Source organism: Pseudoalteromonas sp. DY56-GL22, from assembly GCF_041414715.1.
GTDB lineage: Bacteria > Pseudomonadota > Gammaproteobacteria > Enterobacterales > Alteromonadaceae > Pseudoalteromonas > Pseudoalteromonas simplex.
Map to the genome: position 1 here is coordinate 35,846 of NZ_JANHZR010000004.1, position 57,671 is coordinate 93,516.

Consider the following 57,671-nt stretch of genomic DNA (forward strand, 5'->3'; position numbering starts at 1 on the left):
GACCAAAAGAGTATTTTGTTTTTTCCTCTAAAGCGCAGCGTCTCTTATCCTCTTTGTGAATATTATTTTTAAATGCTGTTTTTCTCTGTGTAGCGTGAAGTGCCTCGGTGCTCTCTGTGGTTCATATACTTTGAAAATAAAAATATGCTCAATGGGAATTTAAACTCAAACAAATATCTGTTTAATAGGTTGTTTTTGTGTTTATCATAGAAATTAAACAATAATAAAGTTTGAGCTTTATGCTCACCAAGGACGGTTATGCCAGATATGTATTTTGGAATACTCGCCAATTTAGGCGTGGTTCTATTACTCGTTTTAATTTTAAAAGCATTCAGTAAAGTAACTATAAACTTAACTTGGCTGCTTGCTACTCTGTTAATTCTATTTTGTTATTTCTTAGCTTTATTCAAAGGTAAAGAGTTCATTTCCTTAGATTTACTCTTTACAGATCTCAAATGGAATTGGTCAGGTAAAATTGTCGCTATTACTCTTTGGGCTTTGGTATTGGCTTTATTAGCAGCTTTTAAAAGTGACTTTAAAATCAAGGACGCTGGTTTTACTCTCAGACAAAATGAAGGCTCTATTAAGCCTGCACTCGTTGTTTTAACCCTGTTTGTTGCGTTGCAGATTATTGTAACGCTTAGCCTTGGTAACGGACCAAATTTCGATTTTGAAACGCTACTCTATCAAGCTCTTATTCCTGGGTTAGATGAAGAACCAATGTTTAGAGGAGTTTTATTATTTTGTTTTTCGTTGGCTGTTGTTTCATCGCGCATTAACTTTTTTGGCTCGCCAATAAACATTGCAGGGTTACTTTTGGTTTTATTATTTGGTCTAGTTCATGGGGTTATGCATATAGATGGTGAGTGGCATTTGTCTGCATTCAGAATCGTACTAACTGGGAGTTATGGATTTATTTTGCTGTGGTTAAGAGAGCGTACTGGTAGCCTTGTTTTTCCAATTGTAGCGCACAATATGGTTAACTTTGTTGGGCAGTTAGTTTAGTACATGAAGGTAAAGTAAATATACTATCAAGTACATAGGTTGGCTTAATAGGAAAGTAATGGCAAAATTGTGTTTTAAAAATGGAAACTTAAATAATGGATTATAATCAGCCACTTTCGAAGCACTCCCTAGATTTAAACCTGAACGACCGAGTTTGGTTTAGATATTCAACTTTCTATGAAAAGACAGTTTTACAAGCAGACTCTAATACAAAACTAAAGTCGCTACCGGGCCTAGCTGTGCTGTCGGGCGGAGCTGAATTTTTATTTTTCTTTATGACTATCGCTATTGCTGTAATGAGCCTAGTGCTTCAAGAAACGATGCAGCCGATACCTGCTTTTTTAACTTGTGTGAGTTGTTATCTCTGTGTATTTGTTATCAAGCGAATTGTGATTTATAACAAATTTGGATTTGGTCGTAAGTGGATTATGAGTATATCTAAAGACTCACTCGAAATAGATAGGCGAGCAATAGAGGGCAAAGCTTCAAAAGTTTTGCAAATCGCTAAGGGCGATATCCAAGAAATCATTTTTAATTATACTTTTCACGGTAGAAGTGGTCATATTGTGAACGAAAAAACGGCCAATTTACACGCTTGTGAAATTCATCAAAAAAGTGGCGATGTTGTTACGCTAGACAGTATGCGAGTAGGTCTTTTTGATGTGCTGTACCTTTTAAAATTCCACGAATACCCGCTACTATTCAGAAGTACAACTTCAAGCGGTGCAGGTAATATAGTTATTTTGATTATGCGGTTAATTTCTCTTTCTGCGATCATATCGGCTCTTGTCATGTTGGCATTTAATTTAAAGTCATAAAGGTGAGTTATTTGTATGGCTATTAGCTGGTAGGTTGGTTAGAGCGGGGTGAAACTCAACGTTTGGAGCCATCAGCTTTCAGCCGTCAGCTATCAGATTGAAAAGTTAGCGAGATGCGAGGTGTAGGAGGCGTTAGAAGATATTAGATATCAGTCGTTAGAAGTCAGATTAAAACAAAAGAGCTTTAAGCTATAAGTCAGATCAGCCTGCACGCAGTTTCAGTGAAATGCATACCCGTAGGCGTGAAATTTATTTCGCGCGATGCTTATCTAAACCACAGAAGCAAGATGTAGGTCGGGCTTTAGCCCGTCAATGTTAGCGATTATGTGTCGCCATAAATGACGACCTACAGTGCTTGATTCATTAGCTCGTAGGTTGGTTAGAGCGGAGCGAAACCCAACTTTGGAGCCATCAGCTATCAGATTGAAAAGTTAGCGAGATGCGAGGTGCAGGAGGCGTTTTAACACTGAACAGGTAGCAGCGGGTTTACCCCGCGTAATTTACAGTTTTATCTGTGTAGCGCGAAGCGCCTCGGTTTACTCTGTGGTTCAATATTTTTTGCACAAAGAGAAGACAATGAGAAGTGAATGAGTAACCCAACAAAACCATCAATTTTTTAATAATTCCTCTTAAGCGCAGCGTCTCTTTTCCTCTTTGTGAGTATTCAGTGGATTACGCGATATAAAATCGCCGCTACACTCTTGCTAATCCGCAACTCGTGCCCCTAGACCCTTTCACCTGTATTCTTTTACAATGCATAAAATGACTTTTTTTAGAGAATGCGTTGAACTACTTGGCTCACCTTTATTTAGCACAACCGACGGCTGATTCACATTTTGGTAATTTGCTGGGGGACTTTGGTGGGCGTCGGTATTCTGCGCAGTTACCCAATACGGTTAAAAATGGCCTTGAGAATCATTATTTGGTTGATAGGTTTACTGACTCACATCCCCTTGTAAAAGAGGCTAAGCAGTACTTTTCGCCAGCACGTAAACGCTTTGCAAGTGTCGCGATTGATGTAGCGTTCGATCACTTTCTTATTCAGCATTGGCAGCGGTTTAATGACCAACCATTAGCTGAATTCAAACAGCACAGTTATGGGCTTTTAAATGCTAGGCAAGCCATGATGCCTTCGCGTATGCAGCAAGTTGTGACTAGTATGACCAACAATGATTGGTTTAAAGAGTATGAAACACTCGATGGGATCGGCCTTGCCCTTGATAACATCGCCAAGCGTATTCGCTTTGCTAATAACTTTGCAGGAGCCGCTGACGATATAGCTCGCCACTACCAACAATTAGACGCGGTGTTTTTAACGTTTTTCCCTGAGCTGGTTGAGCATGTGAAGCAAATGGGTGTGGAAAAGCAAAAGCTTTCAGACATCAGCCGGTAGGTTGGGTAGAACGGAGTGAAACCCAACAAGTTATCGAGTTAAAGGGAAAGATACGAGTTTCGAGGAACGAGATGCGAGTTATAGGAGGCGTTTTAACGCCGAACAAAAAAGTCGATTGGGCATGGAACCCCCTTACGAATCCAAAACCAACACTATGCTGCTAGCACCTAGCACCTAGCACCTGTGATCATTCCTACGCGATATAAAATCGCTGCTACAATTTTGCTAACTTGCTAACCCGCAACTCATCCCATTTAATCGTCTGGGCCTTTTAGGGTAAACACTAAATGCCTGCGCATGTCTTTTAAAATCACGCCTTTTTTCAGCATTGCGCCACTTAGGCGTTTTTGCCATTTTAATAGCTCTGGGGTCGCTGCATCGAGTGTTTGCTGGTTTTCAAATTGAAAACATAATAGCAATGAGCCTGGGAATAAGTGGTATTCCACATCAAACCAGCATTGCAACATGCCTTCAAGTTCTGCGCGACCTTGCTCTTCAAGGGCGTCGGCAACATTTAATACAAGGGCTTGCTGTTTTAATTGTACTTTAGAAAGCTTTTTCATTTAAAAACCAAAATCGAGTCGAAAAACTAATTATACCTAAGCTTCATGCTTGGCGGAATGCATTACGCCAGTCTCGCGGTGATAAACCAAACTGAGAACGAAAATGATGGCGTAAAGTAACAGATGAGCCAAAGCCGCATTGCTCGGCTAAATGTTCTAGTGGTAAATCAGTTGACTCAAGAAGTCGCTGCGCGTGGTTTAAACGTTGATTTAACAGCCACTGCCCAACGCTCTGTCCAGTAAGCGATTGAAAGTGGCGGGTAAAGGTGCGTCGGCTCATGTGCATTTGCTCTGCGAGTGTATCAATCGTATGGTTGCTAGCTAAGTTTTTTTGCATCAGTTCAAGCAAGCTTGCTAAACGCTCATCAGCAACATTTTGCGGGACGGGTAGGGCAATAAATTGTGTTTGCCCCCCAGTGCGATACGGCGCCGTTACCATCATTCTGGCAATAGCATTAGTTTGCTCGCTTCCTAAAAATTTGCGAACTAAATATAAGCAGCAATCAATAGCTGCCGCTGTTCCTGCCGATGTATATAGCCGATTATGTTCAAGGTAAAGCACTTGATTGTTAAGCTTCACTTTTGCAAAGCGCGCTTTGAAGTCATCGCTGTATGCCCAGTGGGTGGTTGCTTCAATATTATCTAAAAGCCCAATGTGCGCTAACGCATAAGCGCCTAAGCAGAGCCCTACAATTATAGCGCCACGGCTATGCGCGTTTAGCAAACTGGTTGCTAATTCTTTAGAGGGGGCTGTTTCAGGTGATGGCCAAGACGGAATAATTATAATATCTGCCTGATCAAACTTTGTTATTGAGTGATGCGCTTGAATATCAAACCCCGCGCTTGAGGGCATTACAGCTTTACTTTCGCTGCACACCGCTAAGTTAAATTCTTTGATACCAGCTGAGCGAGCGCCTTCACCAAACACCATACATGGTACTGCAAGATGAAATGGACTGATATTTGGAAATGCGAATACTGCAACATTCATGGTAAAGCCTTATCAAACACTTTGGCCCAATATTATCGATAAATGGTGTTTGGGTCACTGTTTGATACGTTAAAAATTCAGCAAACTATGCGTCAATACAATGAAAAAGGGTTTATACAATGACAAACACAGCATTACTAATTATCGACTTACAGAGTGATTACTTTGAGGATGGCGCGTTTCCTTTATGGCAGGCTAAACAAGTAAAAGATCAGCTCGTCGATGTGATAAAACAAGCCACAGAGCGCGGGGTTTTACCTATTCATATTCAGCATGTTGCTGATCCTTCTCAGGGTTTAGCGCCATTTTTTAATGAAGGTACAGAAGGTGTTGATATTCATCCTGATATTTTAAATGCAGCACCAGAAGCCCCTGTGGTTGTAAAACACTATGCAGACAGCTTTCATCAAACTAATTTAGAAGATGTTTTAAAGCAGCATGGTATTAAAAAACTTTTGATCGCAGGTATGATGACGCAAAACTGTGTAACTCATACAGCTATCTCAGAGCAAGCTAAAGAGTACGATGTGGCAGTTTTAACAGATGTGTGTACCACAGTATCTGAAATGCTACATTTAATCGCACTAAATGCGCTTGCCCCACGAGTAAAACTGCTAGACGCAAAGCAAGCCTTGCTTAGTTTGCAAAGTAATTAATATTTGCAAAGGCCGAAATAACATCTTTGGCAAATGCAATACGGGGGTGTTTTAATGCCCCTTTGTTCCAAACTAAGTAAATTATGTTTTCTGGGCCTTCGGGCCCTAGTTGCACAAGCTCCCCGGCTTTTATCTGATCGCGACAAAGGTAATCGGGTAATACAGAATAACCAATACCTGAACGAATAATATTGCTAATAGCACGTATATCTGGGCAAATAGCAATGACGTTTGAGTGGCATTTTGCGTTGAATACAGCTTCAAAGTATTGTCTTATCAAAGGCAGTTCTTCATCATAAGCAACGACATTGTAGCTTGAGAGTAAATCTGCGGTAATGGCGCTGTCTTTGATTTCTCGGCCATGTAAACGGTTCATCACCAAAATGAGCTTTTCTTTGTCGAGCACAAGGCTATCAAATAGTGCTGGATCAGGCGCTGATGCGGCAATAGCAATATCTGCAGTACCTGATTGCAAGGCATCAAAAATTCTCACTTTATTACCAATATGCAGAACAAGATTTACATTGCCAGATTGCAGTAAGTTGGCAATTTGTGGCCCCGATACACTACTAATATATTCGGCAGGTCCTGCAATATTAACAGTGCCATGTGCGGCATCAGAACGTGCCCGTATCGACATGATTTTTTGCTCTAATATATCGATATGACCAGAAACCTGCAGCGCTAAATCATGTGCTGCTGCAGTGGGGGTAACACCGCGGGCTTTGCGCTCAAATAAAGATTTACCAACTACAGTTTCCATTGCTTGAATATGAGAAGTCACTGAAGGCTGAGATAAGCCTAAATTAGCCGCAGCCTTCGTAATATTTTTACAACGATAAACTTCAACAAAGGTTTTTAATTGCGTGAGATAAGACATGTAACTGTACGAGCCATAAATATTCTGATTGCTCCTCTTAATTTATCCGAATTCTACTCGCCCCGCAAACCAACTATGATAGCTTCACTTTCTAAGAGGACGAATTATGAAAAAGATATTACAGCGACTAACGCTTGTTGCTGCATCAACTATGTCGATGTTTGCAGTGGCGGGTGAAGGCGAAGTGTTGGTTATTTTATCAAGTGAAACAACTATGGATTTAGCTGACGGCCAGAGCATTGAAACAGGCTACTACCTAAATGAGTTTGGTGTGCCTGCAAAAGCATTAGTTGATGCGGGTTATGAGCTTGTACTTGCAACACCTAAAGGTAATGCGCCTCAAGTAGATAAAAAATCAGTGAGCACCGATTACTTTGATGGTGATGAAGCTAAAATGCAGAGCATTCAGCGTTTTGTAGCATCACTTCCTGATATCAATGATACCGCGAGTTTGAGCGAAATTTTAGCGGGTGACTTAAGCCAATATGAGGCTGTGTTTATCCCTGGAGGCCATGCACCTTTAATTGATTTAGCAAACAACCCAGAAGTGGGTGAAATTTTGCGTCACTTTAATAAGCAAGGTAAACCAACAGCGGCAATTTGCCATGGCCCAATTACCTTGTTGTCGGCTCAAGTTCAGCCAAATTCTTATTATCAAGCGATAAAAGATGGCGAAAAGGCAGTGGCCAACAACTGGATTTATGACGGCTATAAAATGACTATTTTTTCAGACCCTGAAGAGCGTGTTTTTGAAAGCAGTTTAGAAGGTAAAAAGCTTAAGTTCTATCCTGCTATGGCAATGGAAAAAGCCGGTGGAAATATGGCATTCGCTAGTGAGTGGCAGCCAAACGTGGTTGTTGACCGCGAACTCATTACGGGGCAAAACCCGTTTTCAGATAAATTATTAGCAGAAAAGCTTTTAGAAATGTTAGCTAAGTAAATTAGCTAATTAGCTAATTAGCAATTTAAACCTAATTTAAGGGGCATTTAAATGTTGAACTTTATTTATAAAAATCAAACCGAAATTTTGTTTGGTAAAGGTCAAATGAGTGAGATCACGTCACGTTTACCAGAAAACGCTAAAGTACTATTACTTTTTGGTGGTGGCTCAATAAAGAAAAACGGCGTTTACGACCAAGCAATGAGTGCGTTAGCCGATGTTGATGTTATAGAGTTTGGTGGTGTTGAACCTAACCCAACATACGAAACACTGATGCAAGCTGTGGCAAGTGCTAAAGAGCATAATGTTAACTTTATTTTAGCTGTTGGTGGTGGCAGTGTTATTGATGGCGCTAAGTTTGTTGCAGCAGCTTATAACTTTGCAGGTGAGCCGTGGGATATCCTTGTTAAAGGTGCTGAGTTTAGTAACCCGCTTCCTATTGGTGCAGTATTAACTTTACCTGCAACTGGCTCTGAGAGTAACGGCAACTCAGTGGTTACTAAAAAAGAGACGTCGCAGAAACGTGCTTTTTCATCACCGAGTGTGCAACCAGTTTTTGCAGTACTTGATCCTGAATATACTTTTTCGTTACCAGAGCGCCAAGTAAGTAATGGTGTTGTAGATGCATTTGTACACGTTATTGAGCAGTACTTAACTTACCCAGTAAATGCGCCATTACAAGACCGCTTTGCAGAAGGTATTTTACAAACTTTGATCAGCGAAGGACCTAAAGCGCTGAGCGAACCGCAAAACTATGATGTAAGAGCCAATGTTATGTGGTCGGCTACAATGGCACTGAATGGTTTGATTGGTCAGGGTGTACCGCAAGATTGGTCTACACATATGATTGGTCATGAATTAACAGCACTTTATAATCTTGATCACGCACAAACACTAGCGATTGTTTTACCTGCACTAATGCATGTTCAAAAAGAGCAGAAGTCTATTAAAATACAGCAACTTGGTGAGCGAGTGTTTGGTTTTAATTATAGCGATGAAGCTGAACAAATCGATAAAACGATTAAAGCAGTGCAAGACTTCTTCGAAGCAATGGCTGTGAAAACACGCCTTGCTGATTATGACCTTGATGAACAAGCAATCGACGCGGTTGTTAATAACTTAGAAAAGAATGAGTTAACTACGCTAGGTGAACACGGTGATATTGATTTAGCGAAAGTTAAGCAAATATTAGCGCTGGCACTTTAGGGGTTAAATTTAAAGGCGTAACATAAGCTGTTACGCCTTTTTAAAAAATTGAAGACGTTTAATTCTATTGCATAAGCTAGTAAAATCTAGGCAATAAATTATCGATAAAAATCACACCATGAAACTTACCCATTTATTTTCAAGCGCTTGTTTAGCTTTATCTTGCTTTGTCTATGCAGAACCTGCAAAGTTTTATGCTAATGAAGCATTGCAAAAACAAACGCCAACAGCATACGCGCTCAGTGAATCTAATATTCCTTGGTTAGAGCAAGCACATAAGCAAAGACAACTTGATGCAGAAAAACTGGTCAACGCCTTAAAGCAAAATAAAGCGCTTTATAAAAAGTTAATGAACTGGGAAGCGCTATCGTTTGAGCAGCGAATGGCTTTACTACCAGAGGTGTTTGCAATTGAAATTAAAAGCTTTGCTATTACAGCACCAACCTTGGTGATAAATAACACCTTGTATCCGCAAAGAGCAGTTAATTTTGTGTTTGATGTACGTTACCCAGGTGCAGGATTAGTTTATTTAAACCCAGATAAGCTCAAAGAGATGGAAGTTTATGCGCCATTAGCGTTTTTATTACACGAAACCCGCCATGCATACCAATTTCAGCTAGCCTTTAAAGAGCAAAACTTATTAGCAAAAGGTTACTTAAGCGCATTTAAAACGCAGAGTAACTTATCGGGCGCATCATTTAGTGATTTTTTAACACTACTTAATGAGTACGAGGCGTTTCAATTTGGTAATCAGGTACTTGAACTGCTCACTGATGGTAAGTTTGAATCAGCAATGATGGGCACGTTTGCTAGCCAATTTAATGAACATAACCACTTAAAAATTGATTTGCTCGAACTGGCTAAAGAACCCCAAAAGGGCAGTTTACTTGAGCGGTTTAATGCCGCGATGAAAGAGCAATATCAGCTACGTTACCCTGAAAAATAAACTAACGTAGTGAGTATTCACTATTTCATTGAGCGCCATGCAAAGGTCGAGGCGGCAACCACAATCGCAATAGAAATACCAAGGTAGAGGGTTTCTATTGTGCCGCCAAACTCAACGGCGTGTTCTAAAAACAGAATCACCAAAATCACAGATGTTACCTGCACTAAAGTAATTTTTAAGTCATGAAAATCTTCGATATGAAAGGCGGCCAAAAACTGGCTGCTTTTTGTTGTTGAGGGCGATATAAATAGCCGGTACAGACTGATGGTAATGACTTGAAGAGTAATGCCGATGAGTAATAGGTCGAGAATTTTTAAAAGCTCGACAATTAACTCTTTCCCTCCTTTTGCTGAGTCAGGTAGTGCGGTGATGGTGACTTTCACAACATTGAAAACGATATTTACACAGGCAATGTAAACGAGTAACGATGAAATTGCTGTAGTGATAATCGCGATGATGACTAAAAACCGGCTATTTTGAAAAAGGCGCTCCATATCAACTCACACAAATTAATTTCTTTAATATACGTAGTTTAGCTCGTTTTTGATTAATTACTGAACTTATTATATGCCAAGTTAAACCTAACTTATTAGTTCTTTGAGTATTTACTCGTAAGGTCGGGTTGTGTATAAGTTTAAGGAACAACGAAGGTTGTTCTTATTTAGCTTTATTTTAAAAGGGATGTTTATGGGTTCTGTGGCTAAGCACTCACTGGAACTGGATTTAAATGATAAAAAATGGTTTCGATATGCAGCCTTTAAAGGAAAATCGTCACTAACTGAAGATTCATTAACAGAACTAGAATCTCTCCCAGGTTTAGCGACGTTATCTGGGTGGGCCGAAGTGTTTTTTGCGCTTATGGTATGCGCAATTTCACTATCTAGTTTTTATTTAGTAGATGTTGTTAAAGCATGGTTGGCTTTTTTAATTTGCCTTATAAGCTTTTTATTGGTGTTTATTACCAAACGCATCATGACTTACAAGAAGTATGGCTTTGGTTCTAAATGGGCAATGAGCATAAGCAAGGATGAGCTCAAAATTGATAAGTTGACGTTTAAAAAGCACCAAAATCACACTCTCACCATTGCTAAAAACCAAATCGCAGAGGTGTTATTTCACTATACGATGGATCTAAAACGCAAACGAAAGTTTGGCGAACCCCGAGTTAGATTACCCACCTTGCATGTGTGTGAAATTCACTTAAAAAATGGTGATACCCATGAAATTGACGGGATGCGGGTAGGGCTTTTTAACGTATTATATTTAATGGTTTTTCATGGCTACCCATTAAGCTTTAAAGGCACTTTTGCTGGTGGTGCAGGGAATGTCTTAATTTTGTTACTAAGGATGTTTGCTCTATCAGCGATTGCAAGTGCGCTTAGTATGCTTTTCGTTAATTTAAAGCCATGAGCAGTTGTTGTGTATTCTTGAATGAAATAGCGCCTATTAAAATCAATAGACGCAACAGGTACGCTCGAATTAAGCAATAAAGTCAAGGGTTACAAGTAGTCGTTTTTCGCCAGCAGCGAGTGCTGGTGAGCGGTGTACAAGGCCTTTGCCTTCGTTATCTTGCCAAGTTTCGCCTTTTAATAAGGCTACATCACCCACATTTAGAGAGTGAATTTTAGCATTTGCTGTCATTAATCCTGATTCTTCATCGCTTAATCCTTGATGACCAGCGCCAAGTTTGGTGCGATCAAGTCCTGCATTTTGCAACCACTGCGAACCACTACCATAATATGTGCTGACTAACCGGCAAGGGACTTTATCAACATGAAAACGTGGGCACATGGCACATTCAAGAACTCTTAGGCGTAATCCGGTTCGCTTTAACTCAAGTAAATAACAAAACATATCAACAAGCTGAGCGAGGTCGGCTTTAAGCTCTTTTGCTTGAGGTAGTTTTTCAAGGGCTTTATCAATGTCAGCCACAATGCTGTTTTGATTGATCACAGCGTTAATGCTGAGTTCTGGGTTGGCTGTAATACTCTCAGCTACTTCTGATTGCAGCTGTTCAGCTAAGTTACGCTGCCAAATTGCAATGTTATGCTCAGGTTTATAAATTTGTGAAAACACCACAGGGCTTAACGCTGTTGCGGCCGCTGTTGGTAGGTTATCAGTGTCATGTTCTAATGCGTAGGCTGTCATTATGCTTCCTCCCAAACAGGAAATGGATCGGGCAGGGTTTGCCAAAGCGCTTTGCCTGCTAATAGTTCATCGTCGCTAAGTAAGCAGTTATCGAGAGCTTGAATGATCGCTGCTTGATTGAGGTTTTGACCAATAAAAACCAGCTCTTGGCGCATATCACCAAAGGGCTCTTGCCATACTTGGTTAATTGAATCTAAGTAGTCGCTATCTGTTGGCCACTGATCTTTCGGTAAGGCTTTCCAAAATACCCCGCCAAAACCATAGCGGGCTATGCCGCCAGCTTGATTCCATTGGCAAGCAAATTGTGGTCGAGAGGCTAACCAAAAGTAGCCTTTGGAACGAAGTAATTTGCCTTCGCGCTGATTGTTATGAATAAAGTTATAAAATTTTTCAGGGTGAAAAGGGCGGCGGGCCCCGTAAGTAAAGCTGCTAATACCGTATTCTTCGGTTTCTGGGGTATGTTCGCCGCGCAGTTCTTTTAGCCAGCCAGGTGCTTGCTGAGCTTTTTCAAAGTCAAACAGACCCGTGCCGAGAATTGTATTGATATCAACTTGGCCATTTTCAATGGCAATCAGTTCTGCTGAGGTATTTAATGAGCTTAAAATGGCTTTTAAGCTCTTGAGTTCATCGGCACTAATTAGGTCTGTTTTACTAATTAAAATGACATCAGCAAACTCAACTTGATCAATAAGTAAGTCGGCTACGCTTCGCTCATCTTCATCACCTAAGTGTTCGTTGGTTTCTTGTAAGAATTTGGCTTCGTTAAAGTCGTTTAAAAAATTAACGGCATCAACGACCGTGACCATGGTATCAAGCCTTGCAACATCAGACAGTGACACGCCATCTTCATCGGCAAAGGTAAATGTTTCGGCAACAGGAAGGGGCTCTGAAATACCGGTTGACTCAATAACCAAATAATCAAATTGGCCTGTTTGCGCTAAAGCGCGTACTTCAATGAGTAAGTCTTCACGCAATGTACAGCAGATACAGCCATTGCTCATTTCTACTAGTTTTTCTTCGCCGCGGCTAAGCGAAACATCGTTTTTAACTGTTGCTGCATCGATGTTTATTTCGCTCATATCATTGACGATTACAGCCACTTTTTTGTCTTCACGGTTATTTAAAATATGGCTGAGCACAGTGGTTTTACCTGCACCTAAAAAGCCAGAGAGCACGGTGACGGGGAGTTTGCTCATGGTAGTGACCCTTAATAAGATTAAACAAAATACGCTAAACGTTTTGTTATAATATATCAATTTAATGTCATTTAGGAATAGTAATCGTTGTTCGAGTAAGACTATTTGGCAGTGTACGAATAGGTACAGCTGGCTTAGTCTTTAGCTAATCAACTGCTTATTAAGGATTTATATGCGCTTAGCCAAACTGTTGTTAGCATTTTCTATTACTTGTTTACCTTATACGTTATCGGCAAATGAGTCGTTAGCACCAAAGCTCCCTGAGGCTATTCAAGAAATTTACCCAACGGTCATGAATCAACAGATTTGGGTTGCAGGGGGTATCTCTAACGAGCTGCCAGGATCTGCGGGTAAGATGACCGCAAAAGTTCATTTTTGGTCGCCTGAGTATGCAAGTTGGCAATCGGCCCCGAGTTTGCCTGAAGGGCGTCATCACACGTATTTAATCGCAGTAGAAAACAGACTATTTGCTTTTGGAGGTTTTGTTAATAGCCAAGGCCAATGGACCAATAGCCGTGATGTGCTAATGCTAGATAAAGGTGCTAAAGCATGGCAAAAGGTGGCGAGTTTGCCTTTTGCATTAAGCGAAACGGTGGGCGCCGTGCTTAATGGTAAAGTGCATTTAGCTGGCGGTCGCAGCCCAAGCAGTGAGAAAAATGGACAATGGCAACATAGTTTAGATGTGAGTGCGCATTTAGTCTTTGATCCTAATAGCTTCACATTTACAGAAGCGGCTCCTCTACCTTCGGCTAGAAACAGTGCGGCGAGTGCTCAAGTAAACGGTCGTTGGTTTGTGCTAGGTGGCAGAACCGTTGGCGGTGAGCCTATCACTGACATGCTCGAATACTTACCCAATACAAACAGCTGGCAAGCACACGCAGCACTCCCTAAAGCACGAGCAGGGCATGCGGCAGCGGTTATTGATAATGCTATCACTGTGTTTGGCGGTGAACATAGCAAAGGAGTTGATCGTGAGGTTTTTAGCTATGATTTGTCTAAGCAGCAATGGCGCAAATCTTTCGAGTGGCAAACGCCACGCCACGGTTTAGGGGCTGTTACGTTAAACGGCCAAATTTGGCTAGTGGGTGGCGCCACAAAGGTAGGACTTTCTGAAACGAGCCGTGAAGTGAATAATGCAAATGTGCTGCTTGAAGGTATGAAAGGTTTATGATTACTGTCTGTTAAAAATAATGTTATATTTGTATTCTTACCAAAAAGTAATAAAATAATACAAATTAAAATTTAACGATCAGGTTTCAAGATGACATTACAAACAAATAGTCCGTTAGTAGAGCAGCGTGCCGATCCATTTGTGCATAAGCACAGCGATGGTTTTTATTATTTTACCGGTTCTGTACCAACTTATGATCGCATTGAACTTCGTAGGGCTGCTACATTAGAGGGCCTAAAAGACGCTGAAACCTTTGATATTTGGTTCAAACATGACAGCGGCCCGATGAGTCGTCATATCTGGGCACCTGAAATTCATTACCTCGATGGCAAATGGTACATCTACTTTGCAGCCAGTGAAGAAGATGATATCTGGGCATTACGCCCGTATGTGCTTGAGTGTAAAGGTCAAGATCCGTTAAATGATGAATGGGTTGAGCTTGGCATGATGCAAGCGGCTGAGGGCGATGAAAAGTCATTCACTGATTTTTCTCTAGATGCCACTATTTTTGAAAATAACGGTAAGCGTTACTTCTGCTGGGCAGAGAAAACGGGTGGTCAATTTGCGGCATCCAACCTGTATTTAGCTGAGATGGAATCTCCAATTAAGCTAAAAACAGCACAGTTTATGCTGACGACACCTGATTACGATTGGGAGCGTGTCGACTTTTGGGTAAACGAAGGCCCTGCAGTACTTAAAAATAACGGTAAAATCTTCATTGCTTTCTCTGCAAGCGCAACAGGTGCATGTTACTGTATGGGCTATATGGAAGCGGATGAAAACAGCGATTTACTTGATCGTAATTCGTGGACCAAAACACGTATGCCAGTACTTGAAACAAGTGTTGATAAGAAAATTTTTGGTCCAGGTCATAACTGTTTTACAGTAGCTGAAGATGGTGAAACACCACTGTGTATTTACCATGCCCGAGACTATGAGCACGCAGTTGGTGAACCAAGTGTGGTGCCAAAAACAGACACTCGTCCACTTGAGGAAATAGTAAAAGATCCACTTTACGATCCAAACCGCCACGCTCGTGTGATGGAAGTAAAATACGACGAAAATGGTCGTCCGCTATTTAAATTGTATTAATTTACAGTGATTCAAAATTCGCTTACAAAGCCACCTACTCAGGTGGCTTTATTGTATGAGGTTTAGTTAGCTAACAATAGCTGGGTACCAGTTTGCCATAGTCACCCCAAATAAGCCGATTAAGAACACGATTGATATTAGCGTCATCAAACAGGCGGTGCCGATAGTGATAAAGGTAATATTCGTGCGAGCTGCATAGCGGACAAGTTCGGCTATTAAAAGGGGGACTAAGTAAGAGCAAAGGCTAACAGCAAGCACGGCAGGCCCCGTGAATGTGGCGGTATCGACGCCTAAGGTGCCAAATACTAAAAACCATGCAAATATTAATAATCTAAAAAACAACACACCGTTAGCGGCAAGATATAAGCGTATGGCCCATACTTGATGGGCGTTGAAGTTACGAACCCGTGCGGTTTTAACCGCAAATAGACTTGATACGATAACCACTATGCCGCCAAACATTGTCAGCGCATGCATCAAGGTATTACCAACCGTTCCTCTTACTATCATTAAATACATGCCAGCAAATGAAATACAGCAAGCTAAAAAAACAAATACACGGCCATTATAGCGATGAAATGTTCGGTATTTTGTTCTCAGTTTTTCAATCAGCTGTAAGCTTCCGCCAATGATCATCACGACAGCAAATAATACATGCACTGCATACATCAAATTCCCCGTTGCATCATTGGCAACATAAGCGGTGTTATTAAGTCGGTTCCAACCAGAAAGACCTGTAGTTAACCCTGTCACTCCATAACCAAGAATGAGGTAAATCACAAAGCAAGTTTGCGCCATTATCAGGCTACTAAACCAAATCTTTTTACTGTATTCGAGCGCCTTTAAAGGCGTGAGTTTGCTATTTTTGTTAAACATCATCAAATCCATTATGTTTTTCTAATACCGCAAATATAAAGGGCTAGAGAAGAAACTCTTCTCAAATTCGAAATTTGATCAATAAAATATTGTGATTATTTATGAGAACTCACACAGGGTTTGACACATTCACTAACAAACTCTTTTTGCTATGTTGATTTTGAAAAAGTACACTTATCTGATTGGTAAAAAATTCATCAATCACCCAATTTAAGGCATGAAGAGTTATGCAAAATACATCCCCTTATTACTTACTCGTTTTCGTTTGTATGGGGCTCATGCTGCTAAATGGCATGAAAAAAGATAAGCAACTTATTCATTATCTGTTTGCTGTATTTTGTGGCTCGCTTTGCATGGTTGGGGTGCAAAAAATTAGTGCGCCCAGTATTGGTGTTTACAGTTATTTAATTGGCTTATTTACCTGCGCAACTTGTAATATGGCTTGGCTTATCTCACGGACTTTATTTCGAGAGCAAAAGCCTATTACTAAGGTGCATATTGCAGTGGCAACTGCTATTGCGGGGTTAATTATGTTTAACCAGACGTGGCATTATTTGGTGAGTATTGATGTAGAGCTTTTCCCTGATAGCCAATTTATGTGGCGTTTAAAGCAAGGTATGGCCGAAATAACGGTACTGCTCTCTTCAAGTATTCTGGTGTTGTCTTTTTGGGAAGCATTACGGGGTTATAAAGGTAAAACACAAACGCAAAAGTTGCAGGCAAAGATTTTTGCTAGCTGCTACTTCTTAGCTGTATTTAATGCCAGCATTTTGCCTAAATTTTTATTCAGTGAGAGCGAATTTCGACAATTTGAGCCGCTTATAATTACCTCATCTGCATTGTTGATTGTATTTGCCATGCAGCTAGTAATGTTCTTGCAAAAACGTGCCCACAACAGCGTACCTGAAGCTGTTGATAGTGAAGTGCTGAACTCTGAAAAGGTAGTGAAAGCTACCAATCAGGCTGAACAACCTGAAAATAATGAGGTAGAGGCTGAGCTTATTACTGGCATAGAAGCACTCATCAATAAGCAGGTTTATTTGCAAACTAATTTGAAAATTTCTGATTTTGCCCAAGCATTAGCAGTACCTGAGTATAAGATCAGCAGGGCAATTCGTTACCACTTTAAAGCTACAAATTTTAATTTATTTATTAATCAGTACCGAATACAGCATGCGCAAGGGTTGTTACTAAAAGACGAAGCAAGTCATTGGAGTATACTTAGTATTGCAATGGAAAGTGGTTTTTCTTCGCTTGCTACCTTCAACCGTGTTTTTAAAAGCATCGTTGGGGTTAACCCTAACGAGTTTCGTAAGCAGAATAACTCAATAGGTGAACAAAAAATCATAGAGCTTACCGACTAAAAGTTACAGAGGCTTTTGCGTTAAATGCTCAGCAATGACCTCAAACATGGTTTGTACTTCTATTGGCTTGGCGATGTAGCCTTGCATGCCAGATTCTTTTGCTTTAGTTAGGTCGGCTTCCATGGTGTTGGCGGTCATGGCGATGATTGGAATATGCGCAAACTTTGATTGCTGTTTAATTTTATTCGCGGCGGTATAACCATCCATTCTTGGCATTTGACAGTCCATTAAAATGCAATCGAATGTGCCTTTTTCTACTGCTTCAATCGCTGCAACCCCGTCTTCGGCGATATCAACAATAAAGCCATTTGAACGCAATATTTGCGATGCGACTTGTTGGTTTAGCGGGTTGTCTTCAACGAGAAGTATTTTTGAGCCCGCGAGCGTTTTAAAACAGGTGTTATCTACTTTGTTTTCCTTTTTAGTAGCGATCCCCATCACATGCTCAAGGGTTTTTAGTAAGTTTCCTTTTATAATCGGCTTTAAAAGTATTTCTTCAACGGTTTTATCTAGCGTACTTAGCGTGTCTTTAACTTCTTGGTTTTCAAAAGAAGCGAGAATAATGGTTTTTTTAATATCGATAGAAAGCTGCTTTTTGAGGTTTTCTAAAATGTTATTTTGCTCACAGTTTAGTACGTGCCAATCTAAAAAAATAAAGTCGTAACTATGGCTAATATCGACCTCAGAGAGTTTTTCATCCATGCAATCAATAGTTTTTACATTGATGCTTAATGTGTTGAGCATGCTTTGGAGAATAGCTTCAGGTTGGCCGCTTTGCTCAATAATAAGAGCTTGCTTATGTTTGAAAATGTTTGTGTCGTGGCAGCTTTGCATACCCGATAGCGCAAATGACACATCAAAACTAAAGCAACTCCCTTTGTTTAATTGGCTTTTTACCTCAATGTGACCACCCATAAGCTCGATGATCTTTTTACTGATAACAAGACCTAGACCTGTACCGCCAAACTTACGTGTTGTTGAAACATCGGCTTGTGAAAAAGGCTTAAACACACTATTTACTTGCTCTTGAGACATACCAATGCCTTGGTCAATGACCTGAAATTTAATACAAATAGAGGTATCGGTTTGTGACTCTTTTGTCATTTTTAGCGTGACATTTTGCTGGTTTGAAAACTTAATAGCATTGCTCAGTAAATTTAACAAAACTTGATTGAGCCTAAGTTCATCACCGATTAAAAATTCAGGAATATCATCGTCAATTTCAAAAATGACTTCGATGTTATTTTTCTCAATTAAGCTACTGGCTAAATTAGCTAGGTTAGCGAGAAAGTTGTTTAGATTAAAATCACTATTTTCAAGTTCGAGCTTATTGGCTTCTATTTTAGAAAAGTCGAGAATGTCATTGATAATACCAAGCAGTGATTTGGCCGAGAGTTGGATTTTTTCAATGTAATCATATTGTTTGTCGGTTAATTCTGTATCAAGGGCGAGGTGGGCCATGCCTAGAATTGCATTCATTGGCGTGCGGATTTCGTGACTCATATTCGCTAAAAACATCGATTTAGCTTGGTTGGCGGCATCGGCTAACTCTTTGGCTTTATTTAAATCCTGGGTGCGAATGATGACTTCTTGTTCTAGATTTTCGGCGGCATGTTTTAGCGTCATATTGGCTTCATATAACTCTAAGGACTTCTGTTCTAAAAGCGCTTCGGCTTCTTTTCGAGCCTGGCGCTCTCGTTCTATTCTACGTTTGTAGAGTTCTTCATCCACATTAAGCTTCTTTTGTTAGAGTAAAAGTGGCAGATTGATAGTTATCCTCAATCTCGCTTTTAACGGTAATAACTTCATTGAAATGTTCGCATGCGCCCTCAATTAAGCCCTCAGCTAGACATGCAAATGGGTTACCAGAGCGATAAAACATTTGCATTTCGTTCTGGCTAATTCGTTTAGTTTCAAAGCTTGGTAATTCAGCGTCGTTGTAGAGCTTTTTAACTTCAATATGTACGTGTTGGTCAATGGTATCAAGGAATTCAAAAGTACTTTCGACACTATCAAAAAAGTGTGGAAATAAAACAAAAAAACGCTTTAACAAATACTTACCATAAGCATGAACTAGTTCATCAACGGGCTTATTTATGTGATTGCTTAATGAGCTGACCAACATTAACAGCTCTTTATTGTCGTAGTTTCCAACGCTGGTGTAAGCGCCGTTTGAAGTAAGTGAGTTTTCTTCAATGATTTTGTCTGCGACCTCATAAGAAAACTCATTTTCGACCATTTCTAAAAACTCGGTAAAGACGATACCTTTCATATAATTGGCCTAATGATTTTTCATACTTAAAGTTTAGATATAAACAAGAGTTTTACAATTTTTATGTATCAAACTTTAGTATGGCTAGCGATAAAATCAGCTATTAAGTTTTTTGCTTTAAATAACACAGACTTTGTCGGGAGTTGTAGCCATGTAGTTTTCAGATGGCTTACTAGTTTCTTTACAAAAAATAAACATTAATTGTGTTTTTGGGTACATGCAGGTAGTCTATCTTTATAGGTAATTTAATATTATAAATAGTTAGGGAAGATAGTCTTGAAGATTTACAGCTCAACTAAGTTGTTAGTGAAAACATTAATAGTACTTTTGTGCTTTACTCAACATACCTTACAGGCACGAGAATGTAGTGCTATGCCAGAATCTGGCAATGTATACTCTGTAATTAATAGGGGGTCTGGCCTTGCACTTGATGTAAATACCAGTGATTCTAGCTCAGCCCCGAATATTATTAGCTACGAATACTGGGGTGGAAATAACCAAAAGTTTCAGCTTATTCAAGAAGCAGATGGCTATTGGATTATTCGCTCTAAATTTAATAATAAAGTTCTTGATGTGTTGAACTCATCGCAATCAAATGGTGCAAATATAATTGCTTATGATGATTGGCAAGGAGCAAATCAACGTTGGTTGTTAAAAGCATCTTCATCGGGCGGCTTCAATATCGTTAATAAGTTAACCGGTAAATCTTTGACAGTTGCAGGCTCAAATAATACTGCAAATGTTTATCAAAATGATGATGCTGGGATCAGTTCACAAAGATGGTTTATTAATCCAGTAAATGGCGACTGTGGGACTACAGGTACCGTGCCAAGTAATTTAATAGGATTTGCATCTCAAGCAGGCCAAGATGGATTGAGCACAACGACTGGTGGTGGGAATAACACTGCCATCACAGTATATAGCTGTGATGATTTAAGTACGGCGTTGAGTTCTAGTTCTGCTGCGGTTATTCAGGTTCCAGATAACACCGTGATTGATTGTAGAACCGCCAATAGAACGGTGCCAGCTTGCCCACTTGATTGTGGCCAATGGGGTGATTACGGTAAAACTTGGTACAGAATACCTGTTGGTAATCAAAGCTGTAGTGAGTTGGGAAGTAGCTCAAATTCAACCGTGAATGTTACCCGCAATGATAGACGTATCATTGTGCAATCAAATAAAACACTGCAAGGGTTGGGTAAAAATTCGAAAATAATTGGTGCCAGCCTCGTTATTAGCAAGCAGCGAAATATTATTATTAAGAACATTATGCTTGAGGATATTAACCCTGCGCTTGTTGAAGCTGGTGATGCTATTTCAATAGATGATAGTAGTCATGTATGGGTTGATCACATGGCATTTAATAAAATAAGTGATGGATATATTGATGTAGACAATAGTCAAAACGTTACTTTAAGTTGGAATCGTTTTTACGGGCATAACACGCAAGTTTGCGCTAACCAGCATTGGTATACTCATTTATTCAGAAACTCTCAAATAACAGCGCATCACAATTTTTGGGATACAGCAGCAGGGCGAAATCCTAAAGTCGATGGCTATAATTCACGTGTGCATATGTTTAATAATTACTGGAAGAACATTACTTACTTCTCAATTAGTGCAGGTAATGGCGCTGAGGTTTTAGTAGAAAACAATTACTTTGAAAATTCAGCAAAACCGCACTGGAATCAAGGCTCGGGTTATTTTAGTGCCTCAGGAAATGTTTACACTGGAAGTTCTGCAACTGATCAATATCGTGATAGCGGAGCAGCGGTATTTGGTGATGTTCAACTCTATCCATATCGATTAGATGATCCAAATTCTTTGGGCAGTAAAGTGAATGGCGGAACAGGCCCACAATAAATACTTATTGTGAGTTGGAAAAAGCTCAGCTATTACTAAATAGCTGAGCTTAACGTTTTAAATTGCAACTAAGCTTTGCTCCAGCATCGCTTTAATTTGCTTAACAATTTTAGCTTCTGTCTCGGGCTCAAATTGCTGAATACGTGGGGTGTGAATATGCCCTGTAGGGATGTCTGAATTAAGCTCATCACGCAGTCGAATACTACGATACGAAATTTCATTTGATAAGTAGCCGCCACCACCACCTTTGACAGCAATCGCACCTTCTAATTCTTTAAGAGATTGTGGCTCAAATGCTTTTTCAAGCGTAACGACTTTATGATTGTCGTTGATTGGGAATGGCCCTTTGGCTTTTTGCATCTGCTTAACTGGTAAGCTAAAAGTGACAAACTCATTGCCCGGAAGAGGGCGGTCGTTTAGGCTCGAAATTTTCGGTGCAGTGGCTGTGCCGCCATACACAATATTGGCGTTATCGGGTGCCGTTACACTACGGCGTTTACCCGGGAAGCGTTCAAGATCAAAGTCTTTGCTGCCCATACTGATAGTGGCAATCATATCGACATTGTTAAGTGCGTAATAGGGCGCAAGTAATGATTCGATAATACCTTGGTCAAAGTCTTCGTAGCGTACTGGCACCATTACCGTATTGATCTCAGCGCTAATGCCATTGTAATTAATCACTTGGCCATCAAGTAATAATGCCGCAGCACCTGATGGGTTACTTTGATTAATATTTCTATCTAAAAGGAACGGATCAAAACCTGTAATTAAAATGCGTTTATCGGTTTTTTTACTGTAATCAAGGTCGGTTCGGCCTCGGCTGCCATTTTCAAGCATGGTTAATAACGCGGTTTGTTCACTGTCGGTCATTGCAAACTGAGGTTTGCTGGTGCGAATAATCTTGCTTGAAAGTAAACGTGCCCAATACAGCTCTCGGTCGTCGAAGCTGTTGGTTTTAATTATACGCGCTTTGGCATCGCGCCATAATTGTCTGGCGTAATCATCAATAAGGTCACTTGCTTGCTGATAACTGGTGGCAGCTTGCCATTGTTTTTCAAATTGATTTACTTCATCAGAAAAAGCACTCAACACCTTTGGCATGGCTTTGCTGGCTTTTTCAATACGCAGTTCTTCAACGGTTAAATTGGCTGCAAATGCAGTAAATGACGAGGCGATTAAGCTAGTGGCAAGTAAAACTTTTTTCATGATTATCCTATTTAGTTACAGCAGGTTTTGTAGGCTTGAGTTAACTATCCTATGGATAAAAGCTGAGCGCAAATAAAATCGCTCAAAATAGAATTAGAGAAATAATGAATGAACAGAGATAGCGCTTTTGCTCAATACTTTACCTCAAATGAAGGACTTTAAATGTTCGATATGAGTTAATTTATTATCGTTTTTCGGTAATTTTTGTTTGTTTTTTAACTTTTTCAGTGCCATAGTAGTTTTTTTACTAGAAGGATCGAGAAAATGAAATTTGGTTCTATAGCAATCGTTTCGCTGATTGTGTTGTTATTAACTGGTTGTACGACAATTAAAGTTGAGGAGTCTCACTTTTTGTATCCGGATAAAAAAATAACGATGCGGGAAATACAAAATGTTGATGCGACAGCCAAAAAGCAAGAAGTTACTTTATCCACCGATGAAGGCATCACTCTTAAAGGCACCCTAATTAAAGTTGCAGATGCACGCGCAACAGTTATTTACTTTGGTGGCAACCAGTTTCGCGTTAGTGCCGCAGGCGGGGATCCTGCCAAGCTACTTTTACCTTTTCAGGTAAATATTCTAATGATGGACCATCGCGGTTATGGGCTGAGTTCTGGAGTACCCAGTGTGGCTAACCTAAAAGCTGATGCATTACTGGTGTTTGATTATGTGAAAGGCAGAGCCGATCTAAGTACTTTGCCTGTGGTGATCCATGGTCATTCTTTAGGAAGTATGATCGCAGGTTATGTTGCCAGTCAGCGCAACGTCGATGCTCTCGTACTCGAAGGCAGTGTGACAAATGTTGAGCAGATGACAGCAGCACGAATTCCGTGGTTTGCTAAACCGTTTGTTAGTGTTGAATTTAGTGAAGAGATTAATCAAGTTGATAATTTAAAAGTATTACAAGTTTACCAAGCACCGCTATTAATAATCACCGGTGAAAAAGACACACAAACGCCACCTGAGTTAGCGGAAGATTTATTTCAACATGCAAAATCTCAGCAAAAGCAGCTTTACATTGCAAAAGGTAAGCATCATTCAAATGCGTTGACAGGTAAGCAGTTAGCGAATCACTATGAGCAACTTTTAAAACAAATAACACTGAGTAAATCGTCATGAAAAAAATAGTGTGGATGAGTACGCTGATCCTAAGCTTGCTACTTTTTACGCTTATTAGTTTGTTAGTAACAAGCATTATTGTCCTTTTCAGTGACAGTGATGTGTTAAGTTTTACGCAAAGTAACGGTGCGCATATGTGGATTGGCCTTGAAGTCAGTGGATCTTGGCAAGGAATCGCTCAGACATTGGGTGAGCATGGCTTTGATAGTGTTTTATTGCTGGGTCTTGTGCAATTGCTGCCGTTTTTTCTTATCAATATAATTTTGATTCGGTTATTTCTGCTTTACCGATGTGGATCTTTTTTCACTATTGAAAATATCCAATGTTTTAAATGGTTAGGTGGCGTATTATTAGCGCAATTTGCACTAGTTGTATGCTATCCATCACTACTTATAACTCTTCTTAATTTTGCAACAGGAACTGATATGGGAAGAGTCGTGACGATACAAGATACTGATATTATAGGTTTAGTGGTGGGGTTGATTATTTATGTTATTGGTTGGATTATGGGTCAAGCACAGCAACTACAAGAAGAGCAAGAGTTAGTGATTTAATGGCGATTATTATTGATTTAGATGTTGTGTTAGCTAAGCGAAAAATGAAATCTACAGAATTAGCTGAAGCGATAGGTATTACGCCACAAAACTTATCCGTTCTTAGGGCTGGGCGAGCTAAAGCTGTACGCTTTACAACCTTAGATGCAATTTGTAAGCACTTAGGTTGTCAGCCAGGTGATATTCTGCGTTTTGAAGATGACTAACGCAAAATGAGTTTTGTTTGTTTAGTTTGAGCGTCTTTTAATAACTTGCGGTATTTTGCCGGGGTGACGTGCATTATTGCTTTGAACTCTTTGATTAAATGGGGCTGATCGGTAAAGCCACACTCTACAGCAATATCTGCAAAGCTTTGCTCAGGGTTTTCCTTAATTGCTTGTTTAGCCAGTTTTACTCGGTAAATACGTTCAAAATATTTAGGTGTGACACCACATTGCTCCTTAACCTGCCTTTCAAGCTGACGTTGACTCAGTGGGGCACGCTGATAAGCCGTTTCGAGAGGCGTTAACTCAATGAGATTACGGATTAAATGTTTTGAGTGTTTATTATGTTGATTTAATCTGTGCTGGCTAGTGAAATACGATTTGACCAAGGTCACAAACTTTTCGAGGTTGGCACTCTGTTGCAAGGTTTTTGCTATAGCATTTAATGAGCTCTTTGCGACGATAGGGTGTGCAGAGCGTTCAAGTTCAGGTAATACGGTCGGGTTAAAACGAATACCACAGAACACAGCATTTTCTGAAAAAGTAAGTTTAGAAGCATGTGTAGATGTTTGTTGGAATGCATAAGGGGGGAGCAACTGATGGTCATCAAGCAGTAGCTCACCTGCAACAGGAAATATAACACCTGTAGCTCCGTCACAAGCAAGCCATTGCTCCCCTTGAAAATTTGCCTTGGCAAACCAAATAGCTTGAATACTTTGGGCAATATCACCTTTAGGGGTCATCAGTTCTAAGGTAAGGTGGTTACTCATTAAACTCCACTTCAGGTTTAAACATTTTCACAATACGGTTCCAACTATTAATGGCATTAATAGCGATTGTGAGAGCGACTAACCCTTCGTCTGTAAATTCTTTAACTAGCGATTGGTAGAAAGTATCATCAATTGGCTGTGCTTGTGTCAATTTTTCTGACAAAGTTAGCGCAAGTTGTTCTTGGTTAGTGTAAAAGGGCATATCTTTCCAAGCACATAAACCAATAATACGGTTCGTAGTTTCACCATAATCTTTTGCTTGTTGTGTGTGCATCGCAATACAAAAAGCACATTGATTAAGTTGCGACACTCTTAATTTAATAAGCTCCCATGTTTTTAAGCTGAAAGTCGTTTCGGCAGCCTGTTTTATAAGTTGCTCTTGTTCCATTAGGTGCTTTATTAGCAGTGGTTGTAAAGAAAAATAGTTAGCTCGTTTCATAAATGATCCTTAAATAATATTTTCAACGAGCTTAGTGCTTATGCATTGTTTAATATTGCAAAAAAACGACATTTTATAGAGTTTCTTAGACACGCCAATTAGCACCTTATTTTGAATCCTGCTATGCTACGCGCATTTGCAACACTGAGTATTTGAGATGATTAACGATAACGATGTAATTGAAACATTAGATGAGTTAGAAACGTTTTTACGCCTAGTTGAAAATGGCGGTTTAGGGCTTGAGAACGTAGCCGGAGTTGCACTTGCTACAAACAATAGTGATGGTCGCCCATTTGTTGCGGTGCTTGATGATAGTCATAAGCTGCTATTGGGTCGTTACGTAAGTAATGATGTTTATGAAAACGGTAAAGATATGGTGCGTTATGGGACTAAAAAGCCGCATTAATCATTACTGGTTACGAGTAAAAGTGGGGCGAAGACGCCCCATTTTTATTTGTATTCGGCAAGCTCTCTGTGAATGCTCATTACCAGTTCGCTAGGAATGCATAACTGATTGGCCAATGTGTCTAAGTAGTGTTTAGAAACTGTTTGGTTCAAATCAATTGCACTGGCACTGGCTGCATATACTTCAATACCCATTTGTGCGTTTGGCACAGCGGCAACTAACTCTGATAGTTGCATTGGTTTTCTTAGCTCATCAAACAGCATGGCTTTTTCTTGCACTGACAATTGCATTGTTTCTACTTGTGCGAAGATTTTTTGTCTTTCGGTTTCATCAATGTGGCCATCAGCATAGGCAGCTGCAATCATAGCGCGCATGAGTAATAATTGCCCATCACTGTGATTATCGTCGATTGCATCAGTGAATGACTGCTCAGGCAGCGTGGCGGGAGTAAAATCAAAACCACGTGAACTAGTTTGCTGAACTGGGGCTGATTTTTGCTCTGAATATTGTTTATAGGCTTTCCAGGCAAGACCACCTACAGCAGCCAATGCTCCGTATTTAACGGCTTTTTTACTGCTCTTTTTACTTTTTCCGCCCATCAAGCTCGTTAGCCCACCGCCGGCAACACCACCCAAAAAGCCATTCAGCGCGCCTGATTTATTTAAATTACCCACTAATTTTTGTAAGTCTTTCATTGTTCTCTCCTTGCAGATATGTGCCCAGATTAGGTGATTTAAAATCAAAAGGAAACGAGATAAATGTTACAAAACACATCAGTTAACAATTGGTGGTATATTTTTATTGGGTATTCTATCGGCAATATTAAAACCTGCTATTGGGGTGAATAGCGATTAACTTAAGTCAAGAAAGCCAGCAAACTAGCTGGCTATCTATTGGTGAAAATATAAGGTTTAAATTAAGGTAAACGTCCCTTGCATAATTGCGTAGTGACCAGGGTATGAGCAGAAAAATGCATAATTTTCGCCCTCTTTTAAAAGGTTGCTTGCGAAGGTTACGCTGGTTTGTTCGCCACCCCCTATAATTTTAGTTGCAGCAAGTACACGACTATCACCTTCTTTTAGGTAATTTTTGTCAAGCCCTGCGCCCATGCCATCGCTGGCGATATCTGGAATATCTGCTTGTTTAGAAAGCACCCAGTTATGGCCCATGGCATTTTTTGGTAATTTGCCAGTATGTTTTAGTGTTACCGTCACTTCTTTACAGCTTTTTGGGGCTGTTAATGACTTAGTTGAAAACTGCATCATATCGTTTGATTCAATTGTTAGTTCACATTCATTAGCATTTGCTGAAGCTGCAAGAATTAACAAAATAGAGCCTAAAATTTTCTTCATGGTATTCTCCTTAAATGAACATATTTATACAGTGGCACGTGCATCTTTAGTTAGTTGAACAAGTGCTTTTCGTACTGCTTGAGGGTTATCACATACCTCATTAAAAGGGATGTAGTAGTTCTTATTATGGCTTCTGATGTGGCAGCCTTGCGGTAGCAAACCATTCATAACGGGTGCTGTGTCGTCAACGTGGTAGTGATGGTTTAGAATTAAGGACATTGCATCTTTGTGGTCTTCGTTCATATGATTGATCATATGCAGCTCTTGGTTGTCATCCCATGCTTTTTCTGATGTAAGCCATTCATCTTTTTCAATCCAAAAAATCTTGCCAAAGCCGCCTATATAGCGAATGCGAACAGGGTCTAATTGCCATAAGTTAAAGTCATGAGCGCTACGATAAGAGTCAGCTTCTGGGTATAAAGCAATATATTTGTTGAGTAATACTTCAGCATGTTCTGCTGGAACTAATGAGCCATCACCCACGATGGTTACTCGACCATGTTCGTTTTGATCGCCTGTTTGCGCTGCATCAAATATTGTTAGGCTCATGCGCTTGTCGTGAACTAGGTTTTTAGTGTGTTGAGCAATATCGCTGATAAAAAAATACAGTTTTCCGTGCTCATCACACATGTAAGGAGTTACAGAGCCAAATGGATAGCCGCGTAAATTATATGAAAGGGTAGACATTACTCCGCTATTTTTTTTGTATACCAATTGCTTGGCGTCGTTGACGGCTTGTGTTCTCATGAAAACTCCTGACGTTGAGAATAAATCATTGGGGCGTCATGCAGTGGATGTGACTTAACATACAAAGGCATGGCGTAAATGTGTTTTAAATTATGTTCAGTGAGGACATCTGATGTTCTGCCAGACGCCAAAATCTGTTTTTGATGCAACATAATAATGTCGCTGGTATAAAGACTTGCTAAATTTAAGTCGTGGATTGCAATAATGGCGGCATTGCCTTGCTTAACAAACTTGTTAACCCAACCCAATAAAGCATGCTGGTGGCGCATATCGAGCGCTGAAGTTGGCTCATCTAATAACATGAGCTTCGGCTGAGCATCATCACTAAATGCATCAAGTTGCGCTAAACAACGCGCCATACTCACTCGTTGTAACTCGCCGCCTGATAAAGCCGTGGCACGACGATCTCTCAAGTGACCCAGCTCCATAAAATCAATGTATTGAGCTACTTTTTTAGCACAGTGCTGCGTTGTTTCTTTGTAAGGGTAGCGCCCCATTGCGACAAGCTCTTGCACTGTGAATGCAAAACCTAGCTGCTGAGACTGCATAACAACGGCACGTTGATGGGCCAGTTTAGCTTGGCTAAATTTTGCTAAGGTGTGGTTGTGGAGCAGTATTTCACCTTGATAAGGATGACTTCCGGCTAGAGTGTGGAGCAAGGTCGATTTTCCAGCTCCATTTTCACCAATTAAGCCCACACATTGACCTGCTTTAATCTCACCAGTTAAATCTTGCAAGATGGCTTTTTCGCCGTAATTAACACTTAAGTTATTAAAACTAAGCAATTGCGCCTCCTTGCTTACTTTTTAAAATAAGATAGATAAACAAAGGCGCACCAAGTAGGGCGGTGATAATCCCAATAGGAAGTTCTGCTGGCATGACTAATGTGCGTGCGAGCCAATCAGAGAGTAATAAAACGATAATGCCAAGCAACATACACAAAGGCATCATAACCCGTAAATGGGGACCCACCATAAGCCTTGCAATATGCGGAACAACCAAACCAACAAACCCGATTAAGCCTGTCATTGCGACACTTGCTCCCACACCTAATGCAACTAAAATAATGATTTGAAATTTAAGAGTTTGCGTGTTTATTCCTAAATACTGAGCTTGTGATTCACCTAGCAGTAAACAATTCATTGGTTCTTTTAAATACCACAGGCCAATTGCACTGATAAGTAACAGTGGTAATGCTTGATTTAAATTAGCCCACGTAGCACCGCCAAGTGAGCCCATAGTCCAATAGTTTATTAACCTCAGCGCACTGTCATCAGCATAAAAACTTAATAACCCTATTAATGCAAAGGCAAGAGCGTTTACTGCTACACCGACCAAAATCAAGGTCGTCACATTAACTTGACCGGCCTGTTTAGCGATCAGGTAAACAAAAAGCGTGACAGCCAATGCACCTAAAAATGCGGCATAAGGTAAATATTTATCGGCTTGAAAATCAAATTTCGCACCCAGTGCGATAAATGCCACTGCAATAACTGCAGCGCCTGAACTAATACCAATAATAGATGGGTCGGCAAGTGGATTACGGCACAGGGCTTGAGTCGCCGTTCCTGTTTGAGCCAGCACTAAACCAATCATTACAGCTAACATAAAACGTGGTAAACGAATTTGCGTAACAACATTAATTTGTAACGGGTCAAACTGTGTAAAGTGCTCTGGCGCAAGCCAAGCAATAGCTAAACGCCAGTCCCAGCCGGCGGGGCCAAAACCAATACTTAGTAAAGATAAGGCGGCAATACTCAGAACGCAAAGGACTATCCATTTATTAGGAAAAAGCCTTGTTCTTAGCACTATTGGTAAAGTAATTGAACCGTTCATAGCTTATTGCGATATTCACTAACTTGCTCAATGGCAATCGCTATTCTTGGTGTTAACCCCAATGATAATAAACTATCCATAACCAGTAACTTACAGTTTTGTGCTGCTTTTAATAAAGATAAAGTGGGCAGCTTACAAAATGCATCTTTACCACCTAATGAGTAAACGACATGAGCAGGTGCAATAATAAAATCGGGTTGCTCTACGGCAAGGATCTCTCTATTTAATGGTTTAAAGCCTGAGTGAGTCTGCGCTAAGTTTTTAATTCCAGTATATTCAAACAACATTTGCGGCACGGTATCAGTACCGGCAGCAACTAAGCCTCTATCATTGGCCGATAATAGAAAAAGTGCTTTTTTACCAGTAAGCGAAGATTTTTCAGGTAAGCTATTTTGGATTTTTTGATTTAAAGCACGTGCTTGCTCTTGCGCACCTAATTCATTACCTAAATTAGTAATTAAGCTATTTAGCTCACTGATAGAGTCTGGCTTAGGGTAGGTTTTTAACGTTACACCAGTCGAACTGATTTGTTTCAATACTTCAGGTCTGCCTGTTCCTTCAAGTGCAAAAAGTGCCGTTGGGCGTAAAGAAAGTACACCTTCCGCAGCAAGATCGCGGTAATACCCAACCTGAGGTAACTCTGTGGCCGCTTTTGGATACATACTCGATTGATCAACACCTACTAGCTCTTGCTGCTGACCTAACGCGAATATAATTTCTGTTAATGTTCCTCCGGCACTTACTATTCGTTGCTCAGCGAAGACTGAGCTTGAAAGCAGTAATAACATGACGCTTAAGTATTTCATATTTGCACTCACTTGAATGATAGTAGCCCTATTATAATTAATTAAATGCAAATGAAAATAGTTATCACAATCAATATGTGTTTGAGGGTGTAACTTCGTAGTTCAACTCTTTGTGCTAGTCTTGTTGGATGAAATTTAGATTATACTCGATCATCTATCACTTTGAGGGCGGGAGGCTTGCATGAGGCGTTTTTATGAAACAGAACGAACTTTAATGGATTATCGAGAAAGAGAAAAAAGTCGTTGGCTTAGGATGCTTTTTATTACTGTGATTAGTATTGCAATTTCTTTACTGATTACTTTCTTGATTCTTCTTGCTACAGGGACAGAAATGATGCCTATCATTTTTATTATAGCGACAATTGCTCCTGCAGTTACTGCACCAATCGTTTCATGGTCTATTAGTGGTTTGATGATTAAAGTTCAAAAATTAGAGGAAACACATCGAAAACTAGCAATGTATGATCATTTAACAGGATTGCTATCTCGTCGAGAGTTTCTAGCTCAAGGGAATGAACTATTGCAAATGTGTCAAAGTAATAATCAACCAGTTGTATTTGCTTATTTAGACTTAGATCACTTCAAAAAAATTAATGATACATACGGTCATGCTGCTGGAGATGAGGTATTGGTAAGTTTTGCAAACCTAGTCAAGAAAACTTTAAGGCAAGAGGATTTACTAGGTCGTTTAGGGGGCGAAGAGTTTGCTCTAATTTTGGTAAACACGCGAGTGGTAGAGGCAAAACAGAAGCTAGAATTGCTCCGTAAATCTGTCGCAAAGATGACAATTAATTACGCTGAGCAACCGCTAAAGATTACAGTTAGTTTAGGGGTAGCTGATTGGGACCGTCCTCATAAAGAAAACTTAATATCGTTAATGAAAAGAGCTGATAATGCACTGTATAGTGCTAAATCATCTGGGCGAAACCAGCTTGCATTTGCCAAGCTATTTTAATGGCTTGCTCCATAAAAACACTGATATATTGTTTGTCTTTGAAACACCTAAATTCTTTAAATAATTTTATTTTTTAAGTAGGGCGCATGTTACGATTTTTTTCTATAGACCAAGGTGTGATCACAGAAACAGAGCCAGCTGCTGATATGCCTCTTGCAACCGCTATTAAGAATGCCCATTGGATTGATACTATAAATCCGACTGAAGAAGAACGACAAGCGCTGGCAAGCACCCTTAATATCACCTTACCCGGCGCTGATGATGTTGAAGAAATCGAGGCCTCTTCCCGTTGTTTTATCGACCATGAAGGCTTGCATGTGCATGCGCTTTTCATGTCACCAAACGAAGGGCGCTTTAACACGGTAACCGTAGCTTGTTTGTTACAAGACAACTGTTTGCTGACAATCCGCGATGATGAACTAGCCGATTTTCGTCTATTACGACTACGTGCTCGGAAAGGGCAAGTGGCGTGTGATAATCCAAAGCAACTTTTGGTGACTTTATTTGACCAAAAAGTCGAAAACCACGCTGATATGCTTGAAGACATGCATCATCAGTTAGAAAAACTCAGTGCCTATGTACTTGAAGAGGATGACTCTGACTTAGAAGAAGCCGTTAGCCGAATTTCTCGCCTTGAAGATAATAACGGTAAGGTGCGTTTATGTTTGATGGATACGCGCCGGAATATTTCGTTTTTACTGCGCCACCTAGGAGCGCCGACAGAAGACCGCGAATCACTACGTGAAATTGTGCTCGATATTGATACCCTTATGTCTCACTGTACATTTTTGTTTGATAAGGTGAATTTCTTAATGGACTCGACTCAGGGTTTTATTAACATCGAACAAAACCAAATTATCAAAACCTTCTCTATCGCCTCAGTGGTGTTTTTACCTCCAACCGTTGTCGCCAGTATTTATGGGATGAATTTTAACAGTATGCCTGAACTGCAATGGGCATGGGGTTACCCGTTTGCAATTGGCATTATGTTGCTGTCTGGCTTTGCACCTTACTTGTTCTTTAAACATAAAGGTTGGTTGTAACAAAGCATAAAAAAGCCCAGCAAATGCTGGGCAAGGGGTCTTCGGATAGACCTAGGGGGTTTAACCTTTCAATTCGCCGGTAGACGATTCGATATGTGCACGAACAAACCATTGGAATTGTTCTAAATCAGCCAGTTGGCCAGTGATCATATCTTCAGAAACTGGGTCTAGCTCACCAAGCTTATCGATAGCTGCACGGTGGTCTTTATTAACACCGTTATACACTTTATCAAGCGCTGTTAGGTGGTCAGTAACTAAGCCTTTACCAATTGAATAATCTTGCCAAGTACGGCGTTCTACAATTGATTGAGGTGTGCCAACAGGTACGCCGCCCATGGTTGCAATACGCTCTGCAATCGTGTCAGTCATCTCTTGCACTGCGCTTACTTGTGGGTCTAACATTTCGTGTACACCAATAAAATTAGGACCAACAACATTCCAATGAATGTGTTTTAAAGTGAGGTGTAAATCGATTAAAGCGACCATGCGTTGGTCTAGAATAGCAATCGTGTCCGCTGCAGCTTGGTCTTTAACACCCGGTGCTGTAAATTCTGCGATTTTTGATGATGAATTACTCATTACTCCTCCGAGATTATCTGTAAATTTCCTTTCGCTTTTAATCTAAAAAGCATGTGTAATTACACAGAAGCAAGCGTTGTGCCTAATAATTTTTAAATTATAAAGTATTGAATTTAAAAGATTAATTTTATTTAAGTCTTGAGTGAGGGTGGTACTAGCTAAGAAGAAGTATGAAAACTCTGCACACCTTCTGTAAAAAATTCAGTGTGCAGATACAAAGTTACGACTTAAGAAAGTAAAGCCGCCGCTAAACGAACAAAATCAGATGAGGTTAGAATGCCCACTAGGTTGTTATCTTTATCAACCACAGGCATGCAGCCATGACGGTTTTCAACAAAAAACTTAGCAACTTCGTGTAGCGGTTGCTCTGGCGAGATACTGGTAAAATCGGTAGCCATAATATCAACTACTTTAGTTTGCTTTTCCTTGCGTTCGAGGGCGCTGGCACTGTAATTAGCCATGATATTCATTACCTGAGCAATCATGATTTTTTGCGTTAACATGCCAACCAAACCACCATGCTCATTGATCACAGGGATATGACGAACATTTTTCTCTTTCATTAGATTATGAGCATCATGCAGGGTATTTTGCGCGCTAATAGCAAATGGGTCTGGCGTCATTAAATCACTAACTAGGTGTGTCATGGCTACATCCTTACAATTAATCAAGTTGTGGTAAGTTTAGCGCTTATCTAGTTAATTTCACTTAAGTGAGATCAAAGTATTAGTGATTAACGGTGTAATTACTTATGCAGTTCAGCCGTAGGTAAAAAGATGTAATGAGGATAATTTTTACCTTTAAATATTAATTTTATGAATTATTAGCTTGTTCAATTAGCGTATAAGCATCATGCGCTTTTTCACTTGGTTTTATGCCTTTTCCTAAAATGATTGTTAATTGTATGATGATTGTGCGCTCTAATAACGTTGACTCATGCAGTGCTGGCGAAGTTTGACTTGTGCAGGTTAATAAACCGCAGTGTGCTCTTTGCTCAAAACGTGGTTTGTTAGTGGGCTTGGAACGCTCAACATCAACTGCCTGCTCGGCAACGAGAAACCAGTCATAACCGGTGTCTATCGTAATGTTGGCGGCTTGCAGCATACTTTGCTCAAGCGCTGAGCGCTTTGAACCGTGACGAGTCTCGTATCGAAGGATATATTGATTATCCGCAAGCTGCTTAGTTGTTAGGCCAGGAATGTTTTTATCATTCGAATGTTGGCTGCTGGTGCAACCAATTAATACAATGGCAATATAAGCTAATAATACGTGTTTCATGATTGTCTCGCTTATTGCCAATGGTTATTTAGTGCTTGTTGTTCGGCGTTACGATCTAACGGTTGGCCTTGAATGTGCTCGTCGATGTAACTATCAAGCGCAGGTGTTTTATTTGCTAAGCGATAGCTTTGGCTTGACATTGCGCGTTGCTCGCTCGATGCATGAAGCTGCCAAATTCCTTGTTGTTTACAAGCAATATGTGTTTGCTGGGTAGTTTTAGAATACAGCGTGTATTGGCGGCAAAAATCGCCATTAGTATTAACAAAGCTAAGCTGTGCAGTTAGGCTTCTGTTTGTATCTATTACCGTATTGTCGCCACTCAGTTTTTGATCTAATGCGTTGGCAATGGGTTGTTCCAAACCTTGTTGTTGAACAAAGCTAGCAATAGCGACTGTAAAAAGCACTGCAATACTTGCTGCAACGGCCATTTGTTTGCGTCCGGCAAGTTTAATTTGCTGCCATTTGGATAGCGAAACGACATTCTCTTTATTATGTTGCTCGATTGTTTGTGCAAGTTCATCAGACAAGGGCATTGCATCAATCTGTGCTGCGTGTTGTTTAACGAGCATGTCAACTTCAGATAGTTCAGCTAGGCGTAAAGCGAGTTGCTCATCTTCAGCAATTGCATTACGTATTGCGTCCATTTCGTTTGCTGGTAATTCATTGTCTAAAAAAGCACTGAGTGTTTGGTCATCAATCTTCATGCGTTTTCCTTAGTGAAATCAGGCTTAATTAATTGATAAAGTGCGGCTCTGGCTCGTGATAATTTACTCATCACGGTGCCTACTGGTATCTCAAGGGTGTGCGCAACATCTTTGTAAGCCATACCTTGCACTGCTACGAGGGATACAATAGCGCGCTGTTCATCTGGCAAGGTTGTTAAAGCGTTATTTACCCGATGCAAAGTCTCTTGGGTTGCGAAACTCTCTTGTTCATCGTCACAGATGGGTTCTTGAAGTTCTGTATTTTGAACTGCCTTTAAGCGCACTTTTTGCGAGCGGTATTCGTCGATCCAAACATTTCGACAGATCTTGAATGCCCATTTTAGTGGTTCAATATCATCGGGCATGCCTTTTTGTAAAAGTTTCTCGATGGTCATTTGTACAATATCATCGGCATCTGCTTGATTGCCGGTAAGCGAAAATGCAAAACGTCGCAGCGCTGGTAATAAACTGGTTACTGTATTTGTCATAGTTTCCCTTATTGGTTAGGGCAAGGGCCGATTAATGAAACAACTCATCAATGATTCAGCCAACTCACACTACTATAACGGGCAAGAAAAAGTTTTATTCCCAATAAATGCAATTTTTCTTTCACTGAAACGTTATAGTAATACCTAACTAAATGAGAAGTCACTGTAACATGAAATTGAAATCAGTCATTTTAAGTAGTTTGTTGTTTACTTCAAGTACGCTATCAGCAGCGATTATTAAGCCAATAAATGGTGTGATAGAGCAGATAGATCCTGTTGTTAATCAACTTGAACCGCGCATCACTAGCCAAGTAGAAAGCATACGCAAACATGAGTTAATCGACGACGCAACAGCCATTGTGACCTCGCTACCTAAAAGGCTAGAGATACTCAATCAGTTACAGGCTCCTGCATTTGTTGAAGTCGATGTTGAGCATGGTTTTCGTGCAGTTGAAAGGCAATGGATGATGCTCGCGAATGAACAGCATCAGGCAAAACTCTTACAAATTGGCGCACAAATTATCGTCACTAAACAATACACGTCATTGGGTTTGTCATTAGTTCGGTTTGTTGTCCCGACCAATTACGATTCAAAAGCGCATTTGCAACGTTTACTTTCACTCGATGATGCAGCGATATTGGATAGAAATCATATTTATCAAGCGCAAAATGGTTCTCAGCAAGACGCGTCTTCATCAAAGCCTACCGCAATGTGTGACTGGCCTGTAAAAATTGGCATGATTGATAGTGCGATTGATACGACTCATCCGGGATTTAGTAATACACAGATAAAAACGCAGTCATTTCTCACAAATGACTTAGTATCACCCGATTTGCACGGCACTGCGGTTGCTGGCGTTTTGGTAGGTAAGTATGGGCAGCTCATGCCGTTATTAACTGAGGCAACATTATACAGCGCGGCGGTGTTTTATCAGCAGTCTGATTTATCACAAGGGGCGACATTAGCAGCAATAGTTGAAGCACTTAATTGGTTGGTTGCTAACGAGGTGCCTGTTATCAATATGAGTTTTACAGGGCCCGACAACGCTATTTTAGCGGCAGCAATTAATGCCACAGCGGCTAAACAAGTAACTTTAGTGGCGGCTGCAGGCAATGAAGGACCTGCTGCGCTGCCACTTTACCCTGCGGCATACCAACATGTCATTGCTGTCACGGCACTGGATAGCCAAAACCGAATTTATCGCTGGTCAAACAGAGGTGATTATATTGATTTTGCGGCATTAGGCGTCAATGTCATGACGTTAAAAGCTGGAGGGGATCTTGGTCGGGAATCTGGAACCTCTATTGCCGCGCCGCGTATTTCAGCGGCGGCTGCATGCTTATCGGCAAAGCCAAATGCTTCTCCTAAAAACATTTACCAGGCGTTACAGCAACAAGCGAATGATTTAGGTGAAGTAGGCAAAGATGCGGTGTTTGGACATGGCGTAATCGATTAAAAGCTGGCTTTTAATGACAGCGAAGCAATACTTTGGGTATAGGTGTTTGCTGCCAGCTTAGATTGATAATCGCCGTACTCTGCTTCAGTAACAATTTGCAAAGAGTCAAAAACAGAAAGCTGCCAAAATGCGCTGACTACACTGCGACTTTCATCCCGAGATGGCTCGCTTTGTGTAAGTGGTTGGCTGATAACTTCTTGGTAGTTTTTATCTTGATAGCGCCATCTTAATCCTGCTTTATTGCTTATATCAAACGCTTTAAAACGATGAGTGATGCCTGTATTTAAGCCCCAACTTTTAAAGTTAAATTGCTCTGAATCAGCATTTTCTTTATCTAAACTAGCGCCTAAAAGCAGCATCGTTTTACCCTGATTAATAAAGTAATACAGGTTCGAATCAAGCCCTAACCCTTTTGCATCGCGCATTGACTGTGTGGCGAATTGTTTATCTGATGCCCTAATTGCAGTACGCAGATAGGTTGTTGGATTAACGTAATGGCCAACATACAAACTTACCTGATCCAAAGTTAAAAATGTTTCTTTTGCTACTTTTGCTAAAGCACCGTCATAACGAATACCGACATCAGTACCAGAAATGCTATAGCTAGAATCAAGGCTATATTGATGCAATGCCAAGTCATACTGGTCAAGCTGGTGATAATTGGTTTGCTCGTATCGATAACTTGGTGTGAACTTGAGGTTGTCAGTTGCATGTAACTCAGCGCTAACGCCAGCTTTAAGTATTGAACCTGTATCACTTTGTGAAGAAATATCATCTAACTCTTTAATGGCTAAATCAGAGTTAGTTGTTAAGCCAATTTGTGCATCAGCATGAAAAGTCACATCCGTAGCAAACACTTGAATGCTTGTGGTTAACGCACTTAAGGTGATGAGCTTATTAATTGTACGCATAATAATCTCCTAAAGGAGCGCCGGGGGATAACCCGGCACGCTATTGGTTAAAGGCCTAAGTTCAAGCTGTTTTGAATGTTATTAACGACTTCGGTAGTCGTCGCTGCGGATACTTGCTCAGCAACTTGTTGGTTAACGCTGTTGCTAACAGTTGATGAAATGGTTTGCTCAACACTACTTTGTACAGAGCTCATTGCAGCTTGTTGTACATTACTAATCAGTGATGATTGCAGGTCATTAGTGATTTGCGAGGCCTGACTTAGACCAGCAGAGCTTAGCTCACTAGGCTCTAAAGACGCTAATACATCTGTTTGCTGAGTCAATTGATTTTGCATTGCGTTAGTTGTGTTCGAATTTGTGTTCGCGACGGCCACATTACTAACAGCAGTTGTCGCAGTTGACAGCATTGACTCACCTGCTAGCGCTACGGTATTGGCTGCTTGAGAAGCGCTTGATACTGAGTTTGTTAAACCAAGCTTGGGCATAGTTTCCGCAGGCTGCTGCTCATCGTTTGCAAGCGTTGTTTGATTATTTGCTTGTCCGCTATTTGAGCTTTCAGTATTCACACCAGCTGATGAATTTTGTGTTGTTGCCGAGCCCGACACTTGAGTTGATTGTATCAGTGTCGTATTCGACGTTGCTTGGTTTGAATCAGTCGAAACTTGACTATTATTTGCTGTTTGCTGCTCAGATGCTACTGATAGTTGCACGTCAGCTGCTGATGAAGCCGCTGAAAAGCCTGTTGCAGTTACGACACAGATTGCGATAAGTGATTGTTTGAAGTTTGTCATTGTCTCGTCCTCTTTTTTGCGAATTGACATAGAGGTAACGAGTGGGTGAAAGGTTTATTCCAAAAGATTTAAATTTTTAGCTATTTTTTAAAAATATGCCGAGGTGAAGTGCCTCGGCATGAGTATGGCTTAATTACATGGAGTAACTAGTTTCCATGGGTCGCCTAAATCTGGCTGATGGTTTTGAGACCACCATTTGGCCTCATAGGTTTGACCATTGTAGGTAACTTGATCTCCGCCTACATAGATTGCTGTTGAGTCCCAAGCAGTAGGGCAGCTACTTCCTAATTCAAATGTGACCTCAACTGAGTGAGTAGCTGATAAATTACTGAATGTATATGAACTTTGAGGATTCGCGATAAGAGTGCCATCCACTTTTACAGAAGCCACACGATAGCCTGCTTCAGGGATAAAGTTGATAGTGAAATCTTGGTTACCTTGAGCGGCAATTACATTACTAGCATCAGGAGTTGGTGAGATTGCGCCACCACTGCCAATCACTTGAGCAGATATATCAAAGTAAACAGGAATTTCAATTGATGCGTCACTAAAGCTACCAGACACAAACTCGAAGTTAGCAGCTGTTAGGCTCGTAACATCAATGTTTTTCAATATTAAACGTTTTTGATCTCCCTGTGATGAAGATTCATTCAGCGTAATAACAGTGTCATTATTTTCTTGTGCTAGCACCAACATAGAGTAACTGTAGTTAAATAACGGCATACTGATTACTGTTTTATCAATATCAAAATTATTAATTGTTAACTCAACATTCCAACCCCAGTTTTGGTTACTTAATGGGACAATATAACCTAAACGGTCAAAGCCACCCGTCACGTTATCGAACATTTCAGGTGTAAGATCAGACAAAGTTAAGCCTACTAACTCAATCGAACTGTAAATACCTCCGTCTTGTGCTTGAACACCGACAACAAGCGATGTGTCAGTTTCGTAGGCTTTTAAATGTTTGAAGCCAATGCCTGCTGTGCCGCGAACTTTGTCTAGTAGAGGGTTAAAGCCATTTACTGTTTGCGTACCTGACCAAGCTATTTCGTATATTTTGGATTCAGCAATAACATTGGCTGTATTCTGATTTACTTGGCTGGCAGAGGCATTTTTGATTAAGATTGTTTGACCTGAAAATGTTAACTCAACCCCTTGCGCTACATCTGCAACTGTTAAGTTAGCTAACGGGCTCGCAGTTTGCCAATCTCTCAGTACGATTAAATCATCACCAATAGTAAAGTCGTTCAGCGTAGTGATAGATCCTGCCTGTTCATGAAGTTCAATAATGTCGCTTCCGCCGCCTGTGATAACGGCGTCATTGCCCCAGCCTGCCGATAGTCTTTCATCGTACTGTGAACCTTCAATCGTATCATTTTCAGGGGTATCAAAAATTGTATTGTAGCCACCAAATTTATGTACATACTTAGTAATACAAGTGCCTAATTCATCACAAGTGATTTCATCATTGGTAAGTAGCCTAGCTGTTCCCCATGCCCCGCGTAGGTGAGCTGCAGCTAATAATCCAGACATAGTTGCTTGAACTTGAATAGCATTACCATCATCGTCAGTGCCAGGCCAACTTTTAGCTAATGCTTGTGACCATGTCATGTTAGCGTCTTGCAATAACTGTGTCATAACACCATAGTTAAAGCGCATTGCATCGCGCATGACTAATTCTTGATTGTCTGGAATGAGCAGATCTTGAAATGAATTAACACCATTTTTACCTACAAAGTTACCTTCCCACTTGTTTACGTCTGTTGCTAGAATCATGTTACCGCCTGATCCAACAATTTCGACAAGTGCTTCTGTTTCACAGCCAATCCAAGTCGAGTCATCTACAAATACATAGAAACTGTCGTATTCGACACCATCAACTTCAACAACTTTTGGGCTGTAGTATCCCGCGTCAATTAAGACTGCTTCACCTAGTTGATAACCAACAAAACCCCATGCATTCATTGAGTTGTATTGCATGTTTTTGAACATTTGAGGGTCGTTTGGCGTTTGAGGATTGTAAATGTCGTCAATTCCAAGCTTAGTAAAAAATTCACTGATAGTGGTTGGTTCAGGGATCATACTGCCTGTTGCGCAGTCTCTGATCATACGACCAGGTGCCGATACTTTTGCATACGTGTAAACAGGGTTATTTAGATTATCACTGTAAAAGTTTGCAAGGTTTGGGTTAATACCAGATTCGAAGTCCCTTAGACTATCTAAAAAGCTTTGCACACCGGTACCTGCTGATGCGTTACTAGTAAGAAGTAGGCCAACTATTGCCGCTGTTTTTGTAATTTTCATTCGATTATTCCTGTTGATAATGTTGTTACTCATGGCCTTCAACACATACCTAGTCTTTACTGCAGAAGTTAAAAAGTATGATATTAGCTATCCATGAAGTTGGATTTAAGGTGCTTTTTTGTTAACGATTTATTCACCTCAATGTTAAAGGTAGTTGACCTTGATAATAAGTCAAATGTTTTTACTAATGTGGTGGGTTTAGCTTTTGGTTGGAAAGTAAGGCAAGCTGGGCAACTTGCCTTATGGTTGAGCATGGGGCTCTGCGTTAGCTAAAAGACCAGAGGAGGGAAGCTGAAACCTAACTTGGTATAAGCAAATAACTGCATAAATAGGTTTTTAGAATCGTATGCTTGCGCCAACAAAGTAACGGGTACCAAACTCATCTACGCTATGAACAATATTGCCTGCTTTTGGTTGACGTAAGACGAGGGCTTCATTTAATAGGTTTGCTGCTTCAAGGGTGATATCTAGATAATCTGTGGCATGCCAAACAATGGATGCATCTAATTGATCGTATGGGTCGTTCATACTGTCTAGGCTACTACCGTTATATTGTCGAACCCAGTCATCGCGGTAGTTGTAGGCTAGACGCGCACTGAACATATCATTTTCGTAGTAACCAGATAGGTTAAATGAGTTTTGTGAAACTTCCTCAATTGGAACTTCTTCTCCCGCTGAATTTGTACGGCTACTGTCTGTGTAGGTGTAGTTTGCTTGTATACCAAAGCCATTATCAAAGTCTTGCTGATATTGCAGTTCTATGCCTCGAACATCTGCTGTACCGACATTTCTTGAACGCGTTACAAGACATTCAGGGCCACAGCCTGGATAGTTTTCTTTTACTGTGGTTTGCTCAATATAATCACTTATATTCTTGATGAAGAATGTTGCACCGATAATTGAAGAGGGACTGAAATACCACTCAACACCCATGTCATACTGATCTGATTTATAAGGGTCTAGCTCTGGGCTACCTACATTGGCAGTTTGAAAGCTTTGTGAAATGATATCGGCAACTTTCATATCGTCATAATCAGGACGTGATATTGCAGAGCCTGCTGCAAAACGGAAAATCATATCTTCTGATAAATCAACCGCCAAATTTAAACTAGGTAAGTAGTTGCTGTAGTTTTTACTGATTTTGTCAGGCTCGCCATTTATACTGCCGGTTGAGAGGATATCTGTATCGACATAACGTAAGCCGATGTTACCTCTAAAGCCTTCACCAGAAAAATTAGTTTTCACGTAGGCGGCAGTGATGTCTTCTTCAATTGAGAATGCATCTTTTACTGTAATTTCAGAAGGCTTGTTTTTGTGTGCGTAATCCCAGATAGCGGTGCTAGCAACAGGGAATGCTGACAAACTACCTGCTCGACCTTCAGCGCTGTGTAAGCCAGATACAAAACCGCCATTAAAATCAGCTAAAGTTAAGTTGTCAGCTTGTGCCGCTACTACATCTAAATCTTGGAAATCACCTTGCGATGAAAACACCTGCTCTTGGATCTTTATACCTGCTTGAACAGATGTGAATAATCCCGATTCAAGTTGAAAGGTAAAGTCAGCCTGTGCATAGTCAATAGTATTGTCTCGCTTGTAGTTGATGTATGTGAACTCTTGGAATAGTGCAAAATTGTTATGATCTTTCATGTAGTCTGGGTTCGTAGGCACCAACTCTAATGGGCCTGCAACATCAAAGCTGAAACTCGAGTTTGCTGTATCTGTAATATCGCCCCACCAAGTACTTGATTGTAAAGTACGGCCTTTAGCATCAGAACGACCAACTACAAAGTCAGCAGACCAAATGTCCGCATTGTAGTTAAGTGAAAAGTTAAGGGCATCGGTTTGCATTTTCGGAGTTCGTAATACGGTGTTATTAAACAAAGGAGCTGGGCCTGGGCCTGATGCAAGTGACGTTGCTGCAGTGACAATACCTTGGTCATTAACCACAACAGAGTCACCTTGCATTTGACCAAATCCCACAATGGCAAATTGAGCAGAGTTTACATGGCTGTTTTCAAGTTCAAACAAGTTGTAATTTAAATCCATACTCAACGCATCACTAGGAGCATATTGTAGAGTAATTTGTGAGCTGCTACGCTCTCTATCTTCATCAAATAGAATTGATGACATTGCCCCATATGATTGACGTTCGACACCATTTGTATCAACAAATGTGGCATTACCCGCTGGGCCAAAGTTTGATAACGTTTCACGATATACTTTTGACTCTTCGTTTGAGTAAGCGACTAAAATACCGAAGTTTTCGTTGTCATTTTTCCAACTAACAAGACCAGAGTATGCAGGAGACCAAGTTTCAGCGTTGGCGTGATAGCTGTTTTCAACAGAGGCGTATACGGTGCCACTATCTAGGTTAAGCGGTTTTCTTGTTTTTAGGTTAACAGTACCACCCATTGCGCCTTCATTGATGTCAGCTTCTGCTGATTTGTATAAATCCATTCCAGAGATTTGCTCTGCTGCGAGCATCTCAAAGTTGAAGCTACGATTCATACCGCCTAAGTCAAACCAACCAACACTGGCAACATTTTGTCCATTAAGTAACACCATGCTTTGTTCTGGTGCAGTACCACGTACTGTTACGCCCGCAACCTCGCCAAAAGTACGCACTACCGTAACGCCAGGGATGCGCTGCATAGCATCACCAATATTTTTATCTGGAAACTTACCAATGTCTTCTGCTGAAATTGAATCAACAACAGAGTCTGCGAAGCGCTTGGTGTTTAATGCTTCAGTAAGGCTACGACGAATACCACGGACTTCAATGGTTTCCATTTCCTTGTTTTCTTGCGCTTGAGTTTCATTCTGTTGAGCGTAGGTTGATAATGAAGTGCTTGATAGTGCTGTCATAATGCATAGCGTTAAATAATGAGTTTTTAAAGCCGCGGTGGTTTTCATTTGTTTACCCCTTTGTTGTTATCATTATGTTTAATAAAATTGATTTACTAATTATTTATTAAATCATTTTGACTAATTGTCAAGTTTAATTTGGTTGTTTTATGAGCGTGTTAAAGCAGCTTTGCAATTATTTCAGCACTAATAGCTCGGCTAGAGTATGCGCAAATATAGGTTTTTAAACGTGGGTGATTAGCAAGTTCGTAATCAGAGCGCATCCCAATGACTACAAGTTGATCTGGCCACTTTTCAACGGCCATTTTGAGTATGTTTTGTTGGTCTAAAACATCGAATGACTCGCCTGGCAAAGGATAATCTTCGGTTACTAGTACTAATGGTTCTTTAAGCCGAAACTCTTCACTATTAAGCGCAGCCAGTAGTTGTTGATAACTGAGAAGAGTATGTGGTGTATTTCGCTGTTTTAGTGTATTTACTATGACATGTTGAGCAGATAAGGGATCGTTAGGACCAATCCCTCTGTCATTAGTTATTTTATCGTAACCTTGCGGGTTCGCTGCAAAAGCTAAGGTAAATTGGTGTTTGTCGAGTGGCCAAAGTCCATTTTCATTTCTCAGCACTTTTATCGCTTTCTCTGCTGCAAGTTTTGCAATATCTGAGGCTTTATTAACTAGGCTATATGGCGTTCTAATTGCATCTGCAAAGTGCGTATATTTAAACACTAATATGTGTTGAAGCCTGTCATTAATCACGGTTTCACATAACTCGTTATTGTTAACGGCGTCGATAACACCTTGAATCGTGGCAGCTTGAATTTCTTTGTAGGGAGTTGTACTGTTTTCGTAATGTTCTTCACTTAACATGACAATATGAGCCCCTGCCTTAAGTGCCTTTATTGCGGCCTCGCTTGGCTCATAATTACGCCTCATAGACCACATATTCATGCTGTCTGTAATAATAAGCCCTTTAAAGCCTAATTGTTTCTGTAGAATATCCTGCAAAATTATCTTTGATAATGTGGCTGGGTTGTCGGGGTCTATTTGCGGGTAGCAAATATGGCTTGTCATTATAAGCCCAACACCTTGTTCAATAGCGGCTTTAAATGGTACTAGATCTTGCTGCATGAGTGCGGTAAAAGATTTATCCACAGAAGGTAAAGTTTGATGCGAGTCACTGTGTGTATCTCCATGACCTGGAAAATGCTTTGCACAACAGAGATTACCTGACTTATTTGCCCCTTCAACTGCTGCACCGACATGTTGAGCAACCGCCACGGGCTCCTCCCCAAAAGAGCGCAAACCAATAATCGGGTTATTAGGGTTTGCATTAACATCTGCACAAGGCGAGAGTAGAGTGTTGTAGCCAATGTGCTGCATTTGTTCCCCATACACTTGATACATGTCAGCTGTTAATGAGCGGTCATTTACCTGCCCAAGCGCAAGGTTTCCGGGGCCTAAATCTGTATAGTGTGTAAGTATGCCCCAGGCACCTTCTTGATCGACTGCAAGTAACAATGGGACATCACATGCTCTTAAAGCAGCTTCCTGCTGCAACATAGCAGCCATATTGGTTGCTTCTTTTTGATTGGCAGCGTTGTCATCTGTGATATAAAAACCACCAACATGAAACTGTTTGACTAATGTTTTTGCGTAATCGTAGTCTTTTCCTGCAAATGCGAGTAAAAACAGTTGGCCAACTTTTTCGGCTAAGGGAAGTGTGTCGATTAACTGGGCTACTTTTTTTTCTATACTCATTCTCATACTCCTTTATGCCGCTGTTTTAGCGCCTGTGATTAAGCTTACTAAGTCTTCTTTAGTTACCTCTGAAACTGCAACATCGGCGACTGATCGACCTTGGTAAAGTACAACAGCTCTGTCGCATGTTTCGACGACATGCTGCATATTATGACTGATCAGTAATACGGCAACACCTTGCGAACTGATGAGGTTAATAAGCTCGTTGACTTGAGCACTTTGTTCCACACCTAAAGCGGCTGTTGGTTCGTCCATGATAACGATATCAGCTCCCCAGTTTACTGCTCGTGCAATAGCAACTGCTTGACGCTGGCCTCCCGATAAACGGTAAATTTGTTCTTCGAAGCTCGGAATACGGCTATTAAGCCGGTTTAATGCTTTCTTGGTTTTTTTCTCCATCGCTTTTTTATCTAGCCAGCCAAGTTTGCGAAGAATTGGGTTTTTGTGTTTTATTTCACGATTAAGGAATAAGTTTTCCGTAATATTAAACTCAGGCACCATAGCTAAGTCTTGGAAAACAGTTTCGATTCCAACGTTTCGTGCATCAAGAGGGGAGTTAATATTGACCTCATGACCATTGACAATAATCTCTCCTTCGTCAGGGCTATGAATGCCTGAAACGCAGCGAACTAACGTTGATTTACCTGCGCCGTTGTCTCCAAGTAAACCAACAACTTCGCCTTTATTAATGGTAAAATTAACTCCTTGAAGTGCGTGAACACCGCCAAAACTTTTTCTAATGTTTCGAACTTCTAAGGCGACTTGATCGAGTGCTGTTCTAACCATTTTTTAACTCCTTGACGCCAATAGCTACGGCAATAACTAAAATTACACCGCGTGCAATCATTTGTTCATTGGTTGAAAAACCAGAAAGAATAAGTCCATTATTGATCATGCCCATTAACCAAGAGCCTAAAATTGCGCCAATTATGCAAGCGCGCCCACCAAAAAGACTGGTTCCGCCAATAGCTACGGCGGCAATAACCGTTAATAAGTCTGTTTCACCGAGTGTGTAACGTGCGCCATGTAAGCGACCTGCATATAACAGACCTGCAAGGGCAGCGGCTAAAGAAGATATAACCAATGCATAAAGTCGAATTCGGGTTACTTTAATGCCCATAGCAAGTGCTGCTTTTGGACTACCGCCTACAGCAAGCAAGTGGCGACCAAAAGAAAGCTTAGTTAAAACTACATAGGCAATAACTGCGATAACAAGGGTCCAAATAAGCAAAGATGGCACACCAAATAGCTCGCCGGCACCAAAAAAAGCGGTAAAAGTTTGGTCAATAATTGGCACAGACTCTAAATTAGTAATTTGTCTTGCAACGCCAGTGATTACACCCATAGTTCCTAAGGTAATAAGCAAAGACGAGACCTGTAAACGCTCGATTAGTAAGCCGTTAATCAGACCTACAATCAGCCCTACGCTTAAGGCGCCAACTACCGCAAGAGGAATACCAACATGCTGTAGTAAAATTGCACCAACTAAGGCCGACAGTGCGACGACAGCGCCTATTGATAAATCAATGTGTCCAACAGCTAACGCAAATGTTAGTCCAATTGCCATAATAGTGACGGGGGCTGTTTGTCTTACGATATTCATGAAGTTAGTTAGGCTAAAGAAGCCACTGTCATGAAGCGTCACAGTAAATAACAGCATCACGGTTAGAAATATGTAGTAAATAAAGAACTCTCGCTTTAACGCAAGCCCCTTTATTTGATCAAGTGTTAGTTGATTTATGCTCATGTCATTCCTTATTGTTTTAATGCTAAATCAAGTAGTTTAGGCAGCGGTGCTTTGAATGCTTTGTGCCAAATTGAGGCTATATTTTCGTGGGTTACCGAATCGAAAGGGACCAGAGTAAATTCAGGTGCTTGAATACCAATTTCGGCACCTGCAGCAATGCGAGCCATGGTCTTACCAATGTCGTATGGGCGGTCTGAAATCGTGCCGTATAAGTTGCCATTCATGGCCATATCAAGCAGGTTATTTACTCCCAAATCGTGAGTGACTACTTTTATATCTTTACGGCCAATTGAGCGCAGTGTTTCAATTACACCTTCTGCGGCAGTATCCCATGACACATAAATAGTATCTATTTCAGGGTGTTGTAACAGCATTGCTGCGGCAATATTGCTGGTTTCATGTTCCTTTACAAAGCCTTTCTCACTAATCACTTTAATATTGCTGTAACGTGTTAAAGCTTTTCGAAAGGCTTGATCGCGATTGTTGGTTATAAAATAGTTAGCATCATGGAAAATGATCCCTATTTTCCCTGTGTCATTTGATGCCTGTGCAACAAGCGTTGCGGCAGCTTCGCCCATACCAAACATATCATCAGTGACAATTCCGGCGAAGTCTTTGTTATGTTGGAAGCCAGGGATAGGGTTACTTAATAAGACGAGTTTAGCGCCACCAGCGAGTATTTTTTGATAACTTAACTTTGTGCTTATGCCATCAATACTCAGAGATAAAACTAAGTCAGGCTCTAATGCTGAAATGTTCTCTAAATCAGCTACTTGTTTTGCAGGGTCATATTGCGCATCTGTCTGAGCAATGACCCTCACGCCTAGTTTTTTAAATTCATCTTCTGCACCTCGGCTAACAGCATTGATCCAAGGGCTCGCGCCGTGCCAAACGAGAGCAGCAGTGAGCTTTTTATCTTTTATTGTGTTTATTTGCTCAGGTGAGAGGCTGATATCGCTAGAGTTAGCGGCTTTTGACCAGTCTATCTCTTGTATATTTTTCGCAGATAAAGAGAAGCTGTAAGAGCAAAGTATATATAAAAGGCTCAAAAAGACGATGTTTGCAGATTTTAATGCGCTATGATTTTTGTTTTTTCTAGTTGTAGACATATTAAACAGTCCTGTTTAATTCATGCATTTTTACTTAATAGTAATAACTTACTGTAACTATATGTAATTGTTAGGTAAGCTGGTTTTGTTATGTAAGGGTAAAGTAAAAATAACATTTCTTAATTGTTTTATTTATAATCATATTTGTCTATGAATATAAATATGTCAAATGTTTTTACTAATTAATTTTTATTCGGTTTCCTGCTACGATGGCTTAAACTGCGTAAGATGTTATAAAAGATGTAAAAAGGTGGGCTTAAAGTGAAAGGATCTAACGCAAAGCAAAATAAAGCGATAAATTTGCGTCTTGTGCTCTCGCAAATTGTTACTCAAGGCCCCGTTTCTCGTGTGGAAATAGCGCGAAATACGCAGCTGACAAAGCAAACAATCACCAACATGGTTGAAGAGCTCTTAGCTGCAAAACTAGTAGAAGAAGTAGGGATTAAAAAAGCAGAAGGAGCAGGAAAACCCTCTAAAATGCTTGTCCTTAATAAAAAAGCAGCTTACACAATAGCGATAAGAGTCGCTAATAACGAGTTAGAGGTAGGTCTTTTTTACCTCAATGGCGAGCAAATAAATCGGTTACATACACTCGTTGAATCAGAAAACCTACTAGACAAAACTGCCTACTTAGTTGATACGTTAGTTCAAGTCGATGATATCGATAAATCATTGATTCTAGGTGCTGGTTTGTCTGTAGAAACGAGTGATGATAGCGCAATAAATGGTTATACATTTAATAAACAGTTGCAGCACAAGCTCGCTAATAAATTACAATTACCCATCGCCTTAGAGACGTCAGCGTCTGCTTGTGCGGCATACCATATGTTATTTGGTGAAGCTCAGCAATTACATAACTTTATTTTTATCCACTTAGGCTTAAGAGTCGAATCGGCAGTCGTTTATGACAGACAAATTCTGCTGGGGCAAAATGGCTTAACTGGAGCACTTGGCGATATTTTTGTTACGCCAGAAACTGATGAAAAAACAGCTGAGCTTGGACGTTTAAATGACTTTGCGTCAATGGCGTCTTTAAGAACGATGTTAAATCTAAATGGGGTAACTCAAGAAGAGCTTATAGCTCATTGTGCTGTTAGTAAGCAGTTAGATCTGTGGGTAGAGCAAGCTTCAGAGCCTCTTCGTATTGCAATTCATACCCTTGAATCTCTTTTAAATACGCAAACTATCATTATGGGTGGTGATGTGAATGAAATTTTATTAGAGAAATTAATTAAGCAGTTACGTCCTTTTATACCTTCTATCTCGCAATATGGAGACAGAGAGGTTGTTAGGCTTATAAAAACCCCGGATGTAGCTAATATCACTATAAAAGGGTTAGCTGTTCTCCCTCTGCACGCCGCATTGAGTCGTAAGAATATGCAAACACTCCATATTCCGTTAGAGCTTGGTTACACCGAGCTTCAGCAATTAGTGTTTCTCTCTGAGTGATAATGAGTAAGTTGTTTTAGTGTCTAGATAATTTTAGAAAGGCTAGAACATTCGATTGATTTATGAGGATTAAAAGTAGGTTCTATTTTCACTTTTCGTTCATTCACTGGTCACTAAGCTTTAAATTTTTAAAGAAGCTACTGCAATGAAAACATGTTTAGTTTTAGCCTTATTATTTTGCTCTGGGTCAGTTCTGGCTAATAGCGTCTGTGGTGGAACGACTGCCAATGGCTATGTACGTAATGCAGTAAAACTACCAAGCAAAGGTGATAACTTTACCAGTTACAGCAAAGTAGCAGAGCTGGCAGGGCGTACGTATGTTCATTCGCAGGTAAAAAACATCATTGTTGATGCCTACCAAGCGCTCCAGAAATCCCATCCAGATAAACGATACAAATACGCTGAAACGGGCTTAGAAAATGGCGGGAAATTTAGCCCGCATAAAACTCATCAAAATGGTTTGTCGGTTGATTTTATGACACCTGTTATTAACGAAAAGGGGCAATCAGTTCATTTGCCTACACATGTGTTTAATCGTTTTGGCTACGATATTGAATTTGATAAACAAGGTCAGTTTGAACAGTTTAAGATTGATTATACCGCTTTAGCGGCTCATATTGTTGAGCTGCATAAATCGGCTACAGCAAAAGGTTACGATCTTTGGCGCGTGATCTTTGACCCAAGCCTGCAAGCTGGGCTTTATAAAGCCAAGTATGCCGACTATTTAAAAGAGCATATTCAGTTTTCGACTAAACCATCCTGGGTGCGACATGATGAGCATTACCATGTTGATTTTTTAGTGCCGTGTGAAAAATAGTCTTCAATTCATTACGGTTAGAATTGTTAATTAGATTATACGGTTTTAGTGAACAAGCAGCTGAAAGCTGATAAAGTACGTTGCGCAAAACATGGATGTTTCAACTTGTGCCACTTTTAAGTAAGTCCCTCACGTTTTCTTTAAGAAAAATAGAATCATGCCTCTGTTTGTATTTAATATGCTTAAAGCCTCACTATGCACATAGCTTAAGCATTTTAATTTAGAATTTACTATTAAATATAGAATTTAAAAATATGAAAAAACTAATACAAATCTTTGCTATTTTATTCTTTGTATCAACTTTATCTGCTTGTATGACAACTTATAACCCTGTTCTTCAAGGATATCAGGGCGAAACAGCAACTATAGATGACACCTTCAGAACCATGGCAACTAGTACAGGTCGCTTCTTTTACTTGAGTAAAGTGAATGGTAAAGATGTCAATAACGCTATTAGGGCAACAAACCAAGCTACTTATGGACAAGGTATGGTTCTGTCACCAGTGGGGTTTAGTCGAAAAGTACCAGCAGAGGAAATGACACTAACACTAGTAGCGCAGGTCCATCATGCCGCACCTATTAACTATATGTTTAACTCAGGAACGAATTACATTGTTACAGGTGATGTATCTTTTATTCCAGAAGCAGGGCAAAGCTATCTAGTAAAGGGGTATTTGAGTAGTGACTTTTCTTCTGTGTGGCTTGTAAATAGCGCTGGTGAGCAAGTATCTGATGCTGTGGTTTTAAAAGGTGATCCTGATAAGAATGCAGCTGTAATTGCCAAATTAGTTAAGGGCAAAGTTGTACTTCCCGAGCCGCCAAAAACGCAAGCGACTATTAAAAAGCAGGTTGCTATCACAACAGAGTCATTTGATAACCCATTGTTTTTTCTTGAGCAGGGGCTGAGCGCAGAAGCTATTATTAAGAAGTTAGGTGAGCCTGATCATATTCGTTATGTTGAAAAAGGCTTTTTTAATAACCAGCCTGAAATGCAGATATTTCATTTTACAGATCTTGGCAGTGTTCAAATGGTTAAGTCACCTGCAGATGGGCAGTTTTATTCAAAGTTAACTTATAATGTTAATAGCCAAGAACATTATCAGTTTGTTGATGTAGTGAACCAAGCTGATGGTACCGAAACTCAAATCCTTGGTAAGAAATTTTATAATATCGGTGTTTACAAAGAGCAATACCTAGACGCATTAGCAAATAAGCTCTGGCAAAATAAATATACTGTCGATGGGCGTATGCTAGATGGTGTCGCGTACTATTGTAAAATTATTGCCAATGCACAAACGATGCGTTATCAAGCTATGCTAAAAAGCCTTGTTGCAGATAAAGATGTTCCTTCAAAGTTACGTCGTCATTGTAAAGCGGCCAAAAAAGACATAGACAAATTAAAGCTCGCAACTGTTGAGCAGTTTGAATTTATGTAGCTTAGAACCAAGCCAATTCACTTAGTCAAGTGAATTGGTATTTCAATCTTAATAATCATTTAAAACAAACTAAACATCACTGAAGCGATTAATAGTATTGCCATTAGGTAGTTAAATGCTTTTAAGCGCTTTGGGCTGGCAAGCCAGTGTTGAAGCTTTTCGCCAAGTAGAGTCCACGAGCTGACACATGGCAGGTTAATTAAACCAAATACGAGGCTTACGATTAACACTGAGGTGAGGTTTTTGTCTGGGGCATATAAGCTTACCGCGCTTAATGCCATTGCCCACGCTTTTGGGTTTACCCATTGAAATAGTGCAGCCTGAATAAAAGTAAACGGCTTACTCTCACTACTGGCTTTTTGTTGTGCGTTACTTGTGGCAATTTTAAACGCCAGATAGAGTAAGTAAGCAATACAAAATACCTTTAATATCAAGTAGCTTGGTGGAAACAAGTCAAATAGCTGCATGATGCCAAGGCCGACTAAAACTAACATCAACATAAAGCCAAACGTTACGCCAAGTAAGTGTGGTGTGGTTCTTTTAAAGCCAAAGTTAGCACCTGAGCTCATCAACATTAAATTATTTGGCCCAGGGGTAATTGATGATACCAAAGCAAATAATGCCAAGGCTGTTAAAATTTCAAAACTCATCGCTATCTCTCCATTTGAATTAAGATGCAATTATAAGTTGTAATGCGCGCAATTTTTGCGCTTAATGTTGTTGTGTATATTTAAAGTTCACAATCAAAAATGAAAAAAGATAAAATTAACGACAGAATATTGCATGAGCTTAAACGCAATGGCCGAATTGCTAATGCCGAGCTGGCAGATAAAGTGGGTTTATCGCCATCGGCATGTCTTCGTAGAGTGCAAGAGCTAGAAAAGCTTGGGGTTATTGCGGGGTATCGGGCGGTTATTAATAATCAGGCTGTTGGCCTTGGGTTTATCGCTTATGTTGGGGTTGGTTTAAATGAGCACTCAACCGTCTCTCAGCGAGCATTCGAACACGCTCTTGAGTTTATTGATGAAGTAAAAGAGTGCCACAATGTAACTGGCTCGTTTGAATATTTGTTGAGAGTTGAGACGGCGGATCTCAAGTCCTATAAAGCATTTCATGCAGATGTACTTGGCTCAATCCCACAAGTACGAACTATTACAACTCATGTAGTGATGGAATCGCCGAAGGATGAACGCGCTTAGTAAATAGGTTTAGAGCCTTTATATAGAAAACGTTTGGAAAAAGGCATTAGCAAGCGCTAGTGCCTTTTTTGTTTAACGGGCAGTTAGCGCAATAATCAGCGGCTACAAGTTGGTAGTGTAAGCAGCAGGTTTTACGCATAAATGTCAGCTTATTGTTTTGATCACTAAAGCGATGTTTACCACATAGCTTTTGCCATGGTTGAAAACGCTTTGCTATAAATTTTATCGATTTGTCTGGCCAGCAAGCGATTAACGCTGCGTGGAAAGTATCACTTTGTAAACGTTTTAATAATCCTTTATTTAGCCTGTATTGCAATGGCACGTTATTATACCAAGCTTGCTGGTGGTCAAATAAATGATTGGCTGCCAGTTCAATCAAATCTGCATTATTAAAAGAGTCTTGTTGAGCCATGATATTTAAATTAGCCAAACCATAAATATGTGAGCCTGTTACCCGCTGCTTAATATTGACCAGATCAGGAATGCAACCAAGCTGCTCTACACAGGCTACTAATAAGTAAATAACTTGCCAGCTCAGTTGTAAATAGAGGTTGATTGCGACATATCCCTCAGTAACATTTGCTCCTCTTAATTTTATAGCGTTAGCTAAATCGGTTAATTGCTTGCTAGTTAAACATTGACTGCTAAACCATTGTTCATCGATTGTTGGAGTTAAGAACGTCAGCAGTGAGCACTGCTGACGTAAGGCTAACTCAAGCTTATTATGCTGTTGTGTTTGCAAGTGCATATTGCGCCAATGGGTTTTGTAAATCACCTGCATACTGCAAGCTTGAAGCTGGGTCGGTAATATCAACCATTTGTTGATTATTACGCAGCTGTAAGCGGTTTAAGCATGACAATGGGAATGACTCAGCAAATAAATCATGCTCAGCAAACTTGTCTTTTAGCGCTGGGTGGCTCGCCTGATACTGAACAATTGTATCGGCGACGGCTTGCCAAAATTGTTGTTCGGTCAAAAGGCCATCAGTTACTAAAATTGCCGAAAGGTAGCGGAAGAAGCAATCGAAAATGTCAGTAAAAATAGACAACACGGCAACGCCTTCTGGAATGGTTACCTTAATCCGCTTTATTTCATCATTCAGTTTGATATTACTATTTAATAAGGCAATTTCTTCACCAATGTCTTTAATGAATACCCCTACCGGAACATGATTGTTAAATCGAATGATGAGGTTTTCACCATGTGGCATAAAGACTAAATCATACTGGTAAAAACAATGTAGCAATGGTGTCATATAAGCCTGTAAGTAGTGGGCTAGCCACTTATCAGCACTAAGCCCCGATTTGGCAATTTTAGCACTTACAAATGAACGGCCTTCGCTATCGATATGAAGCAGACTTGCCATAGTGGCAAGGCTTTCATTCTCGTCCATATATTGAGCAGGATTTTCACGCCAAAGAGCCGCCATCATTTTCTTATAAGGGTTATCGCCAAGCGCTGGATGAGTGTAATACTGCTCATCAAAGCCAAGGGTTGCGACTTCTCTTAAAGGTTGAAACTTCAGAGATTTTAAATAGCTATCTTGGTTTACTAAGTCGAACAACCATTGATTTATTGCCGGAGTTACTTTCATATAGGCGCTCGATAAGCCCCGCATAAAGCCCATATTTAAAATCGATAAGGCGGTTTTAACATAGCATTTGTGTGGCTTGCTGATGTTATACAGGGTACGAATTGATTGCTGAGGTAAATAACTATCTTGCGAGTAGCCTAAACAGACAATATGTTTTTGCGAGATGTGATAGCTATAAACATGGACTAATTTATTAAACCACTGCCATGGGTGCATAGGGAATAACAGATAGTCACTTGGCTTTAAACCCTGCTCAGTTAGTGCTTTTTCAAAGCGTAAACGCTCAGCTAAATCAAGCTCATCGGCAATCAAGCTCTCGTATTTATAATCATGGGTACTTTTAAAGGTGGTGTGCTGTTTGTGACACGCAAGCCATATAATTTGAAATGGGTTTGCGGCTTCCGGCGTATATTGGTGAAAATCTTGTGAGTTAAAACCAATCCGGCCATTGTTGGCAATAAAGCTTGGGTGACCCATGGTCATTTGGGTTTCGATCACTTGAAAGTCTGCGTCTGCTAATTGCTGAGCGCTATAGCGATTATTTTTAAATTTAAATGCAAAGCCACTGAGTGTGCTCGCGAGTTCTTCGAGATAGGTGCCAAGCATTGATTTATCTATGTTTAATTTGTCATTACACTCAAGCACAAACGCAATAGCATCTAATGGTTGACTGTGATCAAGCGCCATTTTAGTAATGCTACTTGGCTCAACTTGTAGGTGATTAAGCAGCATTGATTCACCTTTAAACTGATAGCTTTGCCCACCCATGGTATGCAACACGTAATGGTTAGATTTTTCACTGTCGTAGCTAAACAGTCGTTCGTGATAAAACTCACTGAGCATTTTGGCAATCAGTAAACGGTTTGCGTATTGCCAAGCCTGTTGGTCTAGGTGCGAAGTACTGCTAGAGGGCGTGGATTGTTGCACTGCAGGCCCTTGCTGTGAAGTGTCGAAGCGAGACGAAAGATGCTGTAAGTAATTAAAATGATCTTTTTCTAAACTACCAAGTAATGCGGTTTTCTCACCCAATTTGATAACTTTATGATGGCTGAAACCTGCCTTTAAGTTAAGACGATGAATTTTATGATTGGCTACATCTGGCTCCACAATCACTCGCTCACAGGCGAGGGTATTAAACATAAACTCTAACACCGACTGCATAACAGCAAGACTAAACCCTGCCACAGAGAACTGCTTTGGAGCGAGTAAAATATGCATGCCTAAATCGCCGTTTTTAAGCGCTAGGTGGTTCTCAAGTTTTAGTATGTGTGGTTGGTAAATCTCAATTAAAGCAATGGGTGTTTGGTTTATTTCAAGCAAATAGGCTTGTTGAGCCTCATCTTTATTGAGTGTTGTATAAAACTCTAAAATTTCTTCGGGTGAATGTTCCATTGCTCCCCAAAACTGAGCTTGGGGGTGTTTAAGCCAAGGGGTAATCGTCGTTAGATCGTGTTCAGGGTTTAATGTTCTGATTTTTACATCACCAAGCAAAGCGTGCTTAATATGAGTTTCAGTAATATTTTTCATAGTCGTGTTCTCTTAAAAATTAATAACTGTGAATAGGGTCTGTTGAGGTATGTTTGTTGCGTAAAAAAAGCAGATAAAACAAACATAAAGTGATGGCAAAGCCAACAGAGCCCGTCAGTAATGGGGTGTTTAGTTCAAAGCGAGAGACTAAATCTCCCGCTAAAAATGAGGCGCAGATGACGCCGATATTTTGCATAAAATGAAGCTTGGCAAAGTCGCTTGAGTAAAAGCGTGGTTCGCTCATTGCAAACAACATGACTTGCAGACGCACGGTCAGTAAAAATAGCCCAATAGCAAATACAACACGGCCGAGCACAAGCCATTGCCAGTGTGAGCTAAGTTGTATAAATAGGCCTATACTGCTTAACATAAGTGCATAGGCGATTGTTTTACTGTGCTTATTGGTTGCAGGTTTGTTTCTGGTTGCAATCAAAATGACAAGTGCAACCCAAGCAGGGATAGCAAACACAGCGCCAGCTAACAGTGCATTGCTGAAATCACTTACTTGTTGCCAAAGTAGCGTAAAGTATGGCGTTGCTAAGAACATGCTGAAGTACACGCCCATAGATATAACCCCTAAGCGAATAATGTAGCCAGGGAAACGCTGCCGTTTTACTGATGATGAGGTTAATTCCCGTGGCTTGTAGCTTACTTTTAATAAGTAAATTAAATACAAGCAGAGCATAACCTGTAAGCAGTCGCCCGCAGCCATTACTAAATATAAAAAGCGTGGCTCAATACTTTGAATGATTAAGCCACCTAATAAAGCACCGCCAATACCACCAAAGTGTAAAAGCACACTAAATAAAGCAACGACACCGAGGTGCTGTTGTTTTTCT

Annotated in this window: 58 protein-coding genes (1 of these 58 cut by a window edge); 23 read left to right on the top strand and 35 right to left on the bottom strand. The window is 40.3% G+C overall.

Translation table 11 applies throughout. From position 1 onward, the window contains the following. The first annotated feature begins 258 nt into the window (after positions 1-258). The 3 genes from NO991_RS10460 (at position 259) to NO991_RS10470 (ending at position 3,216) form a co-directional block, all read left to right on the top strand. Entirely contained in the window at positions 259-1,005 is a 747-nt protein-coding gene (locus NO991_RS10460) for a CPBP family intramembrane glutamic endopeptidase (RefSeq protein ID WP_138599863.1), read from the top strand. Positions 1,006-1,100: 95 nt separating this feature from the next. Further along, positions 1,101-1,823, top strand: a complete 723-nt coding sequence (locus NO991_RS10465) for a hypothetical protein (protein WP_194442777.1) — start codon at positions 1,101-1,103, stop codon at positions 1,821-1,823. Positions 1,824-2,607: 784 nt separating this feature from the next. Further along, positions 2,608-3,216, top strand: coding sequence for an ACP phosphodiesterase (locus tag NO991_RS10470; RefSeq protein ID WP_371351990.1), 609 nt, complete (start codon positions 2,608-2,610; stop codon positions 3,214-3,216). A 254-nt stretch (positions 3,217-3,470) separates the two neighbouring features. Here NO991_RS10470 and NO991_RS10475 read toward each other — a convergent pair whose 3' ends face one another. Together NO991_RS10475 and NO991_RS10480 are read right to left on the bottom strand one after the other, a co-directional pair. Further along, on the bottom strand, positions 3,471-3,779 hold the full coding sequence (locus tag NO991_RS10475; RefSeq protein WP_054560743.1) for a hypothetical protein: 309 nt from the start codon (positions 3,777-3,779) through the stop codon (positions 3,471-3,473). A 43-nt stretch (positions 3,780-3,822) separates the two neighbouring features. Then, positions 3,823-4,770, bottom strand: a complete 948-nt coding sequence (locus NO991_RS10480) for a GlxA family transcriptional regulator (RefSeq protein WP_371351991.1) — start codon at positions 4,768-4,770, stop codon at positions 3,823-3,825. A gap of 119 nt (positions 4,771-4,889) precedes the next feature. Here NO991_RS10480 and NO991_RS10485 point away from each other — a divergent pair, with 119 nt between their 5' ends. Further along, entirely contained in the window at positions 4,890-5,426 is a 537-nt protein-coding gene (locus NO991_RS10485; protein ID WP_166339219.1) for a cysteine hydrolase family protein, read from the top strand. Here the strand turns inward: NO991_RS10485 and NO991_RS10490 are convergent. After that, a complete protein-coding gene (locus NO991_RS10490) occupies positions 5,407-6,306 on the bottom strand; it encodes a LysR family transcriptional regulator (protein ID WP_054551917.1) in 900 nt (299 codons plus the stop codon). The two genes, NO991_RS10485 and NO991_RS10490, sit on opposite strands and share 20 nt — an antisense overlap. Positions 6,307-6,412: 106 nt before the next feature. On the opposite strand from NO991_RS10490, the gene NO991_RS10495 reads away from it, so the two are divergent. The 3 genes from NO991_RS10495 (at position 6,413) to NO991_RS10505 (ending at position 9,398) form a co-directional block, all read left to right on the top strand. Next, on the top strand, positions 6,413-7,246 hold the full coding sequence (locus NO991_RS10495) for a type 1 glutamine amidotransferase domain-containing protein (protein WP_371351992.1): 834 nt from the start codon (positions 6,413-6,415) through the stop codon (positions 7,244-7,246). 51 nt (positions 7,247-7,297) lie between these two features. Continuing rightward, positions 7,298-8,452, top strand: a complete 1,155-nt coding sequence (locus NO991_RS10500) for an iron-containing alcohol dehydrogenase (protein WP_054551915.1) — start codon at positions 7,298-7,300, stop codon at positions 8,450-8,452. A 118-nt stretch (positions 8,453-8,570) separates the two neighbouring features. Then, on the top strand, positions 8,571-9,398 hold the full coding sequence (locus NO991_RS10505) for a hypothetical protein (RefSeq protein ID WP_138599870.1): 828 nt from the start codon (positions 8,571-8,573) through the stop codon (positions 9,396-9,398). Between the two features lie 20 nt (positions 9,399-9,418). Here NO991_RS10505 and NO991_RS10510 read toward each other — a convergent pair whose 3' ends face one another. After that, complete coding sequence (locus NO991_RS10510; RefSeq protein WP_138599871.1) at positions 9,419-9,892, bottom strand: YqhA family protein; 474 nt, start codon at positions 9,890-9,892, stop codon at positions 9,419-9,421. A gap of 193 nt (positions 9,893-10,085) precedes the next feature. Here NO991_RS10510 and NO991_RS10515 point away from each other — a divergent pair, with 193 nt between their 5' ends. Continuing rightward, positions 10,086-10,808: a hypothetical protein gene (locus tag NO991_RS10515; protein WP_371351993.1), complete on the top strand. Its 723-nt coding sequence runs from the start codon at positions 10,086-10,088 to the stop codon at positions 10,806-10,808. A 69-nt stretch (positions 10,809-10,877) separates the two neighbouring features. Here the strand turns inward: NO991_RS10515 and NO991_RS10520 are convergent, their stop codons facing one another. Together NO991_RS10520 and zigA are read right to left on the bottom strand one after the other, a co-directional pair. Next, positions 10,878-11,546, bottom strand: coding sequence for a DUF1826 domain-containing protein (locus NO991_RS10520; protein ID WP_371351994.1), 669 nt, complete (start codon positions 11,544-11,546; stop codon positions 10,878-10,880). Next, on the bottom strand, positions 11,546-12,742 hold the full coding sequence (gene zigA, locus NO991_RS10525) for a zinc metallochaperone GTPase ZigA (RefSeq protein ID WP_371351995.1): 1,197 nt from the start codon (positions 12,740-12,742) through the stop codon (positions 11,546-11,548). Before zigA ends, NO991_RS10520 begins: the two co-directional genes overlap by 1 nt. A gap of 172 nt (positions 12,743-12,914) precedes the next feature. On the opposite strand from zigA, the gene NO991_RS10530 reads away from it, so the two are divergent. Further along, entirely contained in the window at positions 12,915-13,913 is a 999-nt protein-coding gene (locus NO991_RS10530; protein WP_371351996.1) for a Kelch repeat-containing protein, read from the top strand. Between the two features lie 90 nt (positions 13,914-14,003). After that, complete coding sequence (locus NO991_RS10535) at positions 14,004-15,005, top strand: family 43 glycosylhydrolase (RefSeq protein WP_371351997.1); 1,002 nt, start codon at positions 14,004-14,006, stop codon at positions 15,003-15,005. A 66-nt stretch (positions 15,006-15,071) separates the two neighbouring features. Here NO991_RS10535 and NO991_RS10540 read toward each other — a convergent pair whose 3' ends face one another. Continuing rightward, complete coding sequence (locus NO991_RS10540; RefSeq protein WP_371351998.1) at positions 15,072-15,884, bottom strand: DUF2306 domain-containing protein; 813 nt, start codon at positions 15,882-15,884, stop codon at positions 15,072-15,074. Positions 15,885-16,108: 224 nt separating this feature from the next. Between NO991_RS10540 and NO991_RS10545 the strand changes: the two genes are divergently transcribed. Then, positions 16,109-17,245, top strand: a complete 1,137-nt coding sequence (locus tag NO991_RS10545) for a helix-turn-helix domain-containing protein (RefSeq protein WP_371351999.1) — start codon at positions 16,109-16,111, stop codon at positions 17,243-17,245. A gap of 3 nt (positions 17,246-17,248) precedes the next feature. On the opposite strand, the gene NO991_RS10550 is transcribed toward NO991_RS10545, so the two are convergent. After that, entirely contained in the window at positions 17,249-18,976 is a 1,728-nt protein-coding gene (locus tag NO991_RS10550; protein ID WP_300361031.1) for a response regulator, read from the bottom strand. A 1-nt stretch (position 18,977) separates the two neighbouring features. Continuing rightward, positions 18,978-19,517 carry a heme NO-binding domain-containing protein gene (locus NO991_RS10555; RefSeq protein WP_138599878.1) on the bottom strand — a complete coding sequence of 180 codons (540 nt, stop codon included), beginning with the start codon at positions 19,515-19,517 and terminating at the stop codon, positions 18,978-18,980. Between the two features lie 306 nt (positions 19,518-19,823). On the opposite strand from NO991_RS10555, the gene NO991_RS10560 reads away from it, so the two are divergent. Continuing rightward, entirely contained in the window at positions 19,824-21,380 is a 1,557-nt protein-coding gene (locus NO991_RS10560) for an RICIN domain-containing protein (RefSeq protein WP_300361027.1), read from the top strand. A gap of 57 nt (positions 21,381-21,437) precedes the next feature. Here the strand turns inward: NO991_RS10560 and NO991_RS10565 are convergent, their stop codons facing one another. After that, the gene (locus NO991_RS10565; protein WP_371352000.1) at positions 21,438-22,586 is read right to left on the bottom strand and encodes a hypothetical protein; all 1,149 of its coding nucleotides are present in this window, start codon (positions 22,584-22,586) and stop codon (positions 21,438-21,440) included. Between the two features lie 264 nt (positions 22,587-22,850). Here NO991_RS10565 and NO991_RS10570 point away from each other — a divergent pair, with 264 nt between their 5' ends. Genes NO991_RS10570 through NO991_RS10580 form a run of 3 tightly spaced genes read left to right on the top strand, consistent with a single transcriptional unit; the run spans position 22,851 to position 24,465 of the window. After that, positions 22,851-23,705 (top strand): alpha/beta hydrolase, encoded by an 855-nt coding sequence (locus tag NO991_RS10570; protein ID WP_300361021.1) that lies wholly within the window; start codon positions 22,851-22,853, stop codon positions 23,703-23,705. Continuing rightward, the gene (locus tag NO991_RS10575) at positions 23,702-24,259 is read left to right on the top strand and encodes a DUF2975 domain-containing protein (protein WP_300361019.1); all 558 of its coding nucleotides are present in this window, start codon (positions 23,702-23,704) and stop codon (positions 24,257-24,259) included. Before NO991_RS10570 ends, NO991_RS10575 begins: the two co-directional genes overlap by 4 nt. Next, complete coding sequence (locus NO991_RS10580) at positions 24,259-24,465, top strand: helix-turn-helix transcriptional regulator (protein ID WP_054551900.1); 207 nt, start codon at positions 24,259-24,261, stop codon at positions 24,463-24,465. The genes NO991_RS10575 and NO991_RS10580 overlap by 1 nt, the downstream gene beginning before the upstream one ends. On the opposite strand, the gene NO991_RS10585 is transcribed toward NO991_RS10580, so the two are convergent. After that, the gene (locus NO991_RS10585) at positions 24,462-25,232 is read right to left on the bottom strand and encodes an AraC family transcriptional regulator (RefSeq protein ID WP_054551899.1); all 771 of its coding nucleotides are present in this window, start codon (positions 25,230-25,232) and stop codon (positions 24,462-24,464) included. The two genes, NO991_RS10580 and NO991_RS10585, sit on opposite strands and share 4 nt — an antisense overlap. Continuing rightward, positions 25,225-25,671, bottom strand: a complete 447-nt coding sequence (locus tag NO991_RS10590) for a carboxymuconolactone decarboxylase family protein (RefSeq protein ID WP_138599883.1) — start codon at positions 25,669-25,671, stop codon at positions 25,225-25,227. The genes NO991_RS10585 and NO991_RS10590 overlap by 8 nt, the downstream gene beginning before the upstream one ends. 157 nt (positions 25,672-25,828) lie before the next feature. Between NO991_RS10590 and NO991_RS10595 the strand changes: the two genes are divergently transcribed. Further along, on the top strand, positions 25,829-26,077 hold the full coding sequence (locus tag NO991_RS10595) for a hypothetical protein (RefSeq protein WP_300361013.1): 249 nt from the start codon (positions 25,829-25,831) through the stop codon (positions 26,075-26,077). Between the two features lie 44 nt (positions 26,078-26,121). Here NO991_RS10595 and NO991_RS10600 read toward each other — a convergent pair whose 3' ends face one another. The 6 genes from NO991_RS10600 to NO991_RS10625 form a co-directional block, all read right to left on the bottom strand. Further along, complete coding sequence (locus tag NO991_RS10600) at positions 26,122-26,772, bottom strand: tellurite resistance TerB family protein (protein WP_300361010.1); 651 nt, start codon at positions 26,770-26,772, stop codon at positions 26,122-26,124. Positions 26,773-26,988: 216 nt separating this feature from the next. Continuing rightward, positions 26,989-27,429: an azurin gene (gene azu, locus NO991_RS10605; protein WP_300361007.1), complete on the bottom strand. Its 441-nt coding sequence runs from the start codon at positions 27,427-27,429 to the stop codon at positions 26,989-26,991. A 24-nt stretch (positions 27,430-27,453) separates the two neighbouring features. After that, the gene (locus NO991_RS10610) at positions 27,454-28,176 is read right to left on the bottom strand and encodes a HugZ family protein (protein WP_300361005.1); all 723 of its coding nucleotides are present in this window, start codon (positions 28,174-28,176) and stop codon (positions 27,454-27,456) included. Beyond that, entirely contained in the window at positions 28,173-28,961 is a 789-nt protein-coding gene (locus NO991_RS10615; RefSeq protein ID WP_300361002.1) for a heme ABC transporter ATP-binding protein, read from the bottom strand. Before NO991_RS10615 ends, NO991_RS10610 begins: the two co-directional genes overlap by 4 nt. Next, the gene (locus tag NO991_RS10620; protein WP_054551891.1) at positions 28,954-30,012 is read right to left on the bottom strand and encodes an iron ABC transporter permease; all 1,059 of its coding nucleotides are present in this window, start codon (positions 30,010-30,012) and stop codon (positions 28,954-28,956) included. Before NO991_RS10620 ends, NO991_RS10615 begins: the two co-directional genes overlap by 8 nt. Beyond that, on the bottom strand, positions 30,009-30,818 hold the full coding sequence (locus NO991_RS10625; protein WP_371352001.1) for a hemin ABC transporter substrate-binding protein: 810 nt from the start codon (positions 30,816-30,818) through the stop codon (positions 30,009-30,011). The genes NO991_RS10620 and NO991_RS10625 overlap by 4 nt, the downstream gene beginning before the upstream one ends. 181 nt (positions 30,819-30,999) lie before the next feature. Between NO991_RS10625 and NO991_RS10630 the strand changes: the two genes are divergently transcribed. Both NO991_RS10630 and corA read left to right on the top strand, forming a co-directional pair. Further along, positions 31,000-31,773 (top strand): GGDEF domain-containing protein, encoded by a 774-nt coding sequence (locus NO991_RS10630; protein WP_138599888.1) that lies wholly within the window; start codon positions 31,000-31,002, stop codon positions 31,771-31,773. An 86-nt stretch (positions 31,774-31,859) separates the two neighbouring features. Beyond that, positions 31,860-32,816, top strand: a complete 957-nt coding sequence (gene corA / locus NO991_RS10635) for a magnesium/cobalt transporter CorA (RefSeq protein WP_054551888.1) — start codon at positions 31,860-31,862, stop codon at positions 32,814-32,816. A gap of 60 nt (positions 32,817-32,876) precedes the next feature. Here the strand turns inward: corA and dps are convergent, their stop codons facing one another. The 5 genes from dps to NO991_RS10660 form a co-directional block, all read right to left on the bottom strand. Further along, positions 32,877-33,395, bottom strand: coding sequence for a DNA starvation/stationary phase protection protein Dps (dps, locus tag NO991_RS10640; protein ID WP_054551887.1), 519 nt, complete (start codon positions 33,393-33,395; stop codon positions 32,877-32,879). 227 nt (positions 33,396-33,622) lie between these two features. Further along, the gene (locus tag NO991_RS10645) at positions 33,623-34,042 is read right to left on the bottom strand and encodes an HPP family protein (RefSeq protein WP_054551886.1); all 420 of its coding nucleotides are present in this window, start codon (positions 34,040-34,042) and stop codon (positions 33,623-33,625) included. A gap of 166 nt (positions 34,043-34,208) precedes the next feature. Next, positions 34,209-34,673 (bottom strand): hypothetical protein, encoded by a 465-nt coding sequence (locus NO991_RS10650; RefSeq protein ID WP_300358281.1) that lies wholly within the window; start codon positions 34,671-34,673, stop codon positions 34,209-34,211. Between the two features lie 11 nt (positions 34,674-34,684). Next, positions 34,685-35,377, bottom strand: coding sequence for a hypothetical protein (locus NO991_RS10655; protein WP_300420748.1), 693 nt, complete (start codon positions 35,375-35,377; stop codon positions 34,685-34,687). Beyond that, a complete protein-coding gene (locus NO991_RS10660; RefSeq protein WP_300358278.1) occupies positions 35,374-35,865 on the bottom strand; it encodes an RNA polymerase sigma factor in 492 nt (163 codons plus the stop codon). The genes NO991_RS10655 and NO991_RS10660 overlap by 4 nt, the downstream gene beginning before the upstream one ends. Positions 35,866-36,035: 170 nt before the next feature. On the opposite strand from NO991_RS10660, the gene NO991_RS10665 reads away from it, so the two are divergent. Further along, positions 36,036-37,322, top strand: a complete 1,287-nt coding sequence (locus NO991_RS10665) for a S8 family serine peptidase (protein WP_371352002.1) — start codon at positions 36,036-36,038, stop codon at positions 37,320-37,322. On the opposite strand, the gene NO991_RS10670 is transcribed toward NO991_RS10665, so the two are convergent. The 8 genes from NO991_RS10670 to NO991_RS10705 form a co-directional block, all read right to left on the bottom strand. Further along, complete coding sequence (locus NO991_RS10670; protein WP_300358274.1) at positions 37,319-38,233, bottom strand: hypothetical protein; 915 nt, start codon at positions 38,231-38,233, stop codon at positions 37,319-37,321. The genes NO991_RS10665 and NO991_RS10670 overlap by 4 nt on opposite strands. A 47-nt stretch (positions 38,234-38,280) precedes the next feature. Beyond that, entirely contained in the window at positions 38,281-39,024 is a 744-nt protein-coding gene (locus NO991_RS10675; RefSeq protein ID WP_300420741.1) for a hypothetical protein, read from the bottom strand. A 129-nt stretch (positions 39,025-39,153) separates the two neighbouring features. Further along, positions 39,154-41,331 carry a carbohydrate-binding protein gene (locus NO991_RS10680; RefSeq protein ID WP_300358270.1) on the bottom strand — a complete coding sequence of 726 codons (2,178 nt, stop codon included), beginning with the start codon at positions 41,329-41,331 and terminating at the stop codon, positions 39,154-39,156. Between the two features lie 336 nt (positions 41,332-41,667). Then, a complete protein-coding gene (locus NO991_RS10685) occupies positions 41,668-44,244 on the bottom strand; it encodes a TonB-dependent receptor (protein WP_300358268.1) in 2,577 nt (858 codons plus the stop codon). A 110-nt stretch (positions 44,245-44,354) separates the two neighbouring features. Then, positions 44,355-45,953 carry a glycoside hydrolase family 3 protein gene (locus tag NO991_RS10690; protein WP_300358266.1) on the bottom strand — a complete coding sequence of 533 codons (1,599 nt, stop codon included), beginning with the start codon at positions 45,951-45,953 and terminating at the stop codon, positions 44,355-44,357. Positions 45,954-45,965: 12 nt separating this feature from the next. Beyond that, a complete protein-coding gene (locus NO991_RS10695) occupies positions 45,966-46,739 on the bottom strand; it encodes an ATP-binding cassette domain-containing protein (protein ID WP_300358264.1) in 774 nt (257 codons plus the stop codon). After that, positions 46,732-47,700 carry an ABC transporter permease gene (locus tag NO991_RS10700; protein ID WP_300358262.1) on the bottom strand — a complete coding sequence of 323 codons (969 nt, stop codon included), beginning with the start codon at positions 47,698-47,700 and terminating at the stop codon, positions 46,732-46,734. Before NO991_RS10700 ends, NO991_RS10695 begins: the two co-directional genes overlap by 8 nt. 8 nt (positions 47,701-47,708) lie before the next feature. Then, positions 47,709-48,809, bottom strand: a complete 1,101-nt coding sequence (locus NO991_RS10705) for a substrate-binding domain-containing protein (protein WP_300358260.1) — start codon at positions 48,807-48,809, stop codon at positions 47,709-47,711. Positions 48,810-49,070: 261 nt separating this feature from the next. Here NO991_RS10705 and NO991_RS10710 point away from each other — a divergent pair, with 261 nt between their 5' ends. The 3 genes from NO991_RS10710 (at position 49,071) to NO991_RS10720 (ending at position 52,511) form a co-directional block, all read left to right on the top strand. Further along, on the top strand, positions 49,071-50,258 hold the full coding sequence (locus NO991_RS10710; protein WP_209326664.1) for an ROK family transcriptional regulator: 1,188 nt from the start codon (positions 49,071-49,073) through the stop codon (positions 50,256-50,258). Between the two features lie 145 nt (positions 50,259-50,403). Next, positions 50,404-51,075 carry a penicillin-insensitive murein endopeptidase gene (locus tag NO991_RS10715; protein ID WP_300358258.1) on the top strand — a complete coding sequence of 224 codons (672 nt, stop codon included), beginning with the start codon at positions 50,404-50,406 and terminating at the stop codon, positions 51,073-51,075. 254 nt (positions 51,076-51,329) lie between these two features. Further along, complete coding sequence (locus tag NO991_RS10720) at positions 51,330-52,511, top strand: hypothetical protein (protein WP_371352003.1); 1,182 nt, start codon at positions 51,330-51,332, stop codon at positions 52,509-52,511. Between the two features lie 59 nt (positions 52,512-52,570). Here the strand turns inward: NO991_RS10720 and NO991_RS10725 are convergent, their stop codons facing one another. Further along, complete coding sequence (locus NO991_RS10725; RefSeq protein ID WP_194442755.1) at positions 52,571-53,161, bottom strand: LysE family translocator; 591 nt, start codon at positions 53,159-53,161, stop codon at positions 52,571-52,573. 99 nt (positions 53,162-53,260) lie between these two features. On the opposite strand from NO991_RS10725, the gene NO991_RS10730 reads away from it, so the two are divergent. Then, a complete protein-coding gene (locus NO991_RS10730; protein ID WP_054551870.1) occupies positions 53,261-53,710 on the top strand; it encodes an Lrp/AsnC family transcriptional regulator in 450 nt (149 codons plus the stop codon). Positions 53,711-53,756: 46 nt separating this feature from the next. Here NO991_RS10730 and NO991_RS10735 read toward each other — a convergent pair whose 3' ends face one another. The 3 genes in view from NO991_RS10735 to NO991_RS10745 are tightly spaced (at most 19 nt apart) and all read right to left on the bottom strand, a layout consistent with a single transcriptional unit that may run on beyond the window. After that, positions 53,757-54,458 (bottom strand): (2Fe-2S)-binding protein, encoded by a 702-nt coding sequence (locus tag NO991_RS10735; RefSeq protein ID WP_300358253.1) that lies wholly within the window; start codon positions 54,456-54,458, stop codon positions 53,757-53,759. Further along, on the bottom strand, positions 54,433-56,832 hold the full coding sequence (locus tag NO991_RS10740; protein ID WP_300358251.1) for a GNAT family N-acetyltransferase: 2,400 nt from the start codon (positions 56,830-56,832) through the stop codon (positions 54,433-54,435). Before NO991_RS10740 ends, NO991_RS10735 begins: the two co-directional genes overlap by 26 nt. A 19-nt stretch (positions 56,833-56,851) precedes the next feature. Beyond that, positions 56,852-57,671, bottom strand: partial view of an MFS transporter gene (locus NO991_RS10745; protein ID WP_371352004.1) — the 3' portion only. 368 nt of this gene lie beyond the right edge of the window; the window shows 820 of its 1,188 coding nt (coding positions 369-1,188); the start codon falls outside the window, past its right edge; its stop codon occupies positions 56,852-56,854.

Bases quoted from the DNA above. Each gene is read 5' to 3' on its own strand.
- NO991_RS10705 (WP_300358260.1), bottom strand. From the start codon at position 48,809: ATGTCTACAACTAGAAAAAACAAAAATCATAGCGCATTAAAATCTGCA.
- zigA (WP_371351995.1), bottom strand. From the start codon at position 12,742: ATGAGCAAACTCCCCGTCACCGTGCTCTCTGGCTTTTTAGGTGCAGGT.
- NO991_RS10600 (WP_300361010.1), bottom strand. From the start codon at position 26,772: ATGAAAGACTTACAAAAATTAGTGGGTAATTTAAATAAATCAGGCGCG.
- NO991_RS10735 (WP_300358253.1), bottom strand. From the start codon at position 54,458: ATGCACTTGCAAACACAACAGCATAATAAGCTTGAGTTAGCCTTACGT.
- NO991_RS10680 (WP_300358270.1), bottom strand. From the start codon at position 41,331: ATGAAAATTACAAAAACAGCGGCAATAGTTGGCCTACTTCTTACTAGT.
- NO991_RS10740 (WP_300358251.1), bottom strand. From the start codon at position 56,832: ATGAAAAATATTACTGAAACTCATATTAAGCACGCTTTGCTTGGTGAT.
- NO991_RS10585 (WP_054551899.1), bottom strand. From the start codon at position 25,232: ATGAGTAACCACCTTACCTTAGAACTGATGACCCCTAAAGGTGATATT.
- NO991_RS10610 (WP_300361005.1), bottom strand. From the start codon at position 28,176: ATGAGAACACAAGCCGTCAACGACGCCAAGCAATTGGTATACAAAAAA.
- NO991_RS10500 (WP_054551915.1), top strand. From the start codon at position 7,298: ATGTTGAACTTTATTTATAAAAATCAAACCGAAATTTTGTTTGGTAAA.
- NO991_RS10655 (WP_300420748.1), bottom strand. From the start codon at position 35,377: ATGAAGATTGATGACCAAACACTCAGTGCTTTTTTAGACAATGAATTA.
- NO991_RS10715 (WP_300358258.1), top strand. From the start codon at position 50,404: ATGAAAACATGTTTAGTTTTAGCCTTATTATTTTGCTCTGGGTCAGTT.
- NO991_RS10700 (WP_300358262.1), bottom strand. From the start codon at position 47,700: ATGAGCATAAATCAACTAACACTTGATCAAATAAAGGGGCTTGCGTTA.
- NO991_RS10625 (WP_371352001.1), bottom strand. From the start codon at position 30,818: ATGAAATACTTAAGCGTCATGTTATTACTGCTTTCAAGCTCAGTCTTC.
- NO991_RS10580 (WP_054551900.1), top strand. From the start codon at position 24,259: ATGGCGATTATTATTGATTTAGATGTTGTGTTAGCTAAGCGAAAAATG.
- NO991_RS10660 (WP_300358278.1), bottom strand. From the start codon at position 35,865: ATGACAAATACAGTAACCAGTTTATTACCAGCGCTGCGACGTTTTGCA.
- azu (WP_300361007.1), bottom strand. From the start codon at position 27,429: ATGAAGAAAATTTTAGGCTCTATTTTGTTAATTCTTGCAGCTTCAGCA.
- NO991_RS10480 (WP_371351991.1), bottom strand. From the start codon at position 4,770: ATGAATGTTGCAGTATTCGCATTTCCAAATATCAGTCCATTTCATCTT.
- NO991_RS10510 (WP_138599871.1), bottom strand. From the start codon at position 9,892: ATGGAGCGCCTTTTTCAAAATAGCCGGTTTTTAGTCATCATCGCGATT.
- NO991_RS10460 (WP_138599863.1), top strand. From the start codon at position 259: ATGCCAGATATGTATTTTGGAATACTCGCCAATTTAGGCGTGGTTCTA.
- NO991_RS10575 (WP_300361019.1), top strand. From the start codon at position 23,702: ATGAAAAAAATAGTGTGGATGAGTACGCTGATCCTAAGCTTGCTACTT.
- NO991_RS10720 (WP_371352003.1), top strand. From the start codon at position 51,330: ATGAAAAAACTAATACAAATCTTTGCTATTTTATTCTTTGTATCAACT.
- NO991_RS10685 (WP_300358268.1), bottom strand. From the start codon at position 44,244: ATGAAAACCACCGCGGCTTTAAAAACTCATTATTTAACGCTATGCATT.
- NO991_RS10695 (WP_300358264.1), bottom strand. From the start codon at position 46,739: ATGGTTAGAACAGCACTCGATCAAGTCGCCTTAGAAGTTCGAAACATT.
- NO991_RS10465 (WP_194442777.1), top strand. From the start codon at position 1,101: ATGGATTATAATCAGCCACTTTCGAAGCACTCCCTAGATTTAAACCTG.
- NO991_RS10530 (WP_371351996.1), top strand. From the start codon at position 12,915: ATGCGCTTAGCCAAACTGTTGTTAGCATTTTCTATTACTTGTTTACCT.
- NO991_RS10620 (WP_054551891.1), bottom strand. From the start codon at position 30,012: ATGAACGGTTCAATTACTTTACCAATAGTGCTAAGAACAAGGCTTTTT.
- dps (WP_054551887.1), bottom strand. From the start codon at position 33,395: ATGAGTAATTCATCATCAAAAATCGCAGAATTTACAGCACCGGGTGTT.
- NO991_RS10645 (WP_054551886.1), bottom strand. From the start codon at position 34,042: ATGACACACCTAGTTAGTGATTTAATGACGCCAGACCCATTTGCTATT.
- NO991_RS10565 (WP_371352000.1), bottom strand. From the start codon at position 22,586: ATGAAAAAAGTTTTACTTGCCACTAGCTTAATCGCCTCGTCATTTACT.
- corA (WP_054551888.1), top strand. From the start codon at position 31,860: ATGTTACGATTTTTTTCTATAGACCAAGGTGTGATCACAGAAACAGAG.
- NO991_RS10630 (WP_138599888.1), top strand. From the start codon at position 31,000: ATGAGGCGTTTTTATGAAACAGAACGAACTTTAATGGATTATCGAGAA.
- NO991_RS10555 (WP_138599878.1), bottom strand. From the start codon at position 19,517: ATGAAAGGTATCGTCTTTACCGAGTTTTTAGAAATGGTCGAAAATGAG.
- NO991_RS10485 (WP_166339219.1), top strand. From the start codon at position 4,890: ATGACAAACACAGCATTACTAATTATCGACTTACAGAGTGATTACTTT.
- NO991_RS10505 (WP_138599870.1), top strand. From the start codon at position 8,571: ATGAAACTTACCCATTTATTTTCAAGCGCTTGTTTAGCTTTATCTTGC.
- NO991_RS10650 (WP_300358281.1), bottom strand. From the start codon at position 34,673: ATGAAACACGTATTATTAGCTTATATTGCCATTGTATTAATTGGTTGC.
- NO991_RS10515 (WP_371351993.1), top strand. From the start codon at position 10,086: ATGGGTTCTGTGGCTAAGCACTCACTGGAACTGGATTTAAATGATAAA.
- NO991_RS10520 (WP_371351994.1), bottom strand. From the start codon at position 11,546: ATGACAGCCTACGCATTAGAACATGACACTGATAACCTACCAACAGCG.
- NO991_RS10665 (WP_371352002.1), top strand. From the start codon at position 36,036: ATGAAATTGAAATCAGTCATTTTAAGTAGTTTGTTGTTTACTTCAAGT.
- NO991_RS10540 (WP_371351998.1), bottom strand. From the start codon at position 15,884: ATGATGTTTAACAAAAATAGCAAACTCACGCCTTTAAAGGCGCTCGAA.
- NO991_RS10535 (WP_371351997.1), top strand. From the start codon at position 14,004: ATGACATTACAAACAAATAGTCCGTTAGTAGAGCAGCGTGCCGATCCA.
- NO991_RS10545 (WP_371351999.1), top strand. From the start codon at position 16,109: ATGCAAAATACATCCCCTTATTACTTACTCGTTTTCGTTTGTATGGGG.
- NO991_RS10690 (WP_300358266.1), bottom strand. From the start codon at position 45,953: ATGAGTATAGAAAAAAAAGTAGCCCAGTTAATCGACACACTTCCCTTA.
- NO991_RS10725 (WP_194442755.1), bottom strand. From the start codon at position 53,161: ATGAGTTTTGAAATTTTAACAGCCTTGGCATTATTTGCTTTGGTATCA.
- NO991_RS10490 (WP_054551917.1), bottom strand. From the start codon at position 6,306: ATGTCTTATCTCACGCAATTAAAAACCTTTGTTGAAGTTTATCGTTGT.
- NO991_RS10475 (WP_054560743.1), bottom strand. From the start codon at position 3,779: ATGAAAAAGCTTTCTAAAGTACAATTAAAACAGCAAGCCCTTGTATTA.
- NO991_RS10730 (WP_054551870.1), top strand. From the start codon at position 53,261: ATGAAAAAAGATAAAATTAACGACAGAATATTGCATGAGCTTAAACGC.
- NO991_RS10590 (WP_138599883.1), bottom strand. From the start codon at position 25,671: ATGAAACGAGCTAACTATTTTTCTTTACAACCACTGCTAATAAAGCAC.
- NO991_RS10675 (WP_300420741.1), bottom strand. From the start codon at position 39,024: ATGACAAACTTCAAACAATCACTTATCGCAATCTGTGTCGTAACTGCA.
- NO991_RS10495 (WP_371351992.1), top strand. From the start codon at position 6,413: ATGAAAAAGATATTACAGCGACTAACGCTTGTTGCTGCATCAACTATG.
- NO991_RS10670 (WP_300358274.1), bottom strand. From the start codon at position 38,233: ATGCGTACAATTAATAAGCTCATCACCTTAAGTGCGTTAACCACAAGC.
- NO991_RS10595 (WP_300361013.1), top strand. From the start codon at position 25,829: ATGATTAACGATAACGATGTAATTGAAACATTAGATGAGTTAGAAACG.
- NO991_RS10570 (WP_300361021.1), top strand. From the start codon at position 22,851: ATGAAATTTGGTTCTATAGCAATCGTTTCGCTGATTGTGTTGTTATTA.